The following is a 55593-nucleotide window of genomic DNA, read 5'->3' on the forward strand; positions in this document are numbered from 1 at the left end:
CCAGCAGCGGGTGCTGGACCAGATCGGCACCGGCCAGTCCCTGGTGGTGAACACCCCTCCAGGCACCGGTCAGACGCAGACGGCGGCCAACGCCGCGGCGCAGCTGGCCTCCGCGGGCAAGCGGGTGCTGGTGGTCGCCGAGCGCACCGCCACCCTGGATGACTTCAAGGCCCGGCTGGGGTCGGTGGGCCTGGACTCCATGGTCCTGGACCTGCCGGCCGGCGGCGGTCCGGAGAACGTCCGGCGTCAGCTCGTCGAGGCCCTGCTGCGCACCGAGCGTGCCACAGAGCCGGCCGTGAGCCGTGTGCAGTCCACGGTGGTGGAGCGCCGCCACCGGCTGACCGACCATGTCCGCAGCCTGCACTCCGTCCGGGAACGGTGGGGATGCTCCCCGTTCCAGGCCATGCAGTCCCTGGCCGCCCTGACCGCTCTGCCCATCCCGCCCTCCACCACCGTGCGGCTGAAGCGATCGGTGCTGGACTCCACCGTGAATCGGGAGCAGACCGCTTCCAAGCTGGTCCGTGCCGGTGAGCTGGGGTCCTTCTCACGCTCCTCCACGGAGAGCCCCTGGTACGGCGCCCGGCTGCGCAACGTGCAGGAGACGGAGGAGGCCTACGGTCTGGCTGAGGACCTGGCTGCATCCGTGCCGGCCCTCCAGGCCAAGCTGGATCAGGCCACGGCCCAGGCCCAGATCTCCACCGGAACCACCTTCAGCCAGTGGGTGCGTCAGATCCGGCTGCTCACCGATGTGCGCACCAGTCTGGACCGCTTCACCCCGGACATCTTCGATCGGCCGGTGACCGACCTGATCTCGGCCACGGCGTCCGGGGCCTGGCGCAAGCAGCACGGGGTGGAGATGTCCTCCATGACCCGCTCCCGTCTGCGCCGGGTCGCCAAGGAGTACATCCGTCCGGGCGTGACGATCCCGGACCTGCATGAGTCTCTGGTGGCCGTGCAGGACCAGCGTGCCCAGTGGTCCCAGTGGGCCACCTCTCAGCGTCATCCTGCCGTGCCCTCCGGGCTGGAGGCCCTGGCCTCCCAGGGCGCTGAGGTCACCGCTGCCATGCACCGACTCCAGGGCATGCTCGCCGAGCCGCAGGATCCGGACCAGAAGCTGGAGAACCTGCCTGCCGACCAGCTGCGGGCCACCCTGGACCGTCTGGTCCAGGACCGGGAGACCCTGGCGACCCTGCCCGAACGGACCCTGGTCAACGATCAGCTGCGCGAGCACGGTCTGGCCGATCTGATGACGGACCTGCGGCGCCGAGAGGTCCCCACCGAGAGGCTGACCTCCGAGCTGGAGCTGGCCTGGTGGCAGTCCGCGCTGGAGGCGATGATCTCCGGGGACGACTACCTGGCGATGGTGGACGGTGAGGCCCTGCGGCGGCTCGAGTCCGAGTACCGACTCGCGGACGCCGCCCACCTGGAGACCGGTGGAGCCCGCCTGCGGTGGACCTTGGCCGAGCGCTGGAACCAGGGCACCAGCCAGTTCCGTGCCTCCGCCCGTGCGCTGAAGTCGCTGCTGAAGGACGGCAGCCCGGATGCGGACTCCCTGGCGCGTCTGGACCACGAGCTGCTGCAGTCGCTCGTGCCGGTCTGGACCACCTCGCCGTTGGCCCTGGCCGAGTTCTCCGGAGAGCTGCGCTTCGACACCGTGCTGCTGCTGGACGCCGAGTCGCTGGCCCTGGTCACCGCCCTGGGCGCGATCAGCCGGGCCGACCAGGTGGTGGCCTTCGGCGACGACGTCTCCGGATCGCCCCAGCCCTTCCACGTCTCGGTGGATCCCACCGCCACCATCGAGGGACCGCGCGAGGTCGAGTCCGTCTACGCGGCGCTCTCTGAGGTGCTCCCGACCCTCGGCCAGACCGTCATGCACCGTGGCCTGGATCGCCGTCTGACTCGGCTGCTGGCCGGACAGCTCTACGAGGGGCGGCTGGACATGCTGCCGCTGGCCAGCGAGCTGACCGGCTCAGACCGTCCAGTCCGGGTGGAGTTCCTGCCCGGCGGAACCGGCATGCCCGGGGCGGGCGACGAAGGAGTGGAGAGCACCACCACCGAGGTCAACAAGACCGTCGACCTGGTGTTCGAGCACATCCAGCGCCGTCCGCAGGAGTCCCTGGCGGTCATCACTGCCAGCCCGCTCCACGCACGCCGGGTCGCCGAGGCCATCCGGCTGAACCTGCCCAACAACCCCTGGGCCACCCCGTTCTTCTCCCGTGCCCAGGAGCCCTTCGTGGTGGCTCCCATGGCCCGGGCCCGCGGACTGGTGCGTGACCAGGTGATCTTCACCCTCGGCTACGGCCGCACCCCGCACGGGCGGGTGGTGCACCACTTCGGTCCGCTCTCCGAGCCGGGTGGCCGTGAGCTGTACGCCACGGCCATGACCCGGGCCCGGCATCGGCTGCACGTGCTCAGCTGCATCCACCCGGAGGACATCGATCCGCAGCGCCTGGGCGGGGGAGCGCTGGACTTCTACGGGCTGCTGCACACCTACCTCAAGGACGCTCGCCCGCAGGGCGCCGACTCCGCACGCGATCCGCTCGTGGCCGACCTGGCCCACCGACTTGCCCAGCGTCACGGGACCGTCATCCCGGACTTCGCCGGATCGGTGGACCTGGCGGCCTGGAACCCCCTGGGCATGCCGTCCTGGGACGGCCAGAGTGCCGGTGAACCCGCGGTTCCGGTGGCACTGCTCTCGGACGGATCGGACCAGTACCGCTCGATGAGCGTGCGTGAGCGCTCGCGTCAGCGTCCGGACCAGCTGGAGCGCAACGGCTGGCGGTACCTGCCGATGTGGACGATCGACGTGTTCTCGGATCCGGCCGGCTGTGCCAGCACGGTCGCCTCCTACCTGGGGCTGCCGGCCGCCGGTGAGGGGCCTGGCGGGGATGCCGCGGCCTTCGGTCCCGACGAGGACGAGGTCACCCCCGTGGACACCGCTGGACTGGAGCGCTCCTCGATCAGCGGCCTGGACGATGACGCCCAGGCCGAACCTGATCACCCGGGAGATCAGGCTGAGGAGCAGATGCACGCGGATGAGCTGTTCGACGGGCAGGACCGTGACGAGCGCTGAGCCCACACCGGGACCGGGAACGGGCCGCGGGCGCCGTCGGGGCCACCGCCGAGCTGACGTCCCCGGCACTGGTCCGGCCACGGCCGATGCGCCGGAGCCGCCGCGTGAGCTGACCGCCCAGAGCAGGGCCGGGTCCGCCGGTGCTGCAGCGGACCGGACCCCGCTCACCGAGCGGGACCGGTGGCTGCTGGAGCAGCGTCCTCCGCACTGGGGTCCGTCCTCGGGCTGAGCACCACGGTCACCTCGGTCGCCGCCACGGCAGCGGCCACCGAGGCGCCGTCCTGCTCGGGGACGGCGATCACCACCACCGGCGGCATCGCCCTGTCCCGGATCTGCAGCACGCTGACCGCACTGGTGATGACCTGGCCGTCGATCCCCACCACGTCCATCCGGTCGCCCACATCCAGCAGCTCCACCGCCGCAGGGTCCATCACGCGCACGGGGACCAGACGGTGACCGAACGGGGCCGCCGGGACCGGCATCCGATTCGGAGACCCGGATGCGGCGGCGCCGGGTTCAGCCTGTGCCTGCGGAGACCAGGCCGCTGGTGGATCGGCCGTCCACGGCACGGCCGCACCGGACGCGCTCGGAGAGGCCGAGGGCCCGGCCGCTCCGAGCGCCGACGGGACACTGGGCGAGGACGCGGGACTCTGTGGGGCGGGGCTGAGCCCCAGGGCGATGGCCGCGATCAACGGCAGGGCGGCCACTCCCGCCCAGGCCATCCGCCGCCTGCGTGGCGGTGGTGACGGGCCGTCGTCGGGAGGGAGCGCAGGATCCTGGGCACCGAGCCGGGTCGCGTCCAGGCGTGCGCGCAGACGGCGCCGTGCGGCACGCCGTGCGCTGGAGGTCGGAGCCGGGTCGCGGCGGTGCGGAAAGCGGAAGGAACGCATGTGCTGATCTCAGCACCGCCGTGCTCACCACATCAGGCCCGCAGGGGTGGCTGTGCAGCGCCGGGGCCGGTCCGTCCGCTGTGCAGGAGAGGTCAGGACGAGCTCGAGGAGGAGCCACCCGCCGTGGACGAGGAGGAGCTCGAAGAGGAGGCCCCGCTGGTGGACCCGGCCGTGGACGCAGCTCCCTCAGAGGTCTTCGGGGACCCGGAGGCGCCCGATCCGCTCGCAGCGCTCGAGGTGTCCGTGCCGCCGGATCGGGAATCGGTGCGGTAGAAGCCCGATCCCTTGAACACCACGCCCACGGAGTTGAACAGTTTGCGCAGGGTGCCCTGGCACTGGGGGCACTCGGTCAGGGCGTCGTCCGAGAAGGACTGGACGGCGTCGAACTGGTGACCGCAGTCCTTGCAGGCGTAGGCGTAGGTGGGCACGAGCGGAGTCCTTTCGCAGAGCCGGGAATGGCTGGCACTCTCAAGTTTCGAGTGCCAATTCTACGCCTCTGGATCCGTCCAGCTGACACCCCGGGCGGTGACCACCGCATCCACTGGCTGATCGAACGACTCCACCGGCAGCACTCCGGGGCGGACCAGCTCGTGCTCGAACACCGCCGCCACGGTCAGCGGGCCGCGTCCGGTGCGCTCACGCTCTGCTCGGAGGCCGTCCAGGAAACGGTCGTAGTACCCGCCTCCCTGTCCCATCCGGTAGCCGTGGGCGTCCACCACCAGGGCCGGCACCACCACCAGGTCCACCGTCTGCATGGTCCGGGCGGTCAAGCGGTCGCCGAGCGGCTCCTGGATCGGCGCCACCGAGCTGCGGCCCATCGACACATCCGGGAACCAGCGCACCCAGGACATCTGCCGCTCGGGCTCGATCACCGGGACCAGCACCTCCACGCCCTCGCGATGCAGCCGGGCATGCAGCCGCGCGGTGTCCGGCTCGGTCCCGTAGGACATCACCGAAGCCACCCTGCGGTGCTCGGCTCGCGGCAGATACCACTGCAGCAGGGCCTCGGTGAGTGCGGCCGACTGTGCCGCGCGCACCGGGAGCGGGAGGTCACGACGACGGCCACGCCAGTCCTCGCGGAAGCGCGCCTTCTCTGCGGGTGTGGTCATGGTCCCATGGTGCCAGCCGGCGCGGACGCGGCAGCGCCGGCCCGGGAGACGGCGCCGATACGCTGGTCTCATGACCCGCCTCGACACCCTGCACCCGCACCGCTGGCCGGTGGTGCTGGAGCACGGGGACCTCGTGCTGCGTCCCCTCCGCCGAGCAGACCAGATCGAGTGGGAGTCGGTGCGGCACCGCAACCGTGAGTGGCTCGGCCCCTGGGACGCCACCAGTCCGCTGCCGCACACCGCGCCGATGACCTTCGGCCAGATGGTCCGCAAGCTCAACCGACAGGGGCGGCAGGGAGTCGGACTGCCCTGGCTGATCTGCGTGCGGACCTCCGTGGGGTCGGCGCCGGTGATCGCCGGGCAGCTCAGCGTCTCGAGCATCGTCTACGGCTCGGCCCGTTCGGCCGCCGTGGGGTACTGGATCGACCGTGACCGTGCCGGCCAGGGGCTGATGCCCACCGCCGTGGCCCTGGCCACCGACTACTGCTTCCAGGTCATGGGGCTGCACCGGATGGAGATCAACCTGCGCCCGGAGAACGGTCCGAGCCGCCGTGTGGCCGAGAAGCTGGGCTTCCGGCTGGAGGGCCTGCGCCGGGACTTCCTGCACATCGACGGCCAGTGGCGTGACCATGACGCCTATGCCATCACCGCTCCGGAGGTGCCGGAGGGACTGCTCTCTCGCCTGCTGGAACGGGGTTGAGCATCCGATACTGCGTGGCGAATCACAACGGTGTAGTTTTGTCCCTGTACCGTGTGACGTGTGGATGGAGGCGCCGGTAGTCTGGTCAGGTCGCTCAGTGAGGCACTGAGTCTGCTTCCGGACATCCATATCCACGCCTCACTGGTGCTGTGCGCACTGGTTCTCGGCTGGATGGTGGCCATCCATCGGAGGGCAGACGCGCAGACGCCGCCCCGCCGTATCCGGAGGAAGATCATGCAGAGCACCCAGCAGACCGGTTCCGCCACCGCCGCAGGCGCTGCCGCGGGCTCCGCGCCGTCCTCGGGACCCCACCGCTCCCTGGTCTCCCTGGCACGTGCGGCCCGCCCCTCGCTCGGGTCCACCGCCGTCACCCCCCGCTCGTTCACCATCCGTTGGGACCGCACCGCAATCGCCCTCCTGGTGGTGCTCGGACTGCTCACCGCCGTGATCACCGGCCTGGCCGCCCTCTTCGGGGCACCCACCGGCGCCGTGGCCGGCATCAGCCTTCTCGTGGCGGCCCTCGGCGTGGCTGGACTGCGCCTGCTGGCGCTGCGGGACCGCAAGCGCCGCACCGACCGTCAGATCGAGGCGGCCTTCGAGGAGGCCGCAGCCCCCGCCTCCGTCGGCACCGTGTTCGATGCCGCCGCCTCCGCACCCTGGGCAGTGCGCACCGCCGCTGCCGCCGAGAAGGATTCCGCCTCGGTGGAGGAGCCGGACACGGCCCCGGACGTCTCGGCCTCCACGCCGGGTCCCGCGAACGAGTCCGCCACCGAGCAGACCGTTCCCTCCGCCGCACGCGCCACTGCTCCCACCCAGCTCTCGGTGCCCCGCCCCACCTACCTGGACGCTCCGGAGGCCGTGCGCCCCGAGCCGCAGCCGCTGGAGCTGCCCGAGGTCAAGACCGCCCAGCCCGGCACCCGTCTGAAGGACGGCGTCTCGGCCGAGTACACCGCCCGGGTGCAGGCCAGCGCGAACCGCACCCTGGATCTGGACAAGGTGCTGGAGCGGCGCCGGGCCGTCTGAGACCTGCTGAACCGGCCGTCGTCGTGAATCCCCACGGGGCCTGACATGGCCCGTGACGCCGAACGGCGCCAGGTCTCCCACCTTGGCTCCTCCTCCGCGGACAGCCATCTGCAGGTCCTGTTGGACCGCCACGGGATGACCCTGGACCGGTACCACCTGCGCGATCTCCAGCACCGTCCCGGGGCCGGCGCCACCGGCGTGTTCGAGGTCCATGCCCGCGGTCTCCACGGGCCCGAGCAGGAGCTGTTCATCGGACTGACCGCCGAGACCCTCCCCGAGGATGCGGCACTGCCCGTGGGGGAGGCGGCCGGAGCATCCTGGCGGGCCTGGTTCCATCCCCACGATCCGCTGCTGCCCGGTCTGGCCCTGGCCGCGGATCCCGATTCGGTGCGGTCGCTCTGGTCTGCGGGGGATCGTCTGACCGCTCTGCGCACCGTCAGCTACCGTCCCCTGCGCCGGGCGGTGCTGCGCGCCACCTTCGCCACCGCGTCCGAGCCTGGCCGGACGCCCCAGCCCCGGACGGTCTACCTCAAGGTGCTGCGGCAGGGGATGGCTGTCCCGTTGCACCGGCGTCACGTGGTCCTGGCTGACGCCGGCGTGCCCGTGGCTCCGGTGATCGGCCCGCCGGTGGCCGAGGTGCTCGCCTTGGGCGCGGGGCAGGGCAGACCCCTGGCCCAGGACCTGATGCAGGACGGTGCCGCCGGCCTGGACCCGGACCACCTGATCGAGATCCTGGACCGGATGCCCCCGGAGATCACCGCCCTGCCCCATCGGGCGGCCTGGGCGGATCGCACGGCGGCCTACGGACGAGCGGCCGCCGTGGCGCTGCCTGCCCAGGAACGGCGGATCCTGGCTCTGGTGAAGGAGATCGAACGGCGGCTGCAGATCACCGACCGGGGGCCGGTGGTGCCGGCCCACGGGGACTTCTACGAGGCGAACCTGCTGGTGGAGGGGGACCGGGTGAGCTGTCTGCTGGACGTGGACGGCGCCGGGCCGGGCCACCGGGTGGACGACCTGGCCTGCTTCCTGGGGCATCTGGCGGTCCTGCCGGCCGTGGACCGCCGCTACATCCACACCCAGCGTGCCCTGGAGCGGTTCCACCGGTGCTTCGTCCAGACCGTGGACGCGGCGGGCCTGGCCTGCCGGGCGGCGGCGGTGGCGCTGTCCCTGGTGGCCGGGGCACGGGACGCGGGCCGAGCCAGCTGGGAGCACGCCGCGCGCAGCCGGCTCGACGCCGCTGAGGCGCTGCTGCACCTGCCCCGCTGAGCGGCTGCGTGCCGCGTCTCAGTCCTCGGGGGCGTAGTCCTTCTCGTCCACCAGCCGGTAGCCCACACCGCGGACCGTGACGATGCGTGAGGCCCCGAGCTTGTTGCGCAGGTAGCGCACATAGACGTCCACCACATTGGACCCGGGATCGAAGTCATAGCCCCACACCCGGGAGAGCAGCTGCTCGCGGCTCAGTGCCTGCCCGGGGTGGCGCAGGAAGGTCTCGGCCAGGGAGAACTCCCGGGCGGAGAGATCGACTTCGGAGCCGCCGATGGTCACGGTGTGGCGCACCGGGTCCATCTCCAGGTCCGCATGGCGCAGCACCGTGTCCTGGGCCGGCCCCGGGGTCTGGGGGTCCGGGCGCAGCCGCAGGCGCACGCGGGCCACCAGTTCGGCGAACCGGAACGGCTTGGGCATGTAGTCGTCCGCCCCGGAGGTCAGACCCGTGACGGTGTCGTCTGCCGAGGTGCGGGCGGTGAGGATGATGACCGGCAGCTCCTGGTCCTGGGCGCGGATGCGCTGGAGCACTTCGAAGCCGTCGATGTCCGGCAGTCCCAGGTCCAGGATGACCAGTTCGAATCCGCCGGTCAGCGCCAGCACCAGCCCTTCACGCCCCGTGGTGGCCACCGTGGTGGCGAACCCTTCGGCCTTGAGCCCCTTGGACACGAAGGCGCTGATGCGCGGTTCGTCCTCGATCATCAGGATCTGGTTCATGCTCTCTCGTCCCTCTGGTCCTGCCGGGGCCCGAAGCCCCGGGTGCTGCTGGCACCGAGCGTCTCCGGTGCCGTGTCTGGATGGAGCTGGCCGTCGTCGGGGGCGTCCAGATCGCCCTCCGCGGGAAGGTCCAAATAGAAGGTGGACCCCACCCCGGGAGCGGACTGGACGTCCACGGTCCCGCCGTGGGCACGGACGATCGCGGTGACGATGTTCAGACCCAGCCCCGAGCCTTCGGAGCGCGTGCTGTTGGCACCGCGTCCGAACCGCTCGAAGATCCGCTCCTGGTCCTCGGGGGCGATCCCGATGCCCTGGTCGCGGACCCAGAGCCGCAGTGTCCCGTTCAGCACCTGCGACCCGATGGAGACCTTCGTCCCCTCCTCCGAATAGCGTACGGCGTTGGAGGCCAGTTGGAGCCACGCCTGGGTGATGCGCTGGGCATCCAGGGGCACGACGACGTCCGCGGCGTGGTCCATGGTCCAGACGCGCGTGCCCAGCTGGGAGGCCTTGGCCACCACGGCGCGGGTCAGCTCCTGAACATCGGTCGGCTCGCGGTCCACGAAGTCGGGCCGGCCTGCCTTGGCCAGGGTGACGAGGTCGTCCACCAGGCGGCGCATCCGGTCCAGTTCGTCCAGGGCGGTGTCCCGGGACTCGGCCACGTCCTCCGGATCGGTGACGTCCTGGATCTCCAGGTTGCCCTGCACGATCGTGATGGGAGTGCGCAGCTCGTGGCCGACATCGTCCAGCAGCTGCCGCTGGGAGTCCACGGCACCCTCCACCCGGTCCAGCATCTGGTTGAAGGTGGAGGCCAGCTCAGCCACGTCATCGGAGCCGCTGACCGGGACGCGCCGGCGCAGGTCCGTGGCGGAGATCTCCGAGGCGGTGTCCTGCAGGTCCCGCAGAGGACGCAGGAGCCTGCCCATCAGGACCCAGCCGATCAGGCAGACCAGCAGCACCACGCCCAGCCCCACCAGGGAGTAGGTCAGGAAGGTGTTCTCCAGCTCGTCCAGCTCTGCATCATGGTCGTAGGCGAGCAGGAGCATGGCCGGGGTGTCGTCCCCGGAGAGCTGGACCACCACCAGCACCCCGCGGTAGTCGGTGACCGTGGTGCGGACCGACTCGATGATCGTGGAGGAGCGGTCAGAGTTGTCCAGAGCCCACTGCACCAGTTCCGGGTCGTTCTCCAGGCGCAGCTCCACGGCGTCATTGGCCGTCCAGGTGATCCGGCCGCCCTGGAAGCCGAGCATGCCCTCGTTGCGGGCCGGCATGGTGCGCTGCATGGCCACGAAGACCAGCTGGTCGGCCTCGGTGAAGGGCTGGCCGGTGGCCGGGTCCACGCCTTCCTGGGCCAGGATCCGGTACTCCTCCACGGAGCGTTCCAGGGAGTCGTCGATCCTCTGGTTGATGGCGGTGCGCTGCAGGCCGTAGGCGGTGCCGCCGGAGACCACCAGGGTCAGGGTGGTCAGCAGCACCAGTAGGGACATCAGGCGGGTGCGGACGGGCAGCCCGCGCCACCGCTGCAGGGAACGCGAGGCTCTCTCCGGGGTCGTGCGTCCGGAGCGGGACGAGGGGCTCATGACGGGATCAGAGCGCGGGGGCCAGGCGGCCCGGCTGCGGCTCAGTCATCGTCATCGTCATCGTCGTCGTCCTCGTCATCATCCCAGTCGTCATCGTCATCGTCATCATCATCCCAGTCATCGTCGTCCCAGTCGTCATCATCGTCGTCGCCCACGTACGGTGCGGGTGCGGGAACCGGGACGGGAGCCGGTGCCTGTGACCGGCGGGGGGCGGTGCCGGTGGAGGATCCGGACCCTGAGGACGTGCCGGACCCGGTGGAGGTCCCTGCTCCGCTCGTGCCAGACCCGGAGGAGGTGCCCGATCCGCTCGTGCCGGCTCCGCCGGTGCCGGACCCGGAGGTGGTCCCTCGGGAGGCGGCGCGGGGAGGAGCTGCGGTGGTGGGTGCAGGCCGTGAGGAGATCTCGGGTCGCTTGAGCCGGTCCTCAGGGGCCGCCTGAGCGGCCTTCGTGGGTGAGGGGGAGGCTGACGCCGAGGCGCTGGGGGAGGCGGAGGCAGTGGCCGACGCGGGGGACTCAGAGGTCCCGTCACCGGCCGACGGGGCGTTGCGGGCTCCCGGAGTGGCGGACTCTGAGCTCACCGCCAGCAGCGGACCCAGATCCACTGCTCCTGGGCGCGCTGAGGCCATGGCCACGCCGACGGCGGCGAGCACAGCCACGATCATCAGCGCCACGGCGGCTTTGAGTCCTGTTCCGGTGTCCTTCATGCCCTCCATGGTGCCGGAGCCCGATGAGCCGATGATGAGAACAGCGGCGGCGCAGATGAGGAAGCGGTGAGAATCAATCCTGGTGGGGGTCTGCGGAGTCGGGCTCCTCGTCCGGCAGGTGGGCGACCTCGTCGGCGCGCTGACGTGCCTGGAGGGCGCCGTCGTCGTCCCCCAGCAGGTCCAGGGACTGGGCCAATCCCAGCCAGGCGGCCATCTGGACGTGCTGGGCGCCGTCCTGCTGGTCCGCGATGATGCGGAACAGAGTGGAGGCCTCTTCGGCGCGTTCCTGCTCGAGCAGGACGTAGGCGGCGAACAGCTCCGCGTTGGAGGCGGACGTGGAGTCCTGGGTGGCGGTGAACAGGTCTGCGGCGGTCAGCGCGGAGGAGACGGCGGCCGGTCCCTTCCGCAACGCCCACAGCGCCCGGGCCCGGGTGTCCGTGAAGTCGGCCTCGTGCCAGGCCGCCGAGGAGTCCTTGGCCAGGGCGATGGCCTCGTCCAGCAGGGCCACGCCGCTCTCGTCGCCCAGCTCGGCCAGCACATGGCCCAGGGCGTGCAGAGCCTGGGGGAGCACGGCGGGGTCCTGGTCCACGACCTCCCGGGAGAGTTCCACGGCGCGGCGGAAGCGGTCGGCCGCCTCCTCGGAGCGGTCCTCGCGGTTCAGCAGGGCGCCGGCGGCCAGGAGCATGCGGGCGGCCTCGTCCGGGGAGTCCGCCTCCAGGAACAGCTGCGCGGCCCGGTCCCAGTGCTTCAACGCCTCCTCGGGTCGGTCCTGATGCCGAGCGGCGTGTCCGAGGTCCACCAGGGCCCTGGCCAGACCGGGGAGCCGGTGTGCTGCCTCCTCCCGGCGGACCAGCCCGGCCAGGACACGTTCGGCCAGAGCGTGCTCGTCGGCCTCCAGGAGCTGGTGACCCAGCGCCAGGGTGAGGGCGGAGGCCTCCGGGACCTCGCCCTGTTCGGCCTGGGCCACCGCGACCTTCCAGGCCAGGACGGAGGTCTGCTGGTCATCGGCGTCCGCCGCGATCCCGGCCAGCAGGGCCGCCGCCGAGGCCGAGCCCTTGCGGACGCCGGCGGCGGCGTGCAGCTCCACGGCACGCAGGGCATGGTCCGCGGCGAGGAAGCCATGCTCGGCCTCCTGTTCCACCACGGCCTTCAGCATCCATATGGCCGCGCGCACGGCCCGGTTGGCCGGAGCGGAGAGCACCAGGTTGGCGATCGCGTCGGCCTGCAGGGACTCGTGGGACATCAGGTGGACGTGGGCCAGGAACATGCGGGTGGCGGCCCAGGTCTCCTCGGGGACCGGACTGTCCAGGGACTCACGCCGTTCGTACCAGGACAGGCACTCGGTGAGCAGCTCGTGGGCCTCCTCGAACCGACCGTCCTCGACGCGGCGCACGGCCAGGGCCACCAGGGCGTCTCCGAGGATGGAGTCCGCCGTGGTCTGGGACCGGCGTCGTTCCTGGTCCAGCACGCCCTCCAGCACCGTGGCCTCGAAGGGTTCCGGCTCGCGCAGGAGCATGGCGCCGAGCTCACGTTCCATCCTGGCCCGGTGGGGCTGGCCCCGATCCTCCAGCAGGGCGGCCCTGGACTCGATGTGCTCGCTGACCTCGGCCGTCCGTCCGGACATCTCGGCGATGGAGGCCAGGGCGCGCAGCAGACTCAGCCGCGTGGTCGGCTCCTGACCACCCGGGGCGTCGAGTCCGGCTCTGGCGGCCTCAGCGGCCCGGACAGGGTCTTCGGCATAGGCGGCCTCGTAGGCCTGGTCCAGCCAGCCGCGAGCCGTGTGCGGCTGATCGACCGTCTCCAGCGCAGCCGCTCGAGTGAGCACGGCCTGCAGCCGCGGTGCCAGATCCTCCGGCAGCGCCGGGCTCTGGTCCTGCCCTGGTCCCGGGGAGTCCTCCGGTGAGGTGTCCTCGCTCATCGGCTCCTCCCTTCAGGTCGGCGGTGGCAGGCCCGCCCATTATTCCAGACCTGCTCCCTGCTCCTACACTGACGACTATGGACTTCGACACCCGCGTGGGGGCATATGGCGTGGTGCTGCAGGAGGACCAGCTGCTGCTGAGCCTGTGGGACGGTCCGAACCATCCGGTGTGGACCCTGCCCGGCGGCGGCATGGAGGTCGGCGAGACCCCTGAGCAGTCCTGCATCCGCGAGATCGAGGAGGAGACCGGGTACCACTCCGTCCTGCAGGGGCTGCTGGGCGTGACCAGCCGGACGATCCCCGCCGAGAGGAGACTGCACGGTCAGCCACGCCCGCTCCTGGCCGTGCAGGTGATCTTCCGCGCCCAGACCGTCTCCGGGACACTGCGGGCAGAGGTGGGCGGCTCCTCGATCGACGCGGCATGGCTGCCGCTCTCGGAGCTGGCCCGGCTGCGCACGGCCGAGCCCCACAGGGTCTCGCCCGTGGTGCTCGCCGCCCTCGAGCTGGCCGGGATCGACCTTCCGGAGGCCGCGGCATGAGCGATCCCCGCCGCCACCGACCGATCACCCTGGGCTGTCTCGGTCTGCTCGCCGGTCTGACGCTGGTCACCGGCTGCACTCAGGGGCCGGCCACTCCGCCGCCCAATCCCACCGGCACGGCATCCACCCAGCCCGTGGAGACGGCGCTGACCCTGCATCCGGGCAGCTCCGCACAGGAGACGATCGTCGCCCACGTGCTGGCCCGGCATCTCACCCACCGGGGTGCGCCCGCCGAGGTCGGCGAGGCCACGGCCGAGCCGTGGCAGCGGGTCACCGGTGAGGGCGCCGCCGTCGTGGACACCCTGGGGATGATGGCCCGCCTGGCACCGGACGAGGCGGCAGGACCGGTCCCGAGCCCGACGGCGGACCCCTCGCCCGAGCCGGACGCCTCGCTCTCGGCGGACGAGCCGACCGCATCACCGCATGCGGCCGGTCCAACCGCAGATGCAGAGGCCACGGAGTCGGTGGCACCGAAGCCCGTGCCCGGCGGGGAGGCCGCGCCGGACGCCGGGGCAGTGGCGCGGTGGGCCCGCGAGCAGCTGCCCGAGGGTGTCGAGCTGCTGGCCGAGTCCTCGGCCACACTGCGTCTGCAGGCGGTCACCACCGCGACCTTCGCCCGGCTCCATGAGCTGGACAGCCTGGTGGACCTGAACGGACAGTGTGAGGATCTTGCCCTAGCACCGCTGGCCTGGGGTGAGGTCGAGGCCGAGCGCCTCAGCGTCCTGGCCGGATGTGCCCCCCAGGAGTGGGTGGACACGGGGGACCGTCAGCCAGCCCTGGCCCTGGTGGCCGACGAGGCGCAGGTGGCGCTGCTGTACGGCACCGACCCGGCGATCAGTCATCACGCGCTGGTCCCGTTGGAGGACCCAGATCGGATCCTCCCGGAGGGGCGACTGGCGGTGGTAGCGGATCCGGACGGGCTTCCCCCTGAAGCACGGGGCGCGGTCTCTGAGGTGATGCAGCGGCTGGACGGTGCGCAGCTGGCGGAGCTGCAGAGCCTGCTGGAAGGACCTGACCCGCTGACCCCGGAGGAGGCGGCTCAGTACTGGCTGGTGCAGAACGGCCTGGAGACCCGGCCCGAGGGCTGGTTCTGATCCACCGCTGATCCGCTCCTGGACCACCATCTGACCTGTCACCGGTGTCATGAGGGGGCGTGGCCGTCGTCGGGTGGAATGATGGAGGCCATGTCATCACCTCGGACCGGACAGATCAGGCAGTCCACGAAGCTGCTCAATGTGCGCTATGACGTGCGCGGCCCCATCCTGGAGGAGGCCCAGCGCATGGAGGCGGCGGGCCACCGGATCATGAAGCTGAACATTGGCAATCCGGCACCGTTCGGCTTCGAGGCGCCCACCGCGATCCTCAAGGACATGGTCTCCAACCTGCCGAACGCGCAGGGCTACTCGGACTCCAAGGGCATCTACTCGGCGCGCACCGCGGTCAGCCAGTACTACCAGTCCCGCGGGATCATGGACATCGACGTGGATGACGTGTTCATCGGCAACGGCGTCTCCGAGCTGATCTCCATGGTGCTGCAGGCCCTGGTTGACGACGGCGACGAGATCCTGATCCCCTCCCCGGACTACCCGCTGTGGACCGGGGCGACCACCCTCTCCGGCGGCAACGCCGTGCACTACCGCTGCGTGGAGGAGGAGGGGTGGGCCCCGGACCTGGAGGACATCGCCTCCAAGGTCACTGAACGGACCAAGGGGATCGTGATCATCAACCCCAACAACCCCACGGGCGCGGTCTACACCCGCGAGGTGCTGATGGGGGTGGTGGAGATCGCCCGGAAGAACAACCTGGTGCTGATGGCCGATGAGATCTACGAGAAGATCCTCTACGACGGCGCCCGTCACATCAACGCCGCCTCCCTCTCGGACGATGTGCTGACCCTGACCTTCTCCGGTCTGTCCAAGGCCTACCGGGTGGCCGGCTACCGTTCCGGCTGGGTGGCCGTCTCCGGACCCAAGCACCGCGCGCAGGACTTCCTCGAGGGCCTGACCCTGCTCTCCAACATGCGCATGTGCGCCAACGTCCCGGCCCAGCACGCCATCCAGACCGCCCTGGGTGGCTACCAGTCGATCAACGACCTGATCCTGCCGGGCGGGCGGCTGCTGGAGCAGCGCAACACCGCCCAGCGGCTGCTCTCCGAGATCCCCGGGGTCAGCGTGCAGCCGGCCGACGGCGCCCTGTACCTGTTCCCGCGGCTGGACCCCGAGGTCTACCCCATTGAGGATGACGAGCGCTTCGTCATCGACCTGCTGCGCCAGCAGAAGATCCTGGTCTCCCACGGCCGGGCCTTCAACTGGCCGGACACCGACCATTTCCGCCTGGTGACCCTGCCTTCGGTCCACGACCTGGAGATCGCCATCGGACGGATCGCCGACTTCCTGGAGGACTACCGTGAGCGCTAAGAGACTGGTGATGGATCCGCCGCAGAACGCGGCCGCCCTGCTGCGGGCCCGGACCGCAGACGGTGCCCTGCTGGGCCCCCAGGACGTGGACCCGGACACCAAGCCCGGATACGGCGGCGGCAAGGCCGAAGGTCAGGCCACCCTGGCGGCCCGGGCCACTCAGCTGGCCGATCTGCAGGAGCTGCTCTACGCCAACGGCCGTGCCGAGACCGGCCAGGACCACTCGCTGCTGTTGGTGGTGCAGGCCATGGACACCGCCGGCAAGGGCGGGATCCTGCGCCACGTGGCCGGGGCCATGGACCCGCAGGGCGTGCGGGACGTCGCGTTCAAGAAGCCGACGGCGGAGGAGCTGGAGCACGATTTCCTGTGGCGCATCCGCAAGCATGTCCCCGAGCCGGGCATGGTCGGGGTGTTCGACCGCTCGCACTATGAGGACGTGCTGGTCCACCGGGTGCGTGAGCTGACCCCGCTGCCGGAGATCGAGCAGCGCTACCAGGCCATCCGCGACTTCGAGCAGGAGCTGGCCGATGCCGGCACCCGGATCATCAAGGTCATGCTCCACATCTCCCAGGACGAGCAGAAGGAGCGCCTGACCGAGCGGCTGGAACGGCCGGACAAGCACTGGAAGTACAACCCCGGGGACGTGGACGAGCGTGCCCTGTGGGATGAGTACATGGAGGCCTACCGGATCGCCGTCGCCGAGACGGACGCCGACCACGCCCCGTGGTACATCGTCCCGGCCAACCGCAAGTGGTATTCGCGGATGGCGGTGCAGGAGCTGCTGATCGAGGCGCTGAGCGCCATGGATCTGTCCTGGCCGGTGGCCGACTTCGACGTCGAGGCCGAGAAGAGGCGCCTGGCCGCCAGCTGACGGGTCCGCTGACCGGTCACCCGGCTGTCCCGACGACGGCCGGTCGCCGGGTGCTTCTCAGGCCCCGGGGTGCCTGGCTAGGGTGGTGACATGAGCGAGAACAACACCCCGAACCAGAACGCACAGACCCAGCAGCCCCTCTCCGGCAAGTCGGTGGCCTTCCTGGCCACCAGCGGCGTGGAGCAGGTTGAGCTGACCAGCCCGTGGGAGGCGGTCATCGCCGCTGGCGGGACCCCGGCCCTGGTCTCCACCGAGCAGGGCGACATCACCGCCATGCAGGGTGACTGGGAGCACGGCGAGTCCTTCCCGGTGGATCACCATGTGGGCTCGGTGGAGTCCTCGGCCTTCGATGCCCTGGTCATGCCCGGCGGCACCCTGAACGCCGACTCCCTGCGCGAGGACGAGGACGTGCTGCGGTTCGTGCGCGGCTTCTTCGAGCAGCACAAGCCGGTCGCCGCGATCTGCCATGCCCCGTGGACCCTGATCAACGCCGGGGTGGTGGAGGGCCGGACGATGACCTCCTATTCCTCGCTCTCCACCGACCTGAAGAACGCCGGCGCCAACTGGGTGGACGAGCAGGTCGTGGTGGATGAGGGCCTGACCACCAGCCGCAACCCGGACGACCTGGATGCGTTCAACGCCAAGATGGTCGAGGAGATCGCCGAGGGCAAGCACGAGGGCCAGACCGCCTGACCCCGCACCCGCTGATCACATGCACGCCAACTGTGGTTCCGCCCGGCGCGTCGCCCGAGTTGGCGTGCACGTGATGGGGGTCATGCAGCGGCGAGGATGCAGAACTCGTTGCCGCTGGGGTCCATCAAGATCGTCCACGGGAATCGGCCCGTAGGCGTGATCACCTCAGCCCCACCCCGCACGGCCACCTCCACGAGCTCCTCCTGGGTCTGGCCGTCCGTGGGGCGCACATCCAGGTGCATGCGGTTCTTGAGTGCGCCCTTCGGTCCCTGCTCCGGACACAGCTCCAGCAACGGGCCCTGACCGGAGGGGTGCCTCAACGCGGGCACCCGGTGGTCGGCCCGGTCCCAACCGGTCATCGCCTGCCAGAACTTCACGTCCCGGGCCGGCTCGGCACTGTCCAACGGCAGCGCGGCGACCGGTCCGGTGCCCTGATACTCGGGCCGGTCCTCCAGCACGCAGACGGGCGGCCCTCCGGATCGGCCAGCACCGTCCACGCCACCTCACCCTGACCGATGTCCAGGGGACGCGCCCCCTGCGCGATCAGCCGCTCCACGGTCGCCGCGTGATCCGGCCCGCCGGCCAGGTCCAGGTGCAGGCGGTGCTCACGCGGGTCGGGCCCCAGCTCGGGGACCGTCTCGAAGCACAGGTCCATCCAGAACTCGCCCACGCGCAGGCGGGCCTCCCACAGGGTCGGTTCCCGGGTGATGATCTCGGCACCCAGCACCTCGGCCCAGAACGTCCCGGCCGCGGCGGAGTCCACGCAGTCGAGATTGATGTTCTCCAGGCGCATGGCTGATCCGCGGTCTCAGTCGCCCTGCGCGGAGGGACCGTCCCCAGCGCCGGCCCGGGCGCGGACCTCATCGAGCTTCTGCCGGGCCCCGGCCAGCCACTGCTCGCAGCGGTCTGCCAGTGCCTCCCCGCGCTCCCACAGCGCCAGGGACTCCTCCAGCCCCGCCCCGCCGGCCTCCAACCGCCCCACGGTCTCCACGAGTTCGCTCCGGGCCTGTTCGTAGCTCATGGCGGCGATGTCCGAGGTGTCCGCCCCGGAGAAGCCCTCCACGGCCGGTTCGGATGAGGTCTGGTCTGCGGTGCTCATGTGTGGTCCTCTGCGCTCGTGCTCTCGGGGGTGTGGGTGTCGGTGGTGGTGGCGCCGATCCGTCCGGCGGCCACCAGGATGTCCAGGGCGTCCCCGGCGTTGACCTGGTCTGCACGCCGGATCACCTCACCGGCGTGCTGGACCACGGCATAGCCTCGGTCCAGTGTGTGCTGGGGGGACAGGGAGCGCACGCGCGCCCGCAGATGCCCGACGACGTCCGCCTCCCTGGTCAGTGCGCTCGCCAGGGCGGTGCGAGAGCGGTCCACGAGGCGCTGGACATCCTCGGCGCGATCGCTCACCAGGCGCTCCGGCTGGGCCATCACCGGACGGGTGCGCAGTGCCTCCAGGCGCTGGGCCTCATGCCGGACGAGCCGCTCCACTCCGGCGGCCAAACGTAGTCGGGCGTCGGTGATGCCAGCCAGCTCCAGGGCGGCATCCGGGACGATCCTCTTGGCCGCGTCGGTCGGCGTGGAGGCGCGCAGGTCGGCCACATCGTCCAGCACGGGCCGGTCGGCCTCGTGGCCGATCGCCGAGACCACAGGGGTCTGGGCGGCGGCCACCGCGCGGACCAGGGCCTCGTCGCTGAAGGGCAGGATGACCTCCTCCAGGGCACCACCGCCGCGGGCGATGACGATCACGTCTACCTCCGGGTGGGCATCCAGATCGGCCAGTGCCGCCATCACCTCCCTCGGTGCGTGGGCACCCTGGACGGCGACCTCGCGCACCTCGAACTGGGCGGCGGGCCAGCGCAGCAGGGTGTTGCGGATGACGTCCTTCTGCGCGTCGGAGTCCTTGCCCGTGATGAGTCCGATCCGGTGCGGCAGCAGCGGCAGGGGCTGCTTCAGGGAGGGGTCCAGCAGCCCTTCGGCGTCCAGGGCCCGGCGCAGGTTCTCCACCCGGGCCAGCAGGTCCCCGATCCCCACCGGACGCATGGCCGAGACGATCATGCTCAGTCGCCCGGTCTTGGTGTAGAAGCTGGGCTTGACGCAGGCCACCACGCGCGAACCCTGCTGGACGGTGCCCTCCAGGGTGGCGGCCACGTTCCTCCAGGCGATGACCGGCAGGGAGTAGTCCTCATCCAGGTCCCGCAGGGTCATCCAGGCGTTCCCGCGGATCACCTTGTACTCGATCAGCTGCCCCTCGATCCAGGCCTGCGGGGCACGCTCGATGTACTTCTTCAGGTTCTCCGAGAGCAGACGCAGCGGCCAGGGCTGCTCGGCGCTGGTCCCGGCAGCGGTGGCCGGCAGCGAACTGGGGGCAGGGGAGGAGTCCACCACTCATTCCTACCACCCGTGGACACTACGCTGGACGGGTCGGTCCACACCCCGGCTCTGTCCTGCACAGCACACCCCGTTCCCCCTGGAGGTCCCGGTGCGCACCCTGAGACTGCTTCTGTCCCTGCTGCTGGCCGTCGCGGCGGGGCTGCTGGCCGCGCTGTCCGTGGCCGGAGCACGACTGGACGCCCTGGTCCACACCCCGGAGCCGCTGCAGGAGATCGCCGGGCCGGTGGTGGAGCTGGACTCGGTGCAGCGGGGACTGCCCCCGGCGGTCAGCGGCGCGGTGCGGGACCAGATCCCGGACCTGCTCCCGGCCCAGTTCGAGGAGGGGATCGTCCAGCTCGTGGAGGGTGCCGCGGCCGGCCTGTTGAACGACGACCGCTTCACCGAAGCCTGGTCAGACACGCTCGAACAGACCCGCACGGACTGGCTGGTCAAGCTGGACGCCGCCCGGTCGGACCGCACCCAGACCGGACCCGCTCTGCCCGCGGACGCCGCCACCGTGGAGTTGCAGATCGGACCGATCGCCGACCTGGGGCAGGACCGGATCGTGGAGGGGCTGCGGCAGATCCCGTTCGGGGAGATGGCCGCAGACGCGGTAGAGGAGAACACCCAGCAGGACTACCGGATCGCCCTGGACCTGAACGTGCCCGACCCGGAGGTCATCACTCCAGAGCAGGTGGTGTGGCTGGAGGACAACGTCCGGCATTGGCCCTGGCTGGCCGGGGGAGCCGTCCTGACCCTGGTGCTCAGCCTGCTGCTGGCGCCCGGACGTCAGCGGTTCACCGCCTTGGCCGCAGCCGGCATCTCGGCTGCTGCGACCGGGATCGCCGGCCGGCACGGACTGGAGTCCGTGGAGGCGGTGGGCACCACCGGTGTGGCCCACGCCGTGGCGGAGGGTCTGATCGCCGGAGTGCGTGAGTATGCCCTGCCGGACACCACGCTGATCATCGTGGGCGGAGGGGTGGCCGTGGCCCTCGCGGTGCTCGGGATGCTGATCGGCTCGGCCCGGAGCGGAACCGCCCGGGCGGCCAGCTCGCGTTGAGGTCCCGCCGGTAGCATGGGGGACATGTCTGCCGCCCCCTTTGCCTCCGTGACCACCGCACCTGCCGCCGCGCCGGCGGGACCCTCCGTGGGAGCCGCACCTCAAGGATCGGGCCGGCCGGTCGCCGTCGGGATGCCCCAGGTGCCGCGCACCCGCCGCAGCCGCGAGGAGGTGGAGGCCGCCGCCCCTGTGGCGAAGGAGAAGTCCGTGCTGCTGGCCGCGCCGCGGGGCTACTGTGCCGGTGTGGACCGCGCCGTGGTGGCCGTGGAGAAGGCCCTGGAGGTGCACGGCGCCCCGGTGTACGTGCGCAAGGAGATCGTGCACAACCGGCACGTGGTGCAGACGCTGGAGGAGCGCGGCGTGATCTTCGTGCAGGAGCTGGACGAGGTGCCCGAGGGCGCCCTGACCGTCTTCTCCGCGCACGGTGTCTCCCCGGCCGTGGTCAACGAAGCCGCCGAACGCAATCTGCAGACCATCGACGCCACCTGCCCGCTGGTCACCAAGGTGCACCGCGAGGCTGTGCGCTTCGCCAAGCAGGAGAAGCAGATCCTGCTGATCGGGCACGAGGGCCACGAGGAGGTGGAGGGCACCTACGGTGAGGCGCCCGAGCACACCACCATCATCAACAACCCGGATGAGGCCCGCACGGTTCAGGTGGAGGATCCGGACAACTTGATCTGGCTCTCCCAGACCACCCTGAGCGTGGACGAGACCCTGGAGATCGTCTCGATCCTGCGCGAGCGGTTCCCCAACCTGCAGGACCCGCCCTCGGATGACATCTGCTACGCCACCTCCAACCGCCAGGCGGCGATCAAGATGATCTCCCCGCAGTGCGATCTGGTGATCGTGGTCGGTTCGGCCAACTCCTCCAACTCCGTCCGGCTCAAGGAGGTCGCCCTGGAGTATGGGGCGGCCCGGGCCGAGCGCGTGGACTTCGCCAACCAGGTGGATGAGTCCTGGTTCGAGGGCGTGGCCACCGTGGGCCTGTCCTCCGGTGCCTCCGTGCCCGAGGTCCTGGTCCGTGAGGTGTTGGACCTGCTGGCCCAGTACGGGTACGAGACCGTGGACGAGGTGGTCACCGCCGAGGAGGACATCATCTTCTCCCTGCCCAAGGAGCTGCGCGCTGAGCTCAAGCGCGTGGGCGATCACTCCCGGTCCCTGGGCGGACGCGGGAAGACCGTGAAGGCCTGATCGTCGCCTGACGGCTGACAGACCACAGAACCCCTGCCCGGTGATCCGGTGCAGGGGTTCTGTCTGTTCAGGAGCAGAGGCCGGTGTGCGGTCTCAGGTCAGCGCTGAGGGGCCCGACGACGGCTCCGTCCGGTACGTGCCCGGCCGCCGGTTCCGCTGGCGGAGCCACGCTCCCCACCGTCGCGGCCGCTGCGCTCGCCACGGTGGTCGGTGCTGCCACGGCCGGTCTCCGAGGTGTAGGCCGGGGCGCCGGCGGAGGAGCCTGCACGGCGGTTGCCGCGGCGGGCTGAGCCCGAGGCGGGTCGCTGGGCATGCCCGTCTCGGCGGGACGGCGAGGATCCTTCGCCCCGTGCAGGACGCTCGGAGCGCTGACCGCCCAGGCGCGGGGAGGCGCTGGCGGCGGAACCGCCCTGGCCACCGCGGCCGCGGCCGCGTCCGCCGCGAGACCGGCCACCGGAGCCGCCGGATCGGGCGGAGCCGCCCTGCCCGGACTGGCCGGAGGCGGCCGAGCCTGATCCGCTGCCCTGGGAGCCCAGACCGGCGACGGTCTTCTCCACATCGGTGGGGTTCAGGAACGTGCGCTGACCGGGGGCCAGCTGCTCCAGGACCTGACGGTCGGTGCCGTCGCCGTGCACGGTCGGCTTGATCTTGGCCGCGCGCATCAGCTGGCGCACCTCCTCACGCTGGTCGGAGCCGGCCAGCGTGATCACGGTGCCGGCCTGACCGGCGCGGGCGGTGCGCCCGGAGCGGTGCAGGTAGGCCTTGTGCTCGGCGGGAGGATCGGCGTGGACCACCAGGGAGATGTTGTCCACGTGGATGCCGCGGGCGGCGATGTCCGTGGCGACCAGGGTCTCCACGGTGCCGCTGTGGAAGGCGTCCAGGTTGCGGGTACGGGCGTTCTGGCTCAGGTTGCCGTGCAGCTCCAGGGCGGCCACACCGTTCTGGCGCAGCTTCCGCGCGGCCTTCTTGGCCCCGTACTTGGTGCGGGTGAACACGATGGTCCGTCCCGGGGCGGCGCACAGATCGGCCAGCGTGGTCATCTTGGCCTCGCCGTCCACGGAGAGCACATGGTGGTCCATGGTGGAGACGGGGGAGACCGCCGAATCGGCCTCGTGGACCACGGGGTTGCGCAGGTACTTCTTGACCAGCACGCCCACGCCCTCGTCCAGGGTGGCGGAGAAGAGCATCTTCTGGGCGGCCGCGGGGACCTTGTCCATGATGCGCCGGACCATCGGCAGGAAGCCCATGTCGGCCATGTGATCGGCCTCGTCGATCACCAGGTGATCCACGGAGGAGAGGTCGATGTGTCCCTGTCCCATCAGGTCCAGCAGGCGGCCGGGGCAGGCCACCAGCACGTCGACGCCGCGCTGCATGGCCTTGACCTGCGGGTTCTGTCCCACACCGCCGAAGATCGTCAGCGTGGAGAGGCCGGTGGCCTGGGCGAGCGGGGCCATGGAAGCCTCGATCTGGATGGCCAGTTCACGGGTGGGAGCCAGGATCAGCGCGCGCGGCCGGTTCGGCTGGGGCCGACGTCGGTTCTGTGCATCACTCAGGCGGGCCACGGTGGGCAGCAGGAAGGCGTAGGTCTTGCCCGATCCGGTGCGCCCACGGCCGAGCACGTCGCGCCCGGCGAGCGAATCGGCCAGTGTGGCGGCCTGGATGGGGGTGGGGGAGGTGATGCCCTGAGGGGCGAGGGCGTCCACGAGGTTCGAGGGCACGCCGAGGTCAAGGAAGCCGTCGGTGAGGACAGCAGAAGAAGAGGTGGTCACTGAGAGGTAAATCCGTCCGGGGAGAAGAAGTCCCGGCCCTGGCACAGGCGGCAGCGGCGTCACAAGGGCCGATCATCGCGGTGCTGGCCGGCACCGGGCGGGCAGTTCCCGCGCGGTGGGCTCTGTCCACAGTACGGCATGTCAGCGGTCCCGCCGTGCAGGGGTGCCCGCGCGGGCGCCGTGGCTGAGCCTGGACGGACAGCGAACCCTCGCAGTCCCAGGGGTGGGAGCGGGGGTTCGCCGTGAGGTGAAGCCGGACGGGTGCCGCTCGCAGGACGCGGTCAGGCGTTGACGCGGGCGTGCTTCTGGACGTGGGAGACCACGGCGTCTACGTACTGCTCGAGGAGCTCGCGCAGCGACTCGTCCTGGATGCCCTCAGCGGTGAGTGGCAGCCATTCCGCAGGAGGCCTCCTCGGTGTGATGATGTCCGTCACTGCTCCGCTGGCAGGTCCTGCTCCAGCAGCTCCGCGGCGGAGAGCACCCTTGGTGTGGACTCCACCGGGGACGGGAACTCCAGGCGCTCCTGGACGGCAGGGTCCAGTTCGCAGATCCGGCGTGCCGAGGGCAGGATCCGGCTCTCCAGGGTGCCCAGCAGGGAGTTGTAGCGCTCCACGGAGGACTTCAGGGAGGACCCCAGCTTGGTCAGGTGTCCGCCGAGTGTCCCCAGCCGCTGGTAGAGCTGGTGCGCGGTCTCGAACAGGCTCTGGGCATGTTCGGCCAGGGTGTCCTGCCGCCAGGCGTAGGCGACGGACTTCAGGGTGGCCAGCAGGGAGACCGGAGAGACCAGGGCGACGCTGCGGCTGAAGGCGTGGTCCAGCAGGGTGGGGTCGGTGTCCAGGGCCGCGGCGAGGATGGACTCGGCCGGCAGGAAGCAGACCACCAGCTCGGGGGAATGCTCCAGAGCCTCCCAATATGACTTGGAGCCCAGGGCGTCCACATGGGCCCGCAGGGCTCGGGCATGCGCGCTGTGCAGCTCCTCGCGGCGGGCGGCTGCCTCAGCGGAGGGATCCCCGGCCAGCTCGTGGGCCTCCAGCACGGCGGCCAGCGGTGCCTTGGCGTCCACGGCCAACGACTTGCCGCCGGGGAGTCGGACCACCAGGTCCGGGCGGAGTATCTGGTCCTCGGCGCCTCGGTAGGAGTGCTGCTCGGAGAAGTCCGTATGGGGGAGCATGCCGGACGCCTCCACCACGCGGCGCAGCTGGACCTCCCCCCAGTGGCCGCGCGCGGTGGTGGACCTCAGGGTGGCCACGAGGGACTGGGTGTTCACCAACAGGGCGGTGTCCGTCTCCGCAGCGGTCTTGAGCTGCTCGGAGAGCTGTCCGTACTGCTCCACCCGGTCCCGTTCCAGCAACCCCACCTGCCGCTGCAGCAGCTCCAGCCGCTGGGCCACAGGACTCAGTGCGCGCAGCACCGCCGACTCCTCCTGCTCGCGCTGCTCGGCTCGGTCCCGGTCCGCCGCCCGTTCGGCCGTCAACACGCGGCTCTCCGACTGCGCCGCGGCCAGCTCCGCTCGGACCTGGGCCAGCTCCTGTCGGGCTTGATCCGCCTCGGCCCAAGGTCCTCCACCGGTGCCCCGCACCCGCCGCCACACCAGCCACGCGCCCACTGCCGCCCCCAGCACCAGTCCGGCCACCAGGAACGCGATCGATATCCAGACCGTCAAGGCCGGATCCACTGAGTTCTCCATGCCGACCACCTTGACAGAACCCGCGGACGCGGTAGTGACGCGGCGCGCTTCGGTAGAGTGATCAGCATCACGTGTTGTGGTCCAGAGGGGACGACTGATCCGGCGACGGGCAGACAGTGAGATGCAAAGGATGTGGCACCTTGACACAGAGCACGGACAGCAATGACCAGGTCGCCCGGTTTGGAGCGCCGGCCTCCACCTGGGACGAGATCGAACAGAAGTCACCCGGGGAGCGCGCCGCACCGGAAAAGCCGAGTCTGAATCTGAGGCGGTGGATCGGACTGGCCGCAGGACTGGTCATCGCTCTGGTGGTCTTCGCGGTGATGCCCGCGGACGTGGCCCACAATGCCAGGGTGACGGCCGCCGTCGCGGTGCTGATGGCCATCTGGTGGATGACCGAGGCGCTGCCCATCCCGGCCACCGCCCTGGTGCCGCTGATCGCCTTCCCCCTGTTGGGCGAGGAGATCACGATCGATGCGATCGGCGCCTCCTACGGCAACAACATCATCTTCCTGTTCATGGGAGGTTTCATCCTGGCCCTGGCCATGCAGCGGTGGAACCTGCACCGGCGTATCGCCCTGGTCACCGTCAGCGCCATGGGCACCAAGCCCGGCGGAGTGGTGGCCGGATTCATGATCGCCACGGGGTTCCTGTCCATGTGGGTCTCCAACACGGCCACCGCGGTGATGATGATCCCGATCGGCGTGTCCGTGCTGACCCTGGTGGTCGCCCAGACCTCGGGCCGGATCTCCGAGGACGCGGATCCGACCTCCACCGAGGTCAAGGACGAGGTCATCAAGTCCAACTTCGGCACGGCCCTGATACTGGGCATCGCCTACGCTGCCTCCGTCGGCTCGCTGGGCACCCTGATCGGCACACCTCCGAACACCCTGCTGGCCGGGTACATGTCCGAGACCCACGGGGTGACCATCGGCTTCGGCCAGTGGATGCTGGTGGGCGTCCCGCTGTCCCTGGTGATGCTGGTGATCGTCTGGTTCCTGCTCACCCGGGTGCTGTTCAAGGCCGAGATCGACGAGATCCCCGGCGGCCGTGAGCTGATCCGCTCCGAGAAGGCCAAGCTGGGCCCGATCTCCTCCGGCGAGATCCGCGTGCTGATCATCTTCGTCCTGGCCGCACTGTCCTGGATCTTCATCCCACTGTTCTTCAAGGGACTGATCTCGGATGCCGGGATCGCCATGGTGGTGGCGCTGCTGCTGTTCGTCCTGCCGGCCGGTGCAGCCCGAGGGGTGCGCCTGCTGGACTGGGAATCTGCCGTGAGGCTGCCCTGGGGCGTGCTGCTGCTCTTCGGCGGCGGCCTGGCCCTGTCCTCGCAGTTCGGCTCCTCCGGCCTGGCGGAGTGGATCGGGGACCAGGTGGCAGGGCTGGCCGGCATCCCGGTCTGGTTGCTGGTGGCCATCTTCGCCACCGCCATCCTGTTCCTGACCGAACTGACCTCCAACACTGCCACCGCGGCGACCTTCCTGCCGGTGGCCGGCGGTGTGGCGCTGGGCGTGGGCGTGGACCCCATGCTGCTGGCCATTCCGGTGGCCCTGGCCGCCACCTGCGCGTTCATGCTGCCGGTGGCCACTCCGCCGAACGCGATCGCCTACGGCTCCGGCTACGTGACGATCGGTCAGATGGTCAAGGGCGGTCTGTATCTGAACCTGGTGGGGATCGTGCTGATCAGCCTGGTCACCATGACCCTGGGCGTGTGGGTGTTCGGGCTGGTGTTCTAACGTCTTGATCGCGCCCGGGTCCGCGGCTCAGAGCCAGCCGCGGTCCCGGGCGGTCAGCGCCGCCTCCGTCCGGTTGGCCGTGTGTGTCTTGGCGATCGCCGAGGAGAGGTGGTTGCGCACGGTCCCGGCCGAGAGCACCAGCGCGGCGGCGATCTCCCGCACACTCGAGCCGTCCAGGGCCGCCCGCAGCACGTCCTTCTCCCGGTCGGTCAAAGGGTTCGCCCCGCTCACCAGCGACTCCTGAGCCAGGCTCGGGTCCACCACCCGGCCGCCGGCGTGCACGGTCCGCACCGCCTCGGCCAGCTGCTCAGCGGGAGTGTCCTTCACCACGAACCCCGCCGCACCGGCCTCCAGAGCCCTCCGCAGGTAGCCCGGCCGCCCGAACGTGGTCACCATCAGACACCGGCACTGCACGCCGGCGTCCGCCACCGCCTGCTGCACCGCGCGCACCGTCTCGATCCCGTCCATCCCCGGCATCTCGATGTCCAGCAGCGCCACGTCCACCCGGTGCTCCAGGACCGCCTGGGCCACCCCGGTCCCGTCCTCGAGCTGGGCAACGACGGTCAGATCCGGCTCCAGGTCCAGCAGGGCCGCCAGGGCGCCACGCACCAGGGCCTGGTCATCGGCCAGCAGCACCCGGATCATCGTCTCCGCTCCTTCAGCCACCTCTGCCCCCTCCTTCCCGACGACGGCCCCTCCACTCACAGCGTCACCTCCACCTGGGTGCCGGGTCGGCTGCGGTTCCGTCTGCTCGGGCCCGCCGGTCCGCCCGGCCCGATGGTCAGTGTCCCACCGGCCTGCTCCACTCGTTCGCGCATCCCGCGTAACCCGTTGCCTTCGCGGTCCTGACCCGGCTGGGAGGTGCCCGTTGGCCCGGGAAGGCCGCGGCCGTCGTCGTGCACCACCAGGCGGCCCGGTTCCAGGGTGACCGTGCAGCGGGAGGCGCCGGCATGCCGGATGAGGTTGGTGACCGCCTCCCGCAGGCACCAAGCGAACAGCGCGCGCTGGCCGGCGGGAATCTGTTCGGCCGTGTCCAGGGTGGGCAGGTGTGCGCTGATCCCGGCGGCGTCCAGGGCGGTGCGGGTCGAGGCCAGCTGGGCGCCGAGCTCCGGGGTGCGCAGCCCGCCCACCGTGGAGCGGACCTCAGCCAGGGACTGACGGGTCAGCTCCAGCACCTCCGCCAGCTCCGCCTTGGCGCGTTCGGGGTCGGCGTCCACCAGACGCTGGGCCAGCTCGGTCTTGACGGTGACCACGGTGAGTGAATGGCCCAGGACATCGTGCACGTCCCGGGCCAGAGACTCGCGCTGCTGGGCCACAATCAGCTCCTCCCGCAGCACCCGCGCGCGGTCCTCCTGCGCCATGGAGAGCCGCACGGTGACGATGATCAGCAGTGACGCACCCAGGGCGACGGCAGACCAGAAGAGGTTCGCCGGGCCAGCCCACCACAGGCCCACGGCTGCGAAGAGGACCACCACGACGGCCGCACCGGTCATCCCCACCCGGACCGGGTGGTTGAACAGCCACACGGCGGCGAAGTACGGAGCCGTGGCCAGCACGCCGTAGGACGCGGAGGGAACGGCCAGACCGACCAGCGCGAGTAGGCCCACGCAGTACAGCACGGTGTTGACCCAGAGCGGGCGACGGAGCAGAGGCTGTGGGCGGATGAAGGCGATGAGGTAGAGCGCGGCGAACCCGGCGAGCCCGGCGAAGCCCAGGACCTTCAGCGGGATGCTGGCATCGGTGCGGAGGATCGAGAACACCGGGAAGGCCAGGAACACCAGCCAGACCCCGGCGTCCATCATCACCTGACGGATGCCGGGGCCCGGCGGGCCGGGGGTTCCCGGCGGAGTCTGTGCGGTGGGGCTCATGGGCTCACCCGCGGCGGGTGGTGCGGCGGGCGGCCACCCAGCAGATCAGCGCGAAGACCAACGTCCATGCCACCACATTCAACACGATCAGGCCCAGCGGATCAGACTGCGGTTCGCCCTGGACGGCCACGATGGTCCCCTCCAGCTGCGGCCAGCGGGCCAGGGTGGCCACACCGTAGAGCGGAGTGAACTTGGCGATCTCCAGCAGGGTGCCGGTCAGCGGCATGAACAGGTTGCCGAAGAAGGCCAGCACCACCAGCAGCCCTGATGCGGCGGAGACGGCGGCCTCGGAGCGGAAGAGCAGTGCGGCGGCCAGCCCGTAGAACGCGAACGGCAGGGCGCCGATCAGGGTCAGGCCAGCGGAGCTGAACCAGGTGGCGGCGCTGTCCATCTCCGCCCCGGTGAAGAACCCGACCGTGTAGACCACCACGATCGGCAGCACCGACATGGCCAGGGCCACCAGCACCTTGCCGAGCACGTAGCCCGGTCCGGTCAGCCCGGTCAGGCCCAGCTGCCGCCCCCAGCCCTGCTGGCGTTCCACCGCGGCGGAGCCGGCCATGGAGCTGGTGGCCATCACGGCGCCGTACACGCCCATGGAGACCATCTGGTACGCGGTGACATTGCCGTGGCCGGCGGGCTGGTCACCGTACTCAGCCAAGGCGCCGAACATCAGGTACAGCGCGGCGGGCAGGACCACGATGAAGAACGTGGCCTCAAACATCCGCACGTTGCGCAGGAAGTCCCAGCCGGCGAACCGGGCGATGATGCCCGCGCGGGACCGTGGCCGTCCGGTCAAGCGGGTCTGGGCGGCAGTCTGGTCAGGGGTGTTCGGGGTCTGCGGGGTCTGCAGAGCGTCAGTGGCTGCGGTGCTCATCTCAGCGTCCCTTCTGTTCGGTGGAGTCGGCAGTGTCTGTGGTGGTCTCGGTGGCGGTGTCGGCGGTCAGGTCCAGGAACACCTGGTCCAGGCTCGCCGCGGCGATCTCCAGGTCCTCGCCCAGACCATCGGTGAGGATCGAGCGGGCCAGCGCATCCGTGTCCCCCGTGGTGAACCGGACGCGGTCGCCCTGGTGCGTGACGTCGTCGGGAATGCCGTGGGCCACGGCCAGCGCCTGCGGGGTGCCCGGCCCGATCCACCGGCAGCTCAGTGTGCGCTGGCCCGTCCCGGTGACCTCCTGCACCGACCCGTCCACCACCACGCGGCCCTGGCGCAGCAGCACGATCCGATCGGCGAAGTCCGAGGCCTCCTGCAGGTAGTGCGTGGCGAAGATGACGGTGCGTCCCCGCTCGGCCTCGGCGTGCATGGCCGCCCAGAACTCCTGCCGGGCACGCACGTCCATCCCAGCCGTGGGCTCATCCAGCAGCAGCAGGTCCGGCTCGGTGAGCAGGGCCAGGGCGAAGCGCAGCCGTTGGCGCTCGCCGCCGGAGCACTTCTTGACTTTGCGCGTGGCGATCCGGGCGGCACCGGCCCGCTCCAGTGCCTCATCCACCGGGATGTAGCGCGGGTGGCAGGCGGCCACCATGGACACGGTCTCCTTCACGGTCAGGTCCGCCAGCAGCCCCTCGGTCTGCAGCACGGCCCCCACCCGGCCGGCGCGCACGGCCCGCTGGGGTGAGGTGCCCAGCACGGACAGGGTTCCCGACGTCGGCTCGGTGAATCCCAGCACCATGTCCAGGAACGTGGTCTTGCCGGCCCCGTTGGGACCGAGCAGGGCGACGATCTCCCCGCGGTCCACGGACAGGTCCACCCCGTCCACGGCCCGCACGGAACCGAAGTGCCGGTGGACGCCAGTGGCGTGCAGGGCGGTGCCGCTGGGGGATGTTCCGGCGTCTTGGGGTGCGGTCGGTGCAGTCTGGGTGGTCTCTGCTCTGGTGATCATGGCTCCAGCCTGTTCGGTCTGGGGCTGGAGCGGATCTGTCAGGTGTCACGACCTCGGCATGACAGATGTCATGGGTGGGTGCCCGGGTGGGCCCGTCCGCGCGCTGCGTCCTCCGACGATCCCAGTCGCACACCTCGTCGATCTGCCAGACCCTGTTGCACTGTTCGTCCAGATTGGTGTCCCTGTTGCACGCCTTGTCGCCCCGGGGCAAAGAACTGGTCGAACCGTGCAACCGAGTTACGGATCTCGACAAGCACTGCATCAGAGATCTGCGGGCTCGATCACCGGGACGCCCGGGTCTACCGTGGAGCCATGGAACTGAGCATCCGTCCCGGGGACATCACCCAGACCGAGGCCGACGCTGTGGTGAACGCGGCCAACTCCACCCTGCTGGGCGGCGGGGGAGTGGACGGCGCCATCCACCGCCGCGGTGGAAAGGAGATCCTGGCCGAGTGCCGGCGCCTGCGGCAGACGCAGCTGCCGGACGGCCTGCCCGCCGGACAGGCCATCCCGACGACGGCCGGGAACCTTCCGGCGCGATGGGTCATCCACACAGTGGGTCCGGTGTGGGCGAAGACGATCGACAAGTCGGAGACCCTGGCGTCCTGCTATCGGGAGTCGCTGCGAGTGGCCAAGGAGCTCGGCGCGCGGACCGTGGCGTTCCCGGCGATCTCCGCGGGGATCTACGGCTGGCCGATGGATGACGCGGCTCGGATCGCCGTGCAGACCTGCCGTGAGACCGCCGGCGAGGTGGGCGACGTGGTGCAGGAGGTCATCTTCGTGCCCCGCGGTGAGACGGCCGAAGCCGCCTTCCGGACCGCCCTGGAGGGCTGATCGGAAAGCGGCTTCGCGTGGTTCAGGAGTGGGGCGCGCCGGTCAGCGCAGGACGTTCTCCCCGTTGCCGTAGACCATGGGGTTGCCCACCGGGGTGCCCTCGTCCTCGGCGGTGGCGCCGGGCTTGTAGAGCTGGACCACCTGGGCGGACTTCTCTTCGGCGTCGTCCCAGGCGGTGATGATGAGGGCATCGTGCAGCTCATCCTCGACCGGCATCTGGCCGTCGAACACGGACACGGCGATGGCCGGCTTGGGGTCCAGCTGAGCCAGCTGCTCGGTGACGTGCTGCTCATTGGACCCGGGGAAACGCCACAGGCCCTTCTGGTCGTCGGCGGTCACGGCCAGCAGGAACGGGTCCATGCCGGAGCCGTCACCCACTGACTCCATCGCGTGCTGGATGCCCAGGAAGACCAGGGGGGAGACGCGCTCGCTGGGCGGCTGAGGCTGGCCCTCGGGCATCTTGGTCCCGGCCGGGATGGCATCGGGGTCGTGGGTGGGGGATGGGTTGTTCGGCTGATCGCTCACGTCTTGGACGCTAACAGTGCCCGGTAGCATGGACAACCGTGGCTCTTACAATCGGAATCGTCGGCCTGCCCAATGTTGGCAAGTCCACCCTCTTCAATGCACTGACCCGTCAGACCGTTCTGGCCGCGAACTATCCGTTCGCGACCATCGAACCCAATGTGGGTGTGGTCAACCTGCCGGACGAGCGGCTGGACAAGCTCGCGGAGATCTTCGGGTCCCAGCGGATCCTGCCCGCCACGGTGTCCTTCGTGGACATCGCCGGCATCGTCAAGGGCGCCTCCGAGGGTGAAGGCCTGGGCAACCAGTTCCTGGCAAACATCCGTGAGGCCCATGCGATCGCCCAGGTGGTGCGCGCCTTCGAGGACTCCGACGTCGTCCATGTGGACGGGCGTGTCTCTCCGGCCTCGGACATGGAGACCATCAACACCGAGCTGGTGCTGGCGGACATGCAGACCGTGGAGAAGGCCCTGCCGCGGTGGCAGAAGGAGGTCACCGGCAAGAAGCGTGAGGCCAGCGACGTGGCTGCCCTGCAGGCCGTGCAGACCGTGCTCGAGCGCGGTGACACCATCTACTCGGCGATCGAGACCGAGAAGCTGGAGATGGAGCCGCTGCGCGAGCTGGGCCTGCTGACCGCCAAGCCCTTCATCTACGTGTTCAATGCGGACGACTCCGTGCTGGGCGACGAGGCCAAGCAGCAGGAGCTGCGCGACCTGGTGGCCCCGGCCGAGGCCGTGTTCCTGGACGCCAAGCTGGAGTCCGACCTCGTGGAGCTCTCCGAGGAGGAGGCCCGGGAGATGCTGGAGATGAACGGCCAGGACGAGTCCGGGCTGGACCAGCTGGCCCGCGTCGGCTTCTCCACCCTGGGACTGCAGACCTACCTGACGGCCGGTCCCAAGGAGGCCCGCGCCTGGACCATCAACCAGGGCGACACCGCCCCGCAGGCCGCAGGCGTGATCCACACCGACTTCCAGCGCGGCTTCATCAAGGCCGAGATCGTCTCCTTCGAGGACCTCGTGGACGCCGGCTCCATGGCCGAGGCCAAGGCCAAGGGCAAGGTCCGCATGGAGGGCAAGGACTACATCATGCAGGACGGCGACGTCGTCGAGTTCCGGCATGGAGGGCCATCTGGGAGCGGCAAGAAGTGACTGGGGCACCGCTCGATCACGAGATCTCTAGCTTTCAGGGTCGCCATGCCCTGATGAACTCGCTGATCGTCGGCGTGCATCTTAAGTTGCTAGCTCTCGGCGAGGAGCGTCTGGCCGACGCATGGCTTGATTCGGCAGTCGAACTCGTGCCTGGTGAGATGGCGCTCCGACGCTCGGGCCCGTATTCCAAGACTCCGCGTCCTGTGCTGCGTATGCTTCTGCGCCCTCTGTCACAGAGGGCACATTCGGTTCTCACCAGCCGGGTGGGTCTCGTCCGAGAGGTCATGCGGGAGTTCTCGTCCGGTCTCGACGGTGACCTCGAACTCGAATCCGTCGTGTGGGCGGAGATCGGCGATGTGGTCCAACCATCGACGGAAGACCGGGTTGACGACGTCAAACGCGCGCTGGCCGCATGCGGCGAGGAGGGCCAAGCTTTTATCGATGAGTTGGACTTGCTGCTTCCACAGCTAATAGTCGGCTGGAGCGCATACGCGTCGCAGCGCGTCCAGCACGTAGCAGTTCGCGACGGTGATCCGCAAACGGTGGCCCGCGTGACCGCGCTACTAAGATCGCTGAGTGACTTTTTGTGGCGGCACAATAGCGTTGGACTCAAGACCGGCGAGATGAACAACATATCGTTCGCATCGACCGCACCGGGTCCCCAACTGCTGCTCGATGCCGCGAGCTCACGTGCGTTGCCGCGGAAGAAGTGGAGAGTCGGGGTCATCGTCCCCGGCGGCGAGGCTGCGCGAAGTGACATCGCCGAGCTTGAGGACCACCCGGAGCTGGAATGCAGTCTCCGGACCGTCTATCGCAGCAGCGCCAATTTCGCGGCGCAGATGAGCAGCGCGCTGGCAGCCTTCAAATCCGACCAGGATGCGATCGTGATCGCGTATGGCGGCGGCAGCAAAGATAACCTCGCGAAGGTCCACGCCGCGCTAGAGCCTCATCTTGAGGGCCTCGAAGTGCCGTGCTGGGTCGCTGTTGGACACGCGAGCGATCCGATGTCGGTGGAGAACCTCGCCGTGCGTGTCTGCCGCACCCCGAGCGATGCCCGGACGCTGTTCCTCGCAGAGACGGTTCAGTACGAGCAACGGCTAGGAATGATCCTGGCAACGGGAACCCGCAGTCTCGAGAATGGCGCTAAGAGCGTTGGTAGCGGGTCAAGCATCGAGCGTGCTCTGAAAGAGCTGGAGGACGAGGTCATGGATGCTCGTCGAATGCACCTCCAACATCGGGGCTGACCTGATGATCCGAACATGACTGTGCTGCAGCCTCCTTGGTCCTACCCGGTCCTCAAGGCCGTCGCCGATGTCCTGGCCGACACGTCCGACGGCCTGACCGGTCGAGAGATCGGTGACCTCCTTGCTCGGCTGCGCATGGAGGACCCGATTCCGACGGCGACCAAACGCGACCGCCTCGCAGAGGCGTTCGTCGCTCGCCAGAACAAGGACCAGAGCTCCAAGCGCATCATCACGTTCATCTTCTCGGCCATGGAGCCGGTGAGGTACCGCAATCAACCGGAGCTCTTTACGTTGCGCCAGGACCGCCTCAACGAGCACTTGGCGTTCGTCGGGCTCCGGGTCAACGACCGGGGGCAGGTCGCCAAAGGGGCGGTAGCCCAGACCCTGGACGAAGCCTCTCGCATCGCCACGTCGATCCGCGACGAGCTGTTGCGGCGCAAGTGCCATCCGGAGGTGCTTCGCTACTGCTCGGTGGAGGTGCTCATGAAGGCGCACTTCCACGCATGCCTGGAGGCGACGAAGAGCATCTTCGCCCGCCTGCGCGGCCTGACCGGCGCGACCGGTGATGGTGCGGCCCTGATTGATGCCACGCTGACACTCGGCAAGTCAGGCGTGCCGATGCTCGCGATCAACTCGCTGCAGACGCAGACCGAGAAGGACGAGCAGACCGGACTTGCAAACCTCGTGAAGGGCTTGAACGGGCTCTACAGGAACCCAACCGCGCATGACCCGAGGCTGAGCCGCTCGATCAGTGAAGACGAGCTCCTCGAGGTGCTGACAATGGTTTCGATGGTCCACCGCCGCCTCGACGGGGCTCGGCGGGTTGAGGCAGCCCGATGAGCCACGACGACGATGACCGCGAGGACAATCCGGACCACGAGCCGGGCCACGCAGACAGCTCGCCGGATGAGGGAGACGCACAGCGTTCCCTCGACGACGGACCGAGGCCCACGACCGGGTTCCGATTGCAGAACGGGTTCGCGCGGTCGCTGATGCCGAACATGGACGATTTCGTTGCGAAGATGCTCGCGCCGCTCCAGGATCAGATGAAGGGCATGCTTCCAGATTTCTCGGGGCAAGCGCGCGGGATAATGGATCCGCTGAATCGCCGCCTGCAGGATCAAATGAAGGCGGTGATGCCCGACGTCGACGCGCTGACGAAAAGCGTAATCGAGCCCTACAACGAACAGCTCAGAACGCAGGTGGCTTCGTTCGTGGCCAGTATGCCGACGTTCTCGGCATCGGCGATCGACTTCCCATCGCTGAAGGATATCGGATTCAGCCCGCAGACCGATGCGATGCTCAAGCGAGTCTCCGCGCAGCATGCGTCGATGGTGGAGGGCTTTCGCGTCTCCCTCAAGCCGCTCTTCGACCCCGAGCTGCTGCGCGGATTCAACCGTGCACTTCTCCCGCCGAACTTGAGGGAGTACGCCGATGAGATCCAGGCCCATCAGGTGCACGAGTTCCTGGAGCAGGAGGGCATCCCCCTGTACCTCGTGCCAGGCGGTCGCACAGCGCTACGCTTGCTCCGTGCAGAGGACCGCTCCGCCAGGCGGCAGGTCCTCGGCGCTTGTTACGACTCGATCATCGAAGACTGCGCCGCCGTGCTCGAGCGAACCGACCACAAGGCGGTCGGCGACGAGGTGAAGTTCGCCCTCGACGGCCTCGGAGCGATGCGGGCAGGGCACGCCCGCTCCGCACAAGCTATGTTCACGGTCACGCTCGACACCCTGATCTACCGTTTCCACCCCGACCAGACTGTTCGACGGGCCATCACCAATCGGAAGAAGGGCGCGGACGTGCCCGATGCTGTCGACGAGATGGGCGTCCACGAGGCGATGGTGTGGCTGCCGATCTGGAACGCCCACGAGCAGTTCTGGAAGCACAAGGGAGACAAGGTACCGCACTACTACTCGCGCCACGCGAGCGTCCACGGCGTCTCCTCGCGCCAGTTCAGCAAGCGGAACTGCGTGCAGGTCCTCATGCTCGTGACGAGCCTCATCGGGTACGCGAACCGGATCGCTCGAGCCGCGTCCCATGGTAGTGACTGATCACTGCGCTCTGGGCAGGGGTTGCCAGTCTCACGTCCAGGGTCGCGAACCTCTCGCAGACGACCTTGAAGAACCTGAGGCGATGACAGACGACGTATGGCGACTCGCGATCACTGTCTCGGGACTTCGAGTTTCGATCGGCCATTTCACGAAACCTGCCTTGACCTGGTGCAAATCATTATGAAACAGCGTGCCTCCAGCGGTTCTGTGGTGGCGGGTCTGCTGCACGATCAGGTGACAGTGTGACCTGCCCTACGGTTTGGTTCCCACTCTTGGTCGCTAGCTTCCGGTGGTGGTGAGTGCCCGCGGGGTGCGGGCGAGGTCGTAGTCGTGGGGTGTCGCGTACTCGAGTGAGGAGTGCCGTCGACGACGGTTGTAGAACACCTCGATGTACTCGAAGATCGCGTTCGCGAGTTCGATCCGGGTCTTCCACTTCTTCCGGTTCAGCAGCTCGATCTGCATGCTCGACCAGAACGACTCCATCATCGCATTGTCCAGGCCATCTCCCACGGTCCCGAACGAGGGCAGCAGTCCCGCTGAACGGATCTTCTGCGTGAAGACCCAGGAGGTGAACTGGACTCCGTGGTCTGCGTGCACGATCCCTCCGGGCCCTGGCTGGCGTGCACGGATTGCCATGTCCAGGGCGTTGACGACCAGGGTGGAGTCCTGTTTGGAGTCGATGGCCCAGCCAATGATTTTGCGGCTGCAAGCGTCCAAGACCGCGGCGCAGTAGACCTTGCCTTCGCGGGTGGGATGCTCGGTGATGTCGGTGACCCACAGCTCGTTCAGCGCGAGACGGTGGAACTTGCGGTTGACCAGGTCGTCCGCTGTGGCGACCCCCTTGAGTCGCTTGATGCGGGCTGGGCCTGGAAGGCCACCGATTCCGGCGCGAGTCATGAGGACGGAGATGAGCCGGCTGGAGCAGGGAATGTTCATGCCCATGGTGAGCTCTGCGTGGATCCGGCGGTAGCCGTAGGTGCCACGAGAGGCGATGTGGATCTCGCGGATCAGTCCAGTCAGCCAGCGTCGGCGCAGCTCAGTGGCGCTGGTGGGACGCTTCCGGTAGCGGTAGTAGCCCTGGCGAGAGACGCCCAGAAGGCGGCAGCAGGTGCTTGTGGGTGCCCCGGCGTCGACGAGTCTGTCGATCACCGGGTGCGCCCTTTTGGGTCCACTCCTCCCTCCTCGTCGAGCCACGTCGCGGCCCGCCGGAGGATCGCGATCTCCTGCTCGAGCTGCCGGACACGGCCGCGCGCCGCGCGGAGCTCGGCAGACTCGCGACTGCTTCGTCCCGGTCGGCGGCCGTGGTCGATGTCGTCCTGTCGGAGCCAGGTGTGGAGGGTGACCTCGTGGATACCCAGGGCCTGCGCGGTCTGCTTGACCTGTCGGCCTTCGCGGACCAGAGCGATGGCCCGGGCACGGAACTCTGGAGGGTACGGGCGGGGCATGCGATGAGCCTTCCATGAAGACCATCGGCTAGCGACGTCAACTGGAAACCGATCCATACCTGATCGTGCAGCAGACCCGCTGGTTCAGCAGCTTGTATCTAGTCGGACTCTTTGTATGGCACTTCATGCAGGATCGCACCGTAGCGACGCCATTCTTCTTCGGCTTAAATATTCCGATCCTCGCGGCATGCTTGGTCATCGTCGCCGAATGGAGCTACCCAATCCTCATGGAAGCACATCCCGCAGTTCTGGATGAGCCAGAACGTCGGCGGCCCAATTCGTCAAGCAGGCCGGGGTACAGATCCAGCCGACGACCAATCTCAAGCCCACTAAGTCGCGCTCGACGCTCGTCCCGCCCTCGACACCTCCGCTATTAGACCGTGAGCAAGTTGCGCCGTGAGAATCATGATCAGTCAGCACCTCGATGGGCTTACGCTTCATGCATGGCTTCCCTGGCACTGTGTCGTCTTGAGGGTTCTGTGTCGTTCAGAATGTGTCAGGATCTAACACAACCGTTGCAATCACTGGGAAGCAGGCACGCTAAGTATGCACGCAAGGAGTTCCGCTTCAATGTCTGAGTCTCTGCCGGCCTGCCCAGCCTGCTCGGAGGAGTGCACCTACGAGCAGGGTGACCTTCTGGTCTGCCCGATGTGTGGCCACGAGTGGGCTGCGCAGGGCCCGTCCGGCGAGGTGGCAGGGGAGGAATCGTCGGTCAAGGACGCTGTGGGCAACGTGCTGTCCGACGGCGACACGGTGAGCGTGGTCAAGACCCTCAAGGTCAAAGGCGGGGGAGGCGGCGCCATCAAGGCGGGCACCAAGGTGAAGGGCATCCGTCTGATCACCGACGGTGTGGGCGGGCATGACATCGACGCCACCGTGCCGGGTTTCGGCCGTATGCAGCTCAAGTCCAGCGTGGTGAAGAAATCCGTCTGAGCGTCGATGGGGGCGGGCGCATCGACGTTGCTGGGACCGACCACAAGGTCGTGAATCTGGTTTAACGCCTTCCGTCAATGACGGATCACGTCATAGACTGAGAACGTGATCAGATCGTTCGGCACCAAGGACACCGAACGCATCTGGCATGAGCAGTATGTCAAGCGCGTCGACCGGACGGTGCAGAGGGCGACCTTGCGAAAGCTCGAGCTGATTCATGCGGCGAAGGACGTCGAGGACCTACGGATCCCGCCTGGGAACCGACTCGAGAGACTGGTCGGAGACCGTCGCGGGCAGCACAGCATCCGTGTGAACGCGCAGTGGCGGATCTGCTTCGTCTGGCGAGAGGGAGGTGCAGAAGATGTCGAACTCATCGACTACCACTGAGAACGACCTGATCGAGCCGATCCACCCGGGGGAGATTCTGATGGTGGATTTCATCGAGGGTTTTGGGATCACGCAGAACAAGCTCGCCGTGTCCCTCGGTGTGCCGCCGCGTCGGATCAACGAGATCGTGCACGGCAAGCGGGGGATCACTGCTGATACTGCTATCCGTCTGGCGCGCTACTTCGGGACATCCGAGGAGTTCTGGATGAACCTGCAGACGAACTACGAGCTCCGACTGCAACGGCGGGCGCTACGGGAGAAGATCTCTGCGATCACACCCCTCGCAGTCGCCTAAGCGTCGACTGCGGCACCATCCCACCGGTGTCCGTTTTCGCCGGGATCCGTACGCTCGCTGTGGTGCGGGACCGCTGAACAGCACCTACAGTCGGGGGATGAGTGAACGTGAGTTCGACCTGATCCTGTTCGGTGCCACCGGGTTCGTCGGCAGGCTGACTGCCGCGCATCTGGCGCATCATGCTCCCGACCACCTCCGTATCGCCATCGCTGGCCGGAGCAAGGACCGCCTGGAGGCCGCCCGAGCGGAACTGCCACCCTCCGCGGCGAACTGGCCGGCCGTCGTCGTGGATGCCTCAGATGAGGAGGCCCTGCGTGCCATGGCGCGGAGCACGCGCGTGGTGGTCTCCACCGTGGGACCCTACGCCCGGTACGGGATGCCGCTGGTGGGCGCCTGCGCCGAGGCCGGCACCCACTACTGCGACCTGACCGGCGAGGTCCTGTTCGTGCGCGAGGCGATCGATCGCCATCATGAGACGGCAGTGGCCTCCGGAGCACGTCTGGTGAACTCCTGCGGTTTCGACTCGGTGCCCTCCGACCTCGGTGTGCTGGTGACGGCCCAGCGCGTCGCCGAGGACGGGGAAGGCACGCCGGGGGAGACCACCCTGCACGTGCGCTCGCTGCGCGGGGGACTGAGCGGCGGCACGATCGACTCCATGCGCGAGCAGATCCGCCAGATGTCCCAGGACGCCCAGAGCCGCCGGACGGTGGGCGATCCCTACGGACTCTCGCCGGAACGGGGCGCTGAGCCCGCCGGGTCAGCCACTCCGAAGGGCGAGAAGCCCCGGACCAGGCTCGACGGCCTCCTGCGGAAGCTGCCGTTCCGCCAGGACGCGCAGACCGGCCGCTGGACCGCGCCGTTCGTGATGGCCGGATACAACACGCGCGTGGTACGGCGCAGCAACGCCCTCACCGATTGGTCTTATGGTCGGCAGTTCCGCTACCACGAGGTCTCCGACACCGGGCAGGGGGCCACCGGGGCGGTGCGGGCCGCGGCCACGGCCACGGCCCTGGGCGGACTGGCCGCAGGCATGTGGTTCACGCCCACGCGGACTCTGCTGGACCGCGTGCTGCCGAAGCCCGGATCCGGTCCGGGGCAGGACTCGATGGACAACGGACGCTTCGTGATGGACATCGAGACCACCACGACGACGGGCGCCCGGTACCGCACGCGCGTGGCGGCTGACTACGACCCGGGGTACAGCGGCACCGCGATCATGCTGGGCCAATCGGCGCTGGCTCTGGCCGAAGACGAAGACCAGTTGCCGCAGCGGGCCGGTGTGCTGACGCCAGCCACAGCGTTGGGCGAGGTCCTGGTTCAACGGCTCCGCGACCACGGCTTCACCTTCCAGGTGGAGCGCGTCAGGGACTGACGATCTCGGTCAGGAAGTCCGAGGTGGCCGTGATGATCTCAGCCCAGGCGTCGTCCTGCGAGGTGCTCGGTGTTTCCGGAGCCGAACTCATCCGCGTCTCCACGCTGAGCGGGGGCCACGCCCTGGGCTCGCCCGTCCCCTGGGTGACGGGCATGAACCTGGCCGCTGCACCGAGCTTGCACTACGCTCCCAGCCATGAGCACCGAACGCGCCGGCAGCCTGCAGGTGATCACCGGACCCATGTTCTCCGGCAAGTCCGAGGAGCTGATGCGCCGCGTCCACCGCTCCCAGCTGGCTGGACGGCGCGTCCTGGTCATCACCCATGCCCTGGATGACCGCCGCGGCGTGGAACAGGTCTCCACCCACACCGGACGGAGCATCCCCGCGACGACGGCCACGGACTCCCAGCAGATCCTCGCCCTGGCCTCGGGCCAGGACCTGGACCTGCTGGCGATCGACGAGGCACAGTTCTTCGGCCCTGACCTGATCTCCACTGTGCTGACGCTGGCAGGTGAGGGAGCCGTCGTCGTGGTCTCCGGCCTGTGCGTGACCTTCGACGCCCAGCCCTACCCGCCGCTGCCGGAGCTGATGGCCCTGGCCGAGCAGGTCACCAAGCTGACCGCGGTGTGCGCGGTGTGCGGGGCGGACGCGGTGTACCACCAGCGGATCCAGGCGGCGTCGGCCTCGCAGCCGGGCGCCACGGACCCCACGGTGGCTCGAGCCGAGCACATCGGCGGGACCGAGTCCTACCAGGCTCGGTGCCGGCGCCACCTGGAATAGAGCCCCCGTCCTGCTCGGTTGCACACGGTATGCGAGCTATGACCTATGCACAGTACGGAGACGAGTCCGTCCTGGAACTGACCGAGCAGCCCCTGCCCAAGGTGGGACCCAGTCAGCTGCGCGTGCGGGTGACCCGGTCCTCGGTGAACCCGGTGGACTGGAAGGTGATGTCCGGCGCGCTGGACCAGATGATGGACGCCAGCTTCCCGGCCATACCCGGCTGGGACGTGGCTGGCGTGGTGGACGAGGTGGGCCCTGACACCCCCGAGTTCGCCGTGGGGGACCGCGTGGCCGCCTACGCACGGAAGATCGTGGTCTCCGGTGGGACTTGCGCCGAGTACGTGACCATCCCGGTGGAGTTCGCCGCGATGATCCCAGACGGCGTCTCCGATGACCACGCCGGCGCCCTGCCGCTGACCGGACTGACCGCACGGCGCGCGGTCAACGCCCTGGACGTGGGTCCTGAGGACACCGTGCTGCTGCATGCGGCCTCCGGTGGGGTCGGGTTCCTCGCCGCCCAGCTGGCTGCCCGCCGCGGGGCCACCGTGATCGGCACCTGTTCGCCGGAGAGCTTCGAGAAGCTGCGGAGGATCGGGGTCACTCCCGTGGAGTACGGCGAGGGACTGACCGAGCGGGTCCAGCAGATCGCCCCGGACGGTGTGGACGCCGTGGCGGACTTCGTCGGTGAGGTCCTGGAGACCACGTTGGCCGTGCTCACGGAGGGTGGCCGGCACGTCTCCATCGCGGACCCGGCCGTGCTGGAGCACGGGGGCCAATGGCTGTGGGTCCGGCCGGACGGTGCCGGGCTGGCCGAGCTGCTGCGGATGCTGGATACCGGCGAGATCCAGCTGGACATCGACCGCACCCTGCCGCTGGAGGAGCTGCCGGAGGCGTTCCGGATCAGCCGTGAGGGCGAGGCCAACGGCAAGATCGTGATCACCGTCCAGGACTGACTCGGCGACCCCACACGCGACGGCGCGAGACCACTCAGGTCTCGCGCCGTCGTCGTGCTCTGCAGTGCGGGTCCGTCAGGACCGCAGCTTGGCCTCCTCGGCGGCGTGCGGGGAGACCTCGTTGCGGTCCGGGTTCACGGCGTCCTCGCGGCGCGCGTCCCCGCTCATGCTGGACAGCGAGGTGGACGGGGTGGCGTCGTCCCGCCAGCGCAGCAGTGCTCCCACACCCTCGGTGATGGTGGCGGCCTCGGCGGGCAGCGCGGAGACCCCGGCGTCGGTGGCGATCGCCTGGCGGATCAGCGACTCGATGTTCTTCGGCTCGCGCCCGATCACGAACAGCAGCTCATCCACCTGCCCCCGCTCCAGCACCTGGGCGGTCTCCTCGGCACCGGAGACGGACTCGGCCCCGCGCTGCTGGCTCTCGTGGAACCGATCGGAGAGCTCGCGCAGCCGGGCGTCGATGAACCCCTGGGTGACACGCGCCAGCTCCTCGCGGAAGGACTCCCGGTCCATGCTCACCCCGCGCGTGCCGCCGGGCACCTGGTGCAGCCGGGCGCGCACCTCCTGGCCCAGTTCGGCCTCCAGCAGCCCCAGGGCGCGCACGTCTCCGGTGACCAGGACCATGTCCGGATGATGCTCGGTGACGATCCGGTTCACCGTGGCGGCCACGGCCTCGGCATTGCGCTCCCAGGAGTCCTCCACGCGGGCCTCGAAGTTGGACGTGCGCCAACCGTGCGGGGAGGAGCCGCCGCCGGACTTCGACTTGGTCAGCTCGTCATGTCCACCCTCCACGGTGGCGTCCTCGCCGAGCCCGTTCGTGGCCTGCGGGGTCGAGGGGTTCTCCGCGGAGCGCAGATGCAGGTCCGCCCCGGCTCGGTCCACCTCCACCAGCAGCTGGCTGACCGCCTGGGGTGTCAACTGCACCAGGGGGAGCAGCTCGGGGACCTCGCCGTAGTGGGCACGCTGGGTCAGCGGCGGGACGGGCAGCACCCGGTTGAGCACGATCTCACCGCCCGCGGCCAACAGCGCCCGCCCGTGCCGACCTCCGATCTTCGGCGGCTCGAGCACGGTCTCCTCGATCCGCTCGAGCAGCTCCTCCGGCGCGCCGTCCGCGGCGAGCTGATGCCGCATCTGCTCCCACCGAGTGGAGAGCTCGGCGGCGGCCTGCGGGTGGTTCCTGCTGGTGTCCAGATAGACCGAGACATAGGGTCCGTCCAGGTCGAGCGCGGCTTTGAGCCAGGGCAGCTTCACAGGGGCCTCCTGAGTGCAGTCGGTGCGGCGCCCAGCCGGGTCACGCTCGGCTCGGACGCCTCGGGTGAGTCTCCACCCTGTCACTGTGGCTCGGCTCACACAAGGGCCAGGATTCCCGACGACGGCCGCTCACCTCAGAGGGGCCGGTTCGGCTCAGTCGGTGGTCGCCGGTCGGGTCATCGGGACGTGGGGGATCCCGTCCTCCAGGAACTCCGGGCCGGACGGCGCGAACCCGAACCGGGCGTACCAGTGGGCCAGATGAGCCTGGGCGTCCAGCACGCACCGGCGCTCGCCCACCTGATCCAGTGCGGCCTGCATCAGCTGTGCGGCCAACCCGGCTCCCCGGTGCTGCTCTGCCACCACCACGCGCCCGATCCGCAGGGTGCTCCCGTCCGGCTCCTGCAGGATGCGCAGGGTGCCCAGGGGCGTTCCGGGGTCTTCTGCCGTCTCGACCCACAGGTGCACGGTCTGCGGTTCCAGGTCCCGTCCGTCCAGGTCCAGGTACGGGCAGTGCTGCTCCACCACGAACACCTCCGAGCGCAGGCGCCACAGCAAGTAGGCGGTGCGCGGATCCAGCTCTGAGAAAGGGGCAGATCGGACGGAGCTGACGGTGGCGGGTGGTGCGCTGCGCTCAGGACTCATGCGGTCATGCTCGCAGATCATGCCCCGTGTGTCAGATGCCGCTCCCACCCCCTTCCCGGGACACCCGAGGGTCGGTTCCGGGACGGCGTTGTCCCGGGAAGGGGGTCGGAGCATCGGCGTACGGTGGGCGCATGGTCACCTCACCGCTCCCGCACCCGATCACCGGGCAGCCCTTCCCCTCACCGGTGCCCCCGGGGACGGGGTGGCCGGGGGATCCGGCCACCCCGGCCACTCCCGTGGCCCACAGTGCCGGTGAGGTGGCAGCGCTGGCGGGCCGGGCGTCGTCGGGACCTGACCTGGATGCCATGGTCAGCGTGTGCCGCGCCTGCCCGCGACTGGTGGCCTGGCGGGAGGAGGTGGCCGCCACCAAGCAGCGACGATTCCTGGGGGAGCCGTACTGGGGCCGGCCGGTGCCGAGCCTGGGGGAGCAGCGGCCGCGCGTGCTGGTGATCGGGCTGGCCCCGGCGGCGCAGGGCGGGAACCGCACCGGACGGATGTTCACCGGTGACCGCTCGGGGGACTGGATCATGGCCGCACTGCACCGCGCGGGGTATGCCACCCAGGCCGAGTCGTGGGCGGCGGGGGACGGGCTGGAGCTGCACGGCGTGCGGATCATCGCGCCCGTGCACTGCGCGCCTCCGGGCAACAAGCCGACCCCGGACGAGCGTGCCGCGTGCGGCGGCTGGATGGACCGGGAGCTCGTCCTGGCAGACAGTGCTGAGTCGGCGCTGGTGCTGGGCGGGATCGGCTGGCAGGCAGTGCACGCGGCGGCAGCGCGCCTGGGCTGGCAGATGCCCCGCCCGCGCGTGGCGTTCGGCCACGGCGCGGAGACCACATTCCTGCGCGACGACGGCACGCACCTTCGCGTGATCGGCTGCTACCACGTCAGCCAGCAGAACACCTTCACCGGCCGGCTCACCGAGTCGATGTTGGACGAGGCGATCGGGCGGCTGTGAGTCGGGCGGCTGTGGGTCGGGGAGCGGACCTGTTGCGTGTCCGGGTGGAGTCGTAGTCTGTGCCTGGGTCGGACACGGAGCCGGCCACAGGTGCACGTCCTCAAGGAGAGATCATGACTGCCACCGTCGCCACATACATCGCCTTCCCCGGGACCACCGCGGAGGTCTTCACCCACTGGCATGAGGTGTTCGGCGGGGAGCTGAACATGGTCAGATACGGCGACATGCCCATGGAGGGCATGCCGTTCGAACCCGATCCCCAGGCCGTGGCCCACGTGACCCTCACGCTTCCGGGCGGCAGCATCCTGGCTGGGGGAGACGCCATGGAGGACGGCAACGACTACGTCATCCGGGACACCGCCTACTCGCTGCTGTACACCGCGGACAGTGTGGACGAGGCGCAGGGGCTGATCCAGAAGCTGGTGGACGCCGGCGGGTCCGTGGGCATGCCCTTCGAGCAGGCGCCTTGGGGCGACCACTACGGAACGGTCTTCGACCGCTTCGGCGTGATGTGGTCCTTCTCGGTGGAGGCCGACCGCGGACAGCAGGCCGGGTGAGAGATGCCGATGGACAGCTGACGAGCCCGGGCCGTCCTCCTGGTGGACGGTCTGGGCTGTGCCCTGGCGTCCGGGGCAGCGGCCGGTGTGGCCGGGCTGCAGCAGTGGCGGATGGCTCGTGGTGTGGAGAGCTCCGGAGACTGACAGGAGGTCGGGATGAGCTGGCGGGATCGATGGGGCCGGCTGAATCGGCTGATCGGCAGACGTGCCATCACGGCTTCGGCGGGCCACAGCAGGACGCAGCCTGACGTGAATGCTGCAGACAGTTCCGTGCGGAAGGCCCTCGAGCACGTACCTCGCGAGTGCTTCCTCCCCGAGCATCTGCAGGACTCAGCGGACCGTGACGCCCCGCTGCGGATCGGTCACGGACAGACGAACTCCCAGCCCTCCACGGTGGCTGCCATGCTCACCCTGTTGGAGGTCCACCCGGGGCAAAAGGTCCTGGACGTGGGCGCCGGGTCCGGCTGGACCACCGCACTGATGGGTGAGCTGGTGGGGGAGAGCGGATCGGTGATCGGGGTCGAGCGGGTGCCCGAACTGGCAGCCAGCGCCCGGGAGGCGGTCCGGGCCCAAGGCCGGCACTGGGTGCAGGTGCTCGACGCCGTTCCCGGTGAACTCGGGATGCCGAGCCGGGCCCCGTTCGACCGGATCCTCGTCTCCGCGATGGCCGACCACCTGCCGCACGCACTGGTGGAGCAGCTGGCGGTGGACGGGGTGATGGTGATTCCCGTGGGAGGTGAGATGCTGCGGGTCCAGCGTGAGGGTGAGGGCAACCGGGTCACCCGGCACGGGTGGTACCGCTTCGTGCCCCTGGTGGAGGGCTGACCCGGCTGGCCCAGGTCAGCTCTCCGTCGAGCCGATCCCGCCCAGGTCGTACACGCGAAAGGTGACGGCGTGCTCGCATCCGGCGACTGAGCCGCCGTCGTGAAGTGTCTGCGGGATGAAGGTGGCCGGATCCGGGTGGTCCTCCACGTGCTCCGCGTACGCAGCGTGGCTGCTCAGCGAGCGCACCGCGGCCTGCACGGCGTGCTCGTCCACGGGGGCGGCGTGGGTGGGTCGGTCATCACCGGCCACCAGCAGCGCAGAGACATGCCAGGGCTCCAGGGCCTCCTGCTCAGCGAGCTCGCGGAACACCCACCGGTTGTCCGCGTCCCGCACACCGTCCACCACGGCCAGACCTGCAGCACGGTGGTCGGCCTGGTTCAGACCGCCGTATGCCTCGAACGCGAAGGAGGCCGTGACCACGATCTGCGGTCGGACCTGCCGGACCGTGCGGGCGATGTCCCGACGCAGATCCAAGCCGTACTCCAGCATCCCGTCCGGGTGATCCAGGATGCGCAGATCGCTCACTCCTACCTGTGCGCACGCCTGACGCTGCTCCTCGGCACGGACGGGGGCCACCTGTTCCGGAGGCTCGGACATCCCGGCCTCGCCAGCGGTGAGCAGCAGGTAGGTGACCTCCACGCCGCTGGCGGTCCACGCGGCCACGGCGGCCGAAGTCCCGTACTCCATGTCGTCCGGGTGGGCCACGATGCACAGCATCCGCTCCAGGGAACGGTCCAGTGCCTCGGGGAGCGGGGGGAGGAATGCGGAGGACGTCATGTCCTCCACAGTCCTACAGTGGAGGGGTGACTGTCGAGAGTACGAACCGCACCCCGTCCATCCACTCCGTCCAGACCGGGGAGGACGGTGCCGCCCGCAAGCTGGTGTTCCTGCACGGTCTGTTCGGCCGGGGCAAGAACTTCGCCTCGATCGCCAAAGCCCTGCAGCCCGAGTTCCAGTGCCTGCTGGTGGATCTGCCCAACCACGGCAAGTCGACGTGGACCGAGGAGTTCGACTACGTGCAGATGGCCGATGCCGTGGCGGACCACCTGGCAGCCGGCTTCGCCCAGGACGGTCCGGTGGATGTGCTGGGGCACTCCATGGGCGGCAAGGTGGCGATGATCCTGGCGCTGCGTCACCCTGAACTGGTGCGCAAGCTCGTGGTCGAGGACGTGGCCCCCGTGGACACCGGAGCCGGCCGCAGCGAGTTCGACCACCTGCTGGGATCACTGATCGCTCTGGACCTGGACTCGGTCTCGAGCCGGTCGGACGCCGACGCCCAGCTGCAGGAGCCGATCGGCCAGCGTGGAGTGCGGGGCTTCCTGCTGCAGAACCTGGTGCGCACTGACGGCGGGTTCGCCTGGGAGCCGAACCTGGAGCTGCTGCACGGCCAGCTGGACCGGGTGATGGGCTTCCCTGCCGAGTCGCTGGAGGGGAAGAGCTTCGACGGGCCGGTGCTGTGGATGGCCGGAGAGCGCTCGGACTACGTCAAGGACGAGGACCAGCCGACCATGGAGGGATGGTTCCCCCGCACGCTGCGCGTAACCATCAAGGGTGCCACCCACTGGGTGCATTCGGACCAACCCGAATCGTTCACCGCTGCGCTGCGGACCTTCTTGCTGGCGGACTGACGGGCCGCGTGGACCGGGCGCTAGGAGGGGGCCGTGCCCAACGGCAGCACAGCCACGCTCTGATGCCGGGGCCGATGGCCGTGTCCCTGCAGCACCGATTCGACCAGGTGCACCTCGGGGACCTCCCAGAGACGTGAACTGAAGGTCTCCAGCACGCGGATCCATCGGGTGGCGTTGGTGCCCCGGCCGGGGCGGGCCAGAGTCAGATGGGGTGTGAAGGCCTTGCCGTCCGGAGTGGCGCCAGCACGGTTGGCGGCGTTGCGGACGCGGCGGGCCAGGCCACGGAGCTGTTCGGCGCCGTCCTCGACGCCGAGCCAGAGCACGGCCGGTCGGTCAGGGTGTGGGAAGGCCCCGGCCCCGTGCAGTCCGCACAGGAAGGACTCGGTGCCAGCACAGGCCTCCGCCAGCAGGTCAGCGAGGGGTTCCACCGAGCGGTCCGGAACGGCTTCCATGAAGGCCAACGTCAGATGCATCTGCTCCGGTGGGGTCCATCTCATCCCGGGTCGGGCCTCGAGGAACTCGGCCAGCTCCTCGCGGACGTCCTCGGGAGGGTAGACGGCAGCGAACATCCTGGTTCCCATGCGGGCAGTGTATCGAGGGTGATTGAGGGGGAGGGCGACCCGAGGTCGGCTCCTTCACAGGGGGCCAGCTGGCCAGGAGAGTCCACGTTCTGGGGTGCTGGGCTTATCGTGTCCATCCGCCACTCTAGAGTCGAAGACATGTTCGATACATCGTCAGTAGACCGCATGGAGGAGCCCCGGAACCCGGTGCTCCGGCCTGCCGCGCTGACGGAGCTGATCGCCCAGTTGGCGCAGATGCCTGTGGCGGCGGATGAAGCGGAGGCCATCGATCGGATCAGGCTGCTCGAAGAACTCAAGGGCGCCTGTGCCGCCGCGCAGGCCCGCGAGTCGGCTGCACTGTTCCAGATGCGATGCGCAGCCCAGGAGGCCGAGGGCCTTCCGGAGAACGAACGCGGCCGAGGGGTTGCCGCAGAGGTGGCTCTGGCGCGTCGGGACTCACCGGCTCGAGGATCCCAGCACCTGGGGCTGGGGCGGACACTGGTGACGGATATGCCCCACACACTGGCGGCCTTGGCGGACGGGCGGATCTCCGAGTGGGTGGCCACCAGTGTCTGCCGCGAGGTCATCTGTCTCTCAACCGAGGACCGGCGCCGGGTGGACGAGTCGATCAAGGACCGGCTCGGCGAAGTCAGTCTCGGGCGGCTCCGCTCTCGGGTGCGAGCGCTGGTCCAGGAGCTGGACCAGGCCGCCGTGGTGGCCCAGCGTGAACGGGAGAAGGCGCAGCGACACGTCTCGGTCCGCCCTGCGCCGGGTGACATGGCCTATCTGACGGCACTGGTCCCGCTCCAGCAGGCGATCAGAGTCTACGCCACGCTGACACGGGATGCCGCCACTCTCGTGGGGGTTGGAGACCCGGAGGGGCGGTCCCGATCCCAAGTGATGGCCGACCTGCTGGTGGAACGGTCCACAGGTCAGATCGCCGCTCCCGCCGTCCCCGCGGAGGTGCAGCTGATCATGACAGACCGGACACTGCTGGGCGGCGAGGACATTCCTGCCTGGATCCCCGGGCACGGTCCGCTGCCGGCTTCGAGCGCTCGATCCTGGATCCGCGATGAGGCACTCGAGGTCTACCTGCGCCGGCTCTACACGGATCCGCAGAGCGGACAGCTGGTGGGCATGGAGTCCCGCCGCCGGGAGTTCCCGGAGTCGCTTCGCCGGATGGTCATCCTGCGCGATGACGTCTGCCGGACCCCGTACTGCGATGCGCAGATCAAGCACCTGGACCACGCCGTGTCGGTGCAGTCCGGGGGAGAGACCTCCTGGGCGAACGGCTCCGGACTGTGCGCCCGGTGCAACTACACCAAGGAGAACCCCGGGTGGAGCCACCAGGCCTCTCCGGACAGACTGGAGGTCACCACGCCCACCGAGCATCGGTACCGCACTGATACAGAGTCCCTGATCCAGAAGATGAATGCAGGTGCAGGTTCACCCGCACGATGCAGCGCCGCCGAACGGGCCGCAGGCAGACTGCCACCGATCGAGTTCCCGCAGGGCTGGGTTCCACGGGTCAACGTGGAGTGGGTCAGGATGGTTCCCACATGACCGGGCCTGACCGCGACCGGGCGCGACTACTCGGCTGCGTGGGAACCGTGCCGGTTCTGATCCGCTGGGGGATAGGGGCTGCTCTGGTCGGCGGTTCCCTGGCGGTCCGTGGCCACGACGGCACCCGGAGTCAGTCCACCCACACGTGCACGCAGATCACCGGAGTGGTGGCCTGCCGAGCCCTCGGCAGTGTCGTCGACCTCGTGATTGTCGCCAGCGTTGTCCCCGTGGTCCTTGCCGTGCTTCATGAACGGCAGGGAGTGCAGCACGAACATCACGATCAGACCCCACACCAGGCCCAGGATGGCCGAGCACAGGGTGTTCACCAGCCAGGCCAGCGCCGGACCCACCGCGGCGATGCCCGCGAAGGGGGCTTCGAGGGTGTGGACGAAGTCATACAGGACCGGCCAGCCCAGGTCCTTCAGACCCACGAGGATGATGTGGCCGCCGACCCACAGCATGGCCACGGTGCCGATGAGGGTGATGAAGCCCAGGACCTTGGGCATCGCCTTGACCAGCATCTCGCCGAACTTCTGAGTGCCGGCGGAGTCCTTGCGGGTCAGGTGCAGGCCGATGTCGTCCATCTTCACGATCAGGGCGACCGCCCCGTAGACCAGCACGGTGATGGCGATGGCCACGACCACCAGGATCAGGGCGCGGACGATGAACTCCTGGTCGGCCACCTCGTTCATGGAGATCACCATGATCTCGCAGGAGAGGATGAAGTCGGTGGTGATGGCACCCTTGACGACCTTGTTCTCGGCCTCCGGCCCCTTCTCGATGGCGGGCTTGGACTTCTCCGGATGGTGACCGCGGATCTTGCCCCAGACCTTCTCGGCGCCCTCGTAGCAGAGGTAGGTGCCGCCGAGCATGAGGATGGGCGTGAGGCTCCACGGGGCCAGCCAGGACAGCAGCAGCAGGACGGGAAGGATGACCAGCAGCTTGTTGATCAGCGAGCCCTTGGCGATCTTCCAGATCATCGGAAGCTCGCGGGAGGGATCCGCTCCGGTCACGTACTGAGGGGTGACGGCGGCGTCGTCGATCACCACGCCGGCAGCCTTGGCGCCGGCCTTGGCCGCACCGGCGGCCACATCATCCACGGAGGCTGCTGCGATGCGCGCCAGGGCGGCGACGTCATCCAGCAGCGCGACCAGGCCGCCGCTCACCGCTGGGCTCCGGTCAGAGTGAGGGAGACGGTGGCAGTGGACGTGCGGAGGGCACAGGCAGACAGGCCTGTGGCGGTGACCGAGCGGGTGTTGGACATGCAGAAAGCATACGACGACGCCCGGTCACCTCCGGCGTTGCGCCAGGGACACCCCCGGTGACGATGATCTCCCTGTCCTGCCCAGACTCTGCACAGGCAGAGTCGGTAGACTGGGTCGCCGGTGGCCCGCCGACCCCTGTTCACCTCTGGTCAGAGCGAGTGGCGCGACATGTGCCCGTCACCGGGCACCGACTTCCATGGATGCGAAACCCACCGAGGACTTCCCATGGACAGAACCGACCAGGGAGGTCCTTTCCCATGCCTCAGCACGCCTCGAACCCGGCTGCGCAGCCCACTGACCCCACCGTGACGTCGGTGACCCCCACCGCAGGTGCCGCCGACCTGCCCAGCCAGCCGGCCGTCGTCGGGAAGGATGGCGTCAGCCCCACTGCCGTCCCCCTGGGCCCAGGTGGGAAGCCCGCCCTGGTGGGACGCCGTGTCTTCCGCACCCCCACTCAGCGCCGGGTGGTCTACGCGGTGATCTTCGAGGCCCTGGCGATCGTGTTCACCACCCTGATCCTGGCCGCCCTGGGAAACTCCGCCGGGCCGAGCTTCCTCGTGGGGGTGGTGTCCTCTGCGGTGGCCCTGATCTGGAACATGGTCTTCAACACGCTGTTCGAGAAGTGGGAAGCCTGGTCCGGGCACATCGGGCGCCCCCTGTGGGTGCGCATCCTGCACATGACCCTCTTCGAGAGCGGACTGGTGCTGTTCCTGGTGCCGGCCGTGGCCCTGATCCTCCAGATCAGCCTGTGGGAGGCCTTCGTCTACGAGCTGGCCCTGATCATCTTCTTCCTGATCTACACCGGCATCTACGCGTGGTGCTTCGATCGGGTGTTCGGCATGCCCGACTCGGCTCAGCCCCAGGCCTGACCGGGTGGCAGACCCCGCTCAGCGCAGGTTGAGGAACTCCTGGATGGCGGGCAGCTCACGGTGGGCCTGCTCCATCCCGGCCTCGTAGGAGGCGGCGAGCTTGGCCACGTTGCGCTCTCCGTTGGCCACCGGCATCCGATCCGGGAAGTACAGGTACGCCCGGCCCTCCCGCTCCAGCTCGAACAGGCGCTCACGGGTCTCGTTGTAGGAGCGCCACCGGTTGATCAGCGCCTCGGCGATGGCCGGATGGGTACGGAAATAGCGTTGGTAGAACGCCGGGAAACGCTCGGGCCGCTTCACGTGACGACGCTCCCGGGTCATGATCACCAGGAAACGGTCGTATCCGGCGTCCTGTGCGGCGGAAAGCGGGATTCCGCCGTCCGGTCCCAGCGCGCCGTCCACGTAGGTGCGCCCGTCCAGCTTCACCGGCGGCATCAGCACCGGCATGGTGGAGGAGGCCCGGACCCGGATCATCAGGTCCTGCAGGCGCGGGGTGTCCTCCTTGCCCCACCAGACCATCCGGCCGTCGGCGGCATCGAAGGCCCCGAACCGGACGGTGGCCGGGTTGGCGCGGTAGGTCTCGAAGTCATAGGGCAGCGCCTGGCCTGGCAGGCCGGTCTTCTCGTAGATGTACTGGGCGTTGAAGATGCCCTGGCCTCGCAGGAATGACTTCCAGCCGCCGAACTGCGGGTCCGCGGCGAACTCCACGAACGAGGTGCGTGCACGGACGCCGTCGCGGGCCATGTAGTTGGCCGTGTTGGAGGACCCAGCGGAGATGCCGGCCACGAAGTCCGTGTGGATGCCCGCCTCCAACAGGGTGGCGACCATGGGGGCCGTGTAGGACGCGCGCATGCCGCCGCCCTCGAACAGCAGGGCGGTGTCGGTGATGTTGCAGCTCAGGTCCACGATGGTCAGCCTAGACGGCTCCGGGGGCGACATGCTGGTACCTCGTCCGCGCGGACCCGTAGGCTGAGGCCATGGCTACCACCGCATTCAAGTCCGAGACCGTGAACACCGTCGGAGAGCTGCCCGCTGAGGGCTCCTCCGCTCCCGCCTTCGAGCTGGTCGGCACCGACCTGGCTCCCGTGACCAGCAAGGACCTGGCCGGCCGCACCGTCATCCTGAACATCTTCCCGTCCCTGGACACCGGTGTGTGCGCCGCATCCGTGCGCAAGTTCAACGAGCTCGCCGCCGGCTTGGAGAACACCTCCGTGGTGTGCGCCTCCGCCGACCTGCCCTTCGCCCAGGCCCGCTTCTGCGGTGCCGAGGGGATCGAGAATGTCACCGCCGCCTCTGCCTTCCGTTCCAGCTTCGGCCAGGACTACGGCGTCACTATGACCGATGGCCCGCTCGAGGGTCTGCTGGCCCGCTCGGTCGTGGTCGTGGATGCTGAGGGCAAGGTCGTCTACACCCAGCTGGTCCCCGAGATCACCGACGAGCCCGACTACGACGCCGCTCTGGAGGCAGCCCAGCGCTGACCGTCGGTCTGATCGCTGTGTGAGCATCCATGCATCCGTCCCACGGCGACGAGAACCCCGGCCGCCCAGCGGCCGGGGTTCCGCCGTATCCACAGCGGCCTCCCAGGACGGGCAGTGCAGAACCCTGGTCTCCGCCTCATCAGGCCGCGTCGGACTGGACCGGTGCGTGGCCGTCGTCGGGCTCGGGTCCAGGGCCTGACGCCCCGCTCCAGCAGGCCTGGGGTCCGTCCCCACCGCCGCCGAGGAGACGACGAGGACTGGCCTATCGGCTGATCGTGGTGGCTGGGTTCCTGGCCGGGGCGATCCTCGCCGGCGGGGTGGGCACCTTCGCCGTCCAGGAGATCCAGGAGGCGATCGAGGCCTCCCAGCCGCGGGCTGCCGCGCCGGTGCTCGACGGCGACCAGATCGCCCAGCAGCTTCACCTGGCCCACGACGGCATCCGCGTGGACTGGGAGGCCGATCCGCCGATCGCTGACGGAGGCCTGGACGAGGGACACCGGGTCACGCGGGCGCCCGGAGTGCTCATGGTGGACACGCTGACCCTGCGCGGCATGGGCGTGGGGACCGGGATGGTGCTCAGCCAGGACGGTCTGGCGGTGACCAACTACCACGTGGTCGAGGACTCCTCAGAGGTCACCGTCACGGTGGCGGACACGGGCCGGCGGTACACGGCCGTGGTGCTGGGCCGCGACTCCCGCCATGATGTGGCCGTGCTGCAGCTGGAGGAGGCCGGCGGGCTGACCACGGTCAGCATCGATGAGCAGATGCCCCGCCGTGGGGACCTGACGGCAGCCGTCGGCAACGGCGGTGGACAGGGATACCTGACGGCGGTGACCGGCGAGGTGACCGGACTGGACCGGTCCATCATGGCCGGTTCGGAGATCCCGGACGACTACTCCCGGCTGACCGGACTGATCGAGACGGAGGCGGATGTGGTCCCCGGATACTCCGGAGGACCCCTGGTGAACGACGACGGCCAGGTGGTGGGGGTG

At 69.3% G+C, this 55593-nt stretch carries 57 protein-coding genes (2 of these 57 running past the window's edge); 31 read left to right on the plus strand and 26 right to left on the minus strand.

Features of this window, described 5'->3' with window-relative positions; all coding sequences use genetic code 11:
* Positions 1-3073, plus strand: partial view of a DEAD/DEAH box helicase gene (locus BM355_RS01310; RefSeq protein ID WP_143109373.1) — the 3' portion only. The gene continues 935 nt to the left of window position 1, outside the view; the window shows 3073 of its 4008 coding nt (coding positions 936-4008); the start codon falls outside the window, past its left edge; its stop codon occupies positions 3071-3073.
* Between the two features lie 164 nt (positions 3074-3237).
* On the opposite strand, the gene BM355_RS14020 is transcribed toward BM355_RS01310, so the two are convergent.
* From BM355_RS14020 to BM355_RS01330, 3 genes are all read right to left on the minus strand, one after another.
* Positions 3238-3963, minus strand: a complete 726-nt coding sequence (locus BM355_RS14020) for a hypothetical protein (protein ID WP_143109374.1) — start codon at positions 3961-3963, stop codon at positions 3238-3240.
* 92 nt (positions 3964-4055) lie between these two features.
* Positions 4056-4391: an FmdB family zinc ribbon protein gene (locus tag BM355_RS01325; RefSeq protein WP_091693103.1), complete on the minus strand. Its 336-nt coding sequence runs from the start codon at positions 4389-4391 to the stop codon at positions 4056-4058.
* 60 nt (positions 4392-4451) lie between these two features.
* Entirely contained in the window at positions 4452-5072 is a 621-nt protein-coding gene (locus BM355_RS01330) for a 5-formyltetrahydrofolate cyclo-ligase (protein ID WP_177227789.1), read from the minus strand.
* A 70-nt stretch (positions 5073-5142) separates the two neighbouring features.
* On the opposite strand from BM355_RS01330, the gene BM355_RS01335 reads away from it, so the two are divergent.
* From BM355_RS01335 to BM355_RS01345, 3 genes are all read left to right on the plus strand, one after another.
* Complete coding sequence (locus BM355_RS01335) at positions 5143-5772, plus strand: GNAT family N-acetyltransferase (RefSeq protein WP_091693109.1); 630 nt, start codon at positions 5143-5145, stop codon at positions 5770-5772.
* Between the two features lie 234 nt (positions 5773-6006).
* A complete protein-coding gene (locus tag BM355_RS01340) occupies positions 6007-6795 on the plus strand; it encodes a hypothetical protein (RefSeq protein ID WP_091693114.1) in 789 nt (262 codons plus the stop codon).
* 45 nt (positions 6796-6840) lie between these two features.
* Positions 6841-8061, plus strand: coding sequence for an aminoglycoside phosphotransferase family protein (locus BM355_RS01345; protein ID WP_091693118.1), 1221 nt, complete (start codon positions 6841-6843; stop codon positions 8059-8061).
* An 18-nt stretch (positions 8062-8079) separates the two neighbouring features.
* On the opposite strand, the gene BM355_RS01350 is transcribed toward BM355_RS01345, so the two are convergent.
* From BM355_RS01350 to BM355_RS01365, 4 genes are all read right to left on the minus strand, one after another.
* Entirely contained in the window at positions 8080-8775 is a 696-nt protein-coding gene (locus BM355_RS01350) for a response regulator transcription factor (protein WP_091693122.1), read from the minus strand.
* Positions 8772-10352: a sensor histidine kinase gene (locus tag BM355_RS01355; RefSeq protein WP_091693127.1), complete on the minus strand. Its 1581-nt coding sequence runs from the start codon at positions 10350-10352 to the stop codon at positions 8772-8774. Before BM355_RS01355 ends, BM355_RS01350 begins: the two co-directional genes overlap by 4 nt.
* Before the next feature lie 41 nt (positions 10353-10393).
* Entirely contained in the window at positions 10394-11056 is a 663-nt protein-coding gene (locus tag BM355_RS14025) for a hypothetical protein (protein ID WP_143109375.1), read from the minus strand.
* Positions 11057-11129: 73 nt separating this feature from the next.
* Positions 11130-12974, minus strand: a complete 1845-nt coding sequence (locus BM355_RS01365; protein WP_091693130.1) for a tetratricopeptide repeat protein — start codon at positions 12972-12974, stop codon at positions 11130-11132.
* Between the two features lie 77 nt (positions 12975-13051).
* Here BM355_RS01365 and BM355_RS01370 point away from each other — a divergent pair, with 77 nt between their 5' ends.
* From BM355_RS01370 to BM355_RS01390, 5 genes are all read left to right on the plus strand, one after another.
* Positions 13052-13513, plus strand: a complete 462-nt coding sequence (locus tag BM355_RS01370) for an NUDIX hydrolase (RefSeq protein ID WP_091693133.1) — start codon at positions 13052-13054, stop codon at positions 13511-13513.
* The gene (locus BM355_RS01375) at positions 13510-14607 is read left to right on the plus strand and encodes a glycine betaine ABC transporter substrate-binding protein (RefSeq protein WP_091693136.1); all 1098 of its coding nucleotides are present in this window, start codon (positions 13510-13512) and stop codon (positions 14605-14607) included. The genes BM355_RS01370 and BM355_RS01375 overlap by 4 nt, the downstream gene beginning before the upstream one ends.
* A 90-nt stretch (positions 14608-14697) precedes the next feature.
* Entirely contained in the window at positions 14698-15930 is a 1233-nt protein-coding gene (locus tag BM355_RS01380; protein ID WP_091693889.1) for a pyridoxal phosphate-dependent aminotransferase, read from the plus strand.
* A gap of 10 nt (positions 15931-15940) precedes the next feature.
* Complete coding sequence (locus BM355_RS01385; protein ID WP_091693139.1) at positions 15941-16801, plus strand: PPK2 family polyphosphate kinase; 861 nt, start codon at positions 15941-15943, stop codon at positions 16799-16801.
* A gap of 90 nt (positions 16802-16891) precedes the next feature.
* The gene (locus BM355_RS01390; RefSeq protein WP_091693142.1) at positions 16892-17494 is read left to right on the plus strand and encodes a type 1 glutamine amidotransferase domain-containing protein; all 603 of its coding nucleotides are present in this window, start codon (positions 16892-16894) and stop codon (positions 17492-17494) included.
* A gap of 80 nt (positions 17495-17574) precedes the next feature.
* Here the strand turns inward: BM355_RS01390 and BM355_RS14495 are convergent, their stop codons facing one another.
* From BM355_RS14495 to xseA, 4 genes are read right to left on the minus strand one after another with little or no spacing between them, the layout of a single operon-like run.
* Entirely contained in the window at positions 17575-17871 is a 297-nt protein-coding gene (locus BM355_RS14495) for a VOC family protein (protein ID WP_245760512.1), read from the minus strand.
* The gene (locus tag BM355_RS14500; RefSeq protein ID WP_245760513.1) at positions 17868-18287 is read right to left on the minus strand and encodes a VOC family protein; all 420 of its coding nucleotides are present in this window, start codon (positions 18285-18287) and stop codon (positions 17868-17870) included. The genes BM355_RS14495 and BM355_RS14500 overlap by 4 nt, the downstream gene beginning before the upstream one ends.
* Positions 18288-18302: 15 nt before the next feature.
* Entirely contained in the window at positions 18303-18593 is a 291-nt protein-coding gene (locus BM355_RS01400) for an exodeoxyribonuclease VII small subunit (RefSeq protein ID WP_091693148.1), read from the minus strand.
* On the minus strand, positions 18590-19870 hold the full coding sequence (gene xseA / locus BM355_RS01405) for an exodeoxyribonuclease VII large subunit (protein WP_091693151.1): 1281 nt from the start codon (positions 19868-19870) through the stop codon (positions 18590-18592). The genes BM355_RS01400 and xseA overlap by 4 nt, the downstream gene beginning before the upstream one ends.
* 94 nt (positions 19871-19964) lie before the next feature.
* On the opposite strand from xseA, the gene BM355_RS01410 reads away from it, so the two are divergent.
* The gene (locus BM355_RS01410) at positions 19965-20915 is read left to right on the plus strand and encodes a hypothetical protein (RefSeq protein ID WP_091693156.1); all 951 of its coding nucleotides are present in this window, start codon (positions 19965-19967) and stop codon (positions 20913-20915) included.
* Positions 20916-21047: 132 nt separating this feature from the next.
* Positions 21048-22106, plus strand: coding sequence for a 4-hydroxy-3-methylbut-2-enyl diphosphate reductase (locus tag BM355_RS01415; protein ID WP_177227801.1), 1059 nt, complete (start codon positions 21048-21050; stop codon positions 22104-22106).
* A gap of 98 nt (positions 22107-22204) precedes the next feature.
* On the opposite strand, the gene BM355_RS01420 is transcribed toward BM355_RS01415, so the two are convergent.
* From BM355_RS01420 to rmuC, 3 genes are all read right to left on the minus strand, one after another.
* Entirely contained in the window at positions 22205-23875 is a 1671-nt protein-coding gene (locus BM355_RS01420; RefSeq protein WP_091693164.1) for a DEAD/DEAH box helicase, read from the minus strand.
* A 281-nt stretch (positions 23876-24156) separates the two neighbouring features.
* Positions 24157-24309: a hypothetical protein gene (locus BM355_RS14295; RefSeq protein ID WP_177227791.1), complete on the minus strand. Its 153-nt coding sequence runs from the start codon at positions 24307-24309 to the stop codon at positions 24157-24159.
* Entirely contained in the window at positions 24306-25562 is a 1257-nt protein-coding gene (gene rmuC, locus BM355_RS01425) for a DNA recombination protein RmuC (RefSeq protein ID WP_091693167.1), read from the minus strand. Before rmuC ends, BM355_RS14295 begins: the two co-directional genes overlap by 4 nt.
* A 140-nt stretch (positions 25563-25702) precedes the next feature.
* On the opposite strand from rmuC, the gene BM355_RS01430 reads away from it, so the two are divergent.
* Positions 25703-27298 carry a DASS family sodium-coupled anion symporter gene (locus BM355_RS01430; RefSeq protein ID WP_091693170.1) on the plus strand — a complete coding sequence of 532 codons (1596 nt, stop codon included), beginning with the start codon at positions 25703-25705 and terminating at the stop codon, positions 27296-27298.
* 27 nt (positions 27299-27325) lie between these two features.
* Here BM355_RS01430 and BM355_RS01435 read toward each other — a convergent pair whose 3' ends face one another.
* From BM355_RS01435 to BM355_RS01450, 4 genes are read right to left on the minus strand one after another with little or no spacing between them, the layout of a single operon-like run.
* Positions 27326-27943 (minus strand): response regulator transcription factor, encoded by a 618-nt coding sequence (locus BM355_RS01435; protein WP_091693175.1) that lies wholly within the window; start codon positions 27941-27943, stop codon positions 27326-27328.
* 56 nt (positions 27944-27999) lie between these two features.
* On the minus strand, positions 28000-29166 hold the full coding sequence (locus tag BM355_RS01440; protein WP_091693178.1) for a sensor histidine kinase: 1167 nt from the start codon (positions 29164-29166) through the stop codon (positions 28000-28002).
* A gap of 4 nt (positions 29167-29170) precedes the next feature.
* Positions 29171-30040: an ABC transporter permease gene (locus BM355_RS01445; RefSeq protein ID WP_245760514.1), complete on the minus strand. Its 870-nt coding sequence runs from the start codon at positions 30038-30040 to the stop codon at positions 29171-29173.
* Between the two features lies 1 nt (position 30041).
* A complete protein-coding gene (locus BM355_RS01450; protein ID WP_091693181.1) occupies positions 30042-31043 on the minus strand; it encodes an ABC transporter ATP-binding protein in 1002 nt (333 codons plus the stop codon).
* 312 nt (positions 31044-31355) lie between these two features.
* On the opposite strand from BM355_RS01450, the gene BM355_RS01455 reads away from it, so the two are divergent.
* Complete coding sequence (locus tag BM355_RS01455; protein ID WP_091693185.1) at positions 31356-31877, plus strand: O-acetyl-ADP-ribose deacetylase; 522 nt, start codon at positions 31356-31358, stop codon at positions 31875-31877.
* A 42-nt stretch (positions 31878-31919) separates the two neighbouring features.
* Here BM355_RS01455 and BM355_RS01460 read toward each other — a convergent pair whose 3' ends face one another.
* A complete protein-coding gene (locus BM355_RS01460) occupies positions 31920-32402 on the minus strand; it encodes a hypothetical protein (protein WP_091693188.1) in 483 nt (160 codons plus the stop codon).
* A 38-nt stretch (positions 32403-32440) separates the two neighbouring features.
* Between BM355_RS01460 and ychF the strand changes: the two genes are divergently transcribed.
* From ychF to BM355_RS01480, 4 genes are read left to right on the plus strand one after another with little or no spacing between them, the layout of a single operon-like run.
* Positions 32441-33547: a redox-regulated ATPase YchF gene (gene ychF / locus BM355_RS01465; protein WP_091693193.1), complete on the plus strand. Its 1107-nt coding sequence runs from the start codon at positions 32441-32443 to the stop codon at positions 33545-33547.
* 53 nt (positions 33548-33600) lie between these two features.
* The gene (locus BM355_RS01470; protein ID WP_143109377.1) at positions 33601-34791 is read left to right on the plus strand and encodes an exodeoxyribonuclease VII large subunit; all 1191 of its coding nucleotides are present in this window, start codon (positions 33601-33603) and stop codon (positions 34789-34791) included.
* 15 nt (positions 34792-34806) lie between these two features.
* A complete protein-coding gene (locus tag BM355_RS01475) occupies positions 34807-35631 on the plus strand; it encodes a TIGR02391 family protein (protein WP_091693201.1) in 825 nt (274 codons plus the stop codon).
* A complete protein-coding gene (locus BM355_RS01480; protein WP_091693203.1) occupies positions 35628-36842 on the plus strand; it encodes a hypothetical protein in 1215 nt (404 codons plus the stop codon). The genes BM355_RS01475 and BM355_RS01480 overlap by 4 nt, the downstream gene beginning before the upstream one ends.
* 279 nt (positions 36843-37121) lie before the next feature.
* On the opposite strand, the gene BM355_RS01485 is transcribed toward BM355_RS01480, so the two are convergent.
* A protein-coding gene (locus BM355_RS01485) for an IS3 family transposase (protein WP_091693207.1) occupies positions 37122-38287 on the minus strand; the annotation gives its coding sequence in 2 pieces (ribosomal slippage) (positions 37122-38011 and positions 38011-38287; 1167 coding nt in all).
* Between the two features lie 570 nt (positions 38288-38857).
* Between BM355_RS01485 and BM355_RS01490 the strand changes: the two genes are divergently transcribed.
* The 6 genes from BM355_RS01490 (at position 38858) to BM355_RS01515 (ending at position 43007) form a co-directional block, all read left to right on the plus strand.
* Positions 38858-39220, plus strand: coding sequence for a zinc ribbon domain-containing protein YjdM (locus BM355_RS01490; protein ID WP_091693211.1), 363 nt, complete (start codon positions 38858-38860; stop codon positions 39218-39220).
* Between the two features lie 105 nt (positions 39221-39325).
* Positions 39326-39607 (plus strand): type II toxin-antitoxin system RelE/ParE family toxin, encoded by a 282-nt coding sequence (locus tag BM355_RS01495; protein ID WP_091693216.1) that lies wholly within the window; start codon positions 39326-39328, stop codon positions 39605-39607.
* Positions 39582-39902: a HigA family addiction module antitoxin gene (locus BM355_RS01500; protein WP_091693220.1), complete on the plus strand. Its 321-nt coding sequence runs from the start codon at positions 39582-39584 to the stop codon at positions 39900-39902. The genes BM355_RS01495 and BM355_RS01500 overlap by 26 nt, the downstream gene beginning before the upstream one ends.
* Positions 39903-39999: 97 nt before the next feature.
* Positions 40000-41274, plus strand: a complete 1275-nt coding sequence (locus BM355_RS01505; RefSeq protein WP_091693224.1) for a saccharopine dehydrogenase family protein — start codon at positions 40000-40002, stop codon at positions 41272-41274.
* Positions 41275-41469: 195 nt separating this feature from the next.
* Positions 41470-42054, plus strand: a complete 585-nt coding sequence (locus tag BM355_RS01510) for a thymidine kinase (RefSeq protein ID WP_091693228.1) — start codon at positions 41470-41472, stop codon at positions 42052-42054.
* Between the two features lie 29 nt (positions 42055-42083).
* Positions 42084-43007 (plus strand): NADP-dependent oxidoreductase, encoded by a 924-nt coding sequence (locus tag BM355_RS01515; RefSeq protein WP_177227792.1) that lies wholly within the window; start codon positions 42084-42086, stop codon positions 43005-43007.
* Between the two features lie 75 nt (positions 43008-43082).
* Here BM355_RS01515 and BM355_RS01520 read toward each other — a convergent pair whose 3' ends face one another.
* A complete protein-coding gene (locus tag BM355_RS01520; protein ID WP_091693235.1) occupies positions 43083-44258 on the minus strand; it encodes a baeRF2 domain-containing protein in 1176 nt (391 codons plus the stop codon).
* Positions 44259-44411: 153 nt separating this feature from the next.
* On the minus strand, positions 44412-44900 hold the full coding sequence (locus BM355_RS01525) for a GNAT family N-acetyltransferase (RefSeq protein ID WP_091693237.1): 489 nt from the start codon (positions 44898-44900) through the stop codon (positions 44412-44414).
* Between the two features lie 131 nt (positions 44901-45031).
* Between BM355_RS01525 and BM355_RS01530 the strand changes: the two genes are divergently transcribed.
* The 3 genes from BM355_RS01530 (at position 45032) to pcm (ending at position 47238) form a co-directional block, all read left to right on the plus strand.
* Positions 45032-45856 (plus strand): uracil-DNA glycosylase, encoded by an 825-nt coding sequence (locus BM355_RS01530; RefSeq protein ID WP_091693240.1) that lies wholly within the window; start codon positions 45032-45034, stop codon positions 45854-45856.
* 113 nt (positions 45857-45969) lie between these two features.
* The gene (locus BM355_RS01535; protein ID WP_091693242.1) at positions 45970-46413 is read left to right on the plus strand and encodes a VOC family protein; all 444 of its coding nucleotides are present in this window, start codon (positions 45970-45972) and stop codon (positions 46411-46413) included.
* 249 nt (positions 46414-46662) lie between these two features.
* Positions 46663-47238 (plus strand): protein-L-isoaspartate O-methyltransferase, encoded by a 576-nt coding sequence (pcm, locus tag BM355_RS01540; protein ID WP_245760515.1) that lies wholly within the window; start codon positions 46663-46665, stop codon positions 47236-47238.
* 15 nt (positions 47239-47253) lie between these two features.
* Here the strand turns inward: pcm and BM355_RS01545 are convergent, their stop codons facing one another.
* Positions 47254-48015 carry a PIG-L deacetylase family protein gene (locus BM355_RS01545; RefSeq protein ID WP_091693897.1) on the minus strand — a complete coding sequence of 254 codons (762 nt, stop codon included), beginning with the start codon at positions 48013-48015 and terminating at the stop codon, positions 47254-47256.
* 26 nt (positions 48016-48041) lie between these two features.
* Between BM355_RS01545 and BM355_RS01550 the strand changes: the two genes are divergently transcribed.
* Entirely contained in the window at positions 48042-48866 is an 825-nt protein-coding gene (locus BM355_RS01550) for an alpha/beta fold hydrolase (protein ID WP_245760516.1), read from the plus strand.
* A gap of 20 nt (positions 48867-48886) precedes the next feature.
* On the opposite strand, the gene thpR is transcribed toward BM355_RS01550, so the two are convergent.
* Positions 48887-49447 (minus strand): RNA 2',3'-cyclic phosphodiesterase, encoded by a 561-nt coding sequence (gene thpR / locus BM355_RS01555; protein ID WP_091693901.1) that lies wholly within the window; start codon positions 49445-49447, stop codon positions 48887-48889.
* 138 nt (positions 49448-49585) lie between these two features.
* Between thpR and BM355_RS01560 the strand changes: the two genes are divergently transcribed.
* On the plus strand, positions 49586-50989 hold the full coding sequence (locus BM355_RS01560) for an HNH endonuclease (protein WP_177227793.1): 1404 nt from the start codon (positions 49586-49588) through the stop codon (positions 50987-50989).
* Between the two features lie 26 nt (positions 50990-51015).
* On the opposite strand, the gene BM355_RS01565 is transcribed toward BM355_RS01560, so the two are convergent.
* Complete coding sequence (locus BM355_RS01565) at positions 51016-52155, minus strand: DUF808 domain-containing protein (RefSeq protein ID WP_091693252.1); 1140 nt, start codon at positions 52153-52155, stop codon at positions 51016-51018.
* Positions 52156-52511: 356 nt separating this feature from the next.
* On the opposite strand from BM355_RS01565, the gene BM355_RS01570 reads away from it, so the two are divergent.
* Positions 52512-53123, plus strand: a complete 612-nt coding sequence (locus BM355_RS01570) for a PACE efflux transporter (RefSeq protein ID WP_091693254.1) — start codon at positions 52512-52514, stop codon at positions 53121-53123.
* An 18-nt stretch (positions 53124-53141) separates the two neighbouring features.
* On the opposite strand, the gene BM355_RS01575 is transcribed toward BM355_RS01570, so the two are convergent.
* Positions 53142-54062, minus strand: a complete 921-nt coding sequence (locus tag BM355_RS01575; protein WP_091693257.1) for a patatin-like phospholipase family protein — start codon at positions 54060-54062, stop codon at positions 53142-53144.
* Between the two features lie 38 nt (positions 54063-54100).
* Here BM355_RS01575 and tpx point away from each other — a divergent pair, with 38 nt between their 5' ends.
* Positions 54101-54601 (plus strand): thiol peroxidase, encoded by a 501-nt coding sequence (gene tpx / locus BM355_RS01580; protein WP_091693261.1) that lies wholly within the window; start codon positions 54101-54103, stop codon positions 54599-54601.
* A 278-nt stretch (positions 54602-54879) separates the two neighbouring features.
* A protein-coding gene (locus BM355_RS01585; protein WP_245760518.1) for a S1C family serine protease crosses the window boundary here: on the plus strand, positions 54880-55593 show its 5' portion. The gene runs 396 nt beyond the window's last position; the window shows 714 of its 1110 coding nt (coding positions 1-714); its start codon is at positions 54880-54882; its stop codon lies off the right edge, out of view.

Origin of the sequence: Micrococcus terreus (genome assembly GCF_900116905.1) — a bacterium.
GTDB classification, from domain to species: Bacteria; Actinomycetota; Actinomycetes; order Actinomycetales; family Micrococcaceae; genus Citricoccus; species Citricoccus terreus.

Excerpts from the sequence above, each read along its gene's own strand:
- BM355_RS01390 (WP_091693142.1), top strand. The coding sequence starts at position 16,892 with ATGAGCGAGAACAACACCCCGAACCAGAACGCACAGACCCAGCAGCCC.
- BM355_RS01375 (WP_091693136.1), top strand. The coding sequence starts at position 13,510 with ATGAGCGATCCCCGCCGCCACCGACCGATCACCCTGGGCTGTCTCGGT.
- BM355_RS01350 (WP_091693122.1), bottom strand. The coding sequence starts at position 8,775 with ATGAACCAGATCCTGATGATCGAGGACGAACCGCGCATCAGCGCCTTC.
- BM355_RS01445 (WP_245760514.1), bottom strand. The coding sequence starts at position 30,040 with ATGAGCACCGCAGCCACTGACGCTCTGCAGACCCCGCAGACCCCGAAC.
- BM355_RS01560 (WP_177227793.1), top strand. The coding sequence starts at position 49,586 with ATGTTCGATACATCGTCAGTAGACCGCATGGAGGAGCCCCGGAACCCG.
- BM355_RS01510 (WP_091693228.1), top strand. The coding sequence starts at position 41,470 with ATGAGCACCGAACGCGCCGGCAGCCTGCAGGTGATCACCGGACCCATG.
- BM355_RS01330 (WP_177227789.1), bottom strand. The coding sequence starts at position 5,072 with ATGACCACACCCGCAGAGAAGGCGCGCTTCCGCGAGGACTGGCGTGGC.
- BM355_RS01400 (WP_091693148.1), bottom strand. The coding sequence starts at position 18,593 with ATGAGCACCGCAGACCAGACCTCATCCGAACCGGCCGTGGAGGGCTTC.
- BM355_RS01455 (WP_091693185.1), top strand. The coding sequence starts at position 31,356 with ATGGAACTGAGCATCCGTCCCGGGGACATCACCCAGACCGAGGCCGAC.
- BM355_RS14500 (WP_245760513.1), bottom strand. The coding sequence starts at position 18,287 with ATGCGCCTGGAGAACATCAATCTCGACTGCGTGGACTCCGCCGCGGCC.
- BM355_RS01515 (WP_177227792.1), top strand. The coding sequence starts at position 42,084 with ATGCGAGCTATGACCTATGCACAGTACGGAGACGAGTCCGTCCTGGAA.
- BM355_RS01355 (WP_091693127.1), bottom strand. The coding sequence starts at position 10,352 with ATGAGCCCCTCGTCCCGCTCCGGACGCACGACCCCGGAGAGAGCCTCG.
- BM355_RS01470 (WP_143109377.1), top strand. The coding sequence starts at position 33,601 with ATGAACTCGCTGATCGTCGGCGTGCATCTTAAGTTGCTAGCTCTCGGC.
- BM355_RS01535 (WP_091693242.1), top strand. The coding sequence starts at position 45,970 with ATGACTGCCACCGTCGCCACATACATCGCCTTCCCCGGGACCACCGCG.
- BM355_RS01450 (WP_091693181.1), bottom strand. The coding sequence starts at position 31,043 with ATGATCACCAGAGCAGAGACCACCCAGACTGCACCGACCGCACCCCAA.
- BM355_RS01570 (WP_091693254.1), top strand. The coding sequence starts at position 52,512 with ATGCCTCAGCACGCCTCGAACCCGGCTGCGCAGCCCACTGACCCCACC.
- rmuC (WP_091693167.1), bottom strand. The coding sequence starts at position 25,562 with ATGGAGAACTCAGTGGATCCGGCCTTGACGGTCTGGATATCGATCGCG.
- thpR (WP_091693901.1), bottom strand. The coding sequence starts at position 49,447 with ATGGGAACCAGGATGTTCGCTGCCGTCTACCCTCCCGAGGACGTCCGC.
- BM355_RS01435 (WP_091693175.1), bottom strand. The coding sequence starts at position 27,943 with ATGATCCGGGTGCTGCTGGCCGATGACCAGGCCCTGGTGCGTGGCGCC.
- BM355_RS01340 (WP_091693114.1), top strand. The coding sequence starts at position 6,007 with ATGCAGAGCACCCAGCAGACCGGTTCCGCCACCGCCGCAGGCGCTGCC.
- BM355_RS01490 (WP_091693211.1), top strand. The coding sequence starts at position 38,858 with ATGTCTGAGTCTCTGCCGGCCTGCCCAGCCTGCTCGGAGGAGTGCACC.
- BM355_RS01500 (WP_091693220.1), top strand. The coding sequence starts at position 39,582 with ATGTCGAACTCATCGACTACCACTGAGAACGACCTGATCGAGCCGATC.
- BM355_RS01525 (WP_091693237.1), bottom strand. The coding sequence starts at position 44,900 with ATGAGTCCTGAGCGCAGCGCACCACCCGCCACCGTCAGCTCCGTCCGA.
- BM355_RS01575 (WP_091693257.1), bottom strand. The coding sequence starts at position 54,062 with ATGTCGCCCCCGGAGCCGTCTAGGCTGACCATCGTGGACCTGAGCTGC.
- BM355_RS01475 (WP_091693201.1), top strand. The coding sequence starts at position 34,807 with ATGACTGTGCTGCAGCCTCCTTGGTCCTACCCGGTCCTCAAGGCCGTC.
- BM355_RS01345 (WP_091693118.1), top strand. The coding sequence starts at position 6,841 with ATGGCCCGTGACGCCGAACGGCGCCAGGTCTCCCACCTTGGCTCCTCC.
- BM355_RS01380 (WP_091693889.1), top strand. The coding sequence starts at position 14,698 with ATGTCATCACCTCGGACCGGACAGATCAGGCAGTCCACGAAGCTGCTC.
- BM355_RS01415 (WP_177227801.1), top strand. The coding sequence starts at position 21,048 with ATGCCCCAGGTGCCGCGCACCCGCCGCAGCCGCGAGGAGGTGGAGGCC.
- BM355_RS01545 (WP_091693897.1), bottom strand. The coding sequence starts at position 48,015 with ATGACGTCCTCCGCATTCCTCCCCCCGCTCCCCGAGGCACTGGACCGT.
- BM355_RS01480 (WP_091693203.1), top strand. The coding sequence starts at position 35,628 with ATGAGCCACGACGACGATGACCGCGAGGACAATCCGGACCACGAGCCG.
- BM355_RS01505 (WP_091693224.1), top strand. The coding sequence starts at position 40,000 with ATGAGTGAACGTGAGTTCGACCTGATCCTGTTCGGTGCCACCGGGTTC.
- BM355_RS01335 (WP_091693109.1), top strand. The coding sequence starts at position 5,143 with ATGACCCGCCTCGACACCCTGCACCCGCACCGCTGGCCGGTGGTGCTG.
- BM355_RS14025 (WP_143109375.1), bottom strand. The coding sequence starts at position 11,056 with ATGAAGGACACCGGAACAGGACTCAAAGCCGCCGTGGCGCTGATGATC.
- BM355_RS01385 (WP_091693139.1), top strand. The coding sequence starts at position 15,941 with ATGGATCCGCCGCAGAACGCGGCCGCCCTGCTGCGGGCCCGGACCGCA.
- tpx (WP_091693261.1), top strand. The coding sequence starts at position 54,101 with ATGGCTACCACCGCATTCAAGTCCGAGACCGTGAACACCGTCGGAGAG.
- BM355_RS01365 (WP_091693130.1), bottom strand. The coding sequence starts at position 12,974 with ATGAGCGAGGACACCTCACCGGAGGACTCCCCGGGACCAGGGCAGGAC.
- BM355_RS01530 (WP_091693240.1), top strand. The coding sequence starts at position 45,032 with ATGGTCACCTCACCGCTCCCGCACCCGATCACCGGGCAGCCCTTCCCC.
- BM355_RS01370 (WP_091693133.1), top strand. The coding sequence starts at position 13,052 with ATGGACTTCGACACCCGCGTGGGGGCATATGGCGTGGTGCTGCAGGAG.
- BM355_RS01440 (WP_091693178.1), bottom strand. The coding sequence starts at position 29,166 with ATGAGCCCCACCGCACAGACTCCGCCGGGAACCCCCGGCCCGCCGGGC.
- BM355_RS14020 (WP_143109374.1), bottom strand. The coding sequence starts at position 3,963 with ATGCGTTCCTTCCGCTTTCCGCACCGCCGCGACCCGGCTCCGACCTCC.